Source organism: Microtetraspora niveoalba, assembly GCF_001570405.1.
In the GTDB taxonomy this organism is placed as follows: Bacteria; Actinomycetota; Actinomycetes; order Streptosporangiales; family Streptosporangiaceae; genus Microtetraspora; species Microtetraspora niveoalba.
In genome coordinates, this window is record NZ_BBYM01000044.1 from 18,561 (window position 1) to 67,191 (window position 48,631).

Sequence of the window (48,631 nt, forward strand, 5' to 3'; positions counted from 1 at the left end):
CCGCGGCCCGGCGGATGGAGCGGCGGCTGGGCCAGGTGGGCGAGCCGCTGAAACGCGGGACGGGAGGCCGCCTGCTGCATCTCGGCGAGGTGCTGTCCCTCACCGGGGCGGTGCTCGGGCTGGCCGCCGCGTGGCGCGGCCGGGGCATGGCGGCGGTGGCCGGGGCGGCGCTGCTGGCGGGGTCGGCCTGCACCCGGTTCGGCGTGTTCCACGCGGGGCTGGAGTCCGCGCGCGATCCCGCGTACACGGTGGAGCCGCAGCGGGCCGGGCTCGCGCGGGCGGACGGGAAGGGTGACGCGGCGTGACGGGCGAGGGCGGCCTGACGGGCGTCGGGGGCGCGATGCGGGTCGGGGGCGCGATGCGGAAGGGTGTGCGGTATCTGCCGTTCCTGGCGGTCGTCCTGGCCACCTGCGCCGCGTCCTGGCTGGCCGGACGCGAACGCGGAAACACGCGGGGGCGGTCCCTTCCCGGCCGGTGATCCGGCCGCCGGGAAGGACCGCCCCCGCGTGATCTCAGGCCAGGGCCGGCTCGGCCGACGCGCCCGCCTTCGCGGCGGGCGCGTCGTCGAGCGGCTGCGGCGGGGCCGAGAAGACGGCCTCGTCGAGGCGGCTCTCCGACCGGCCGACCAGGACCGGGACGACCATCTGCCCGGCGACGTTGGTGGCGGTGCGGATCATGTCGAGGATCGGATCGATGGCCAGCAGCAGTCCGACGCCCTCCAGGGGCAGGCCGAGCGTGCTCAGCGTGAGGGTCAGCATCACGATGGCGCCGGTCAGGCCGGCGGTGGCGGCGGAGCCGACCACGGAGACGAACGCGATCAGCAGGTAGTCGCCCACCCCGAGCGGGACGCCGAACACCTGCGCCACGAAGATCGCGGCAAGCGCCGGGTAGACCGCGGCGCAGCCGTCCATCTTGGTGGTGGCGCCGAACGGCACCGCGAAGGAGGCGTAGTCGCGGTCCACGCCGAGCCGCTCGGTGGTGACGCGCTGGGTGAGCGGCATGGTGCCGACGGACGAGCGGGAGACGAAGCCCAGCTCGATCGCGGGCCAGGCGTTGCGGTAGAACGCGATCGGGCTGACCTTGCCCACGAGGGCGAGCAGCACGGGGTAGATCAGCAGCAGCACGATGAAGCAGCCGGCGTAGACGCCCGCGCTGAACTTCGCCAGCGGGGAGAGCAGGTCCCAGCCGTAGGTGGCGACGGACTTTCCGATCAGACCCGCGGTGCCGATCGGTGCCAGGCGGATGACCCACCACAGGGCCTTCTGGACCAGCTCCAGGACCGAGCGGCTGAGGTTCAGGAACGGCTCGGCCTTCTCGCCGATCGCCATGGCGGCGGCACCGAGGACGACGCCCAGGAAGACGATCTGCAGGACCTTGAGCTCGGTGAACGCGGTGACGATGTTGGTCGGGATGATGCCGGTCACGAAGTCGAGCCAGGTGCCCGCGCCTTCGAGATCGACGGCCTTGGCGCCGTCGGTGGCGATGGTCACGCCCTGGCCGGGGTTGATCGCCAGGCCGAGGCCGATGGCGGCGGCCACGGAGACCAACGAGGTGATCATGAACCAGAGCAGCGTCTTGCCGGCGAGCCTGGCGGCTCCGTTGACGTTGCGCAGGTTGGCCACGCTGACGACGACCGCGGTGAACACGAGCGGCGGCACGGCGAGCTTGAGGAGCTGGACGAAGATCTTGCCGATCTCGGTCAGGGTGTCGGCCAGCCAGCCGACCTCGCCGGCGCGGGCGACGAGCCCGAGGGCGACACCGACGACCAGACCCAGCAGCAACTGCAGGGAGAAGGAGAACTTCTTCACGAACGGGACTCCGGAAGGAGGGCATGCCGGCGCGGGCACAGCATGCGGGTGAGGTGGGGGAAGGTCGAAGACGCGTTCAGTGCCGACACAGATCGCCGTCGATGCGGCACAGATCCACGTGCAACCGCTCGACGAGCCATACGAAGACCACCGAGAACCTCACGAGGCGCTGCAACATCAGGCATATATCCCTTATTCCAGCTTTTTCCTGTGATCTACCTCACAGCCGCCATTTTCTCCACAAATCGATGCCGACGATTTCGGTCCGCCGCCGGACTCCGCCAAGGCGTGGCGGCTCCTCATCGGAAGTGCGCCGCCGTTGCCGTCCCGGCAACAAAAGTTGTCATCCTCCCGACCGCGGCCGCATCATCTGCGCCGGCGAGGTCCAGGGGCCGTACGCCGACGGGCGGGACGCACGGGGCCACAGCCGTCCCCGTCCCTCGACGGGCACGTACGGCATCCGGGAACGACCCCGGGGACGACATCCAGCGACGATCAGGAGGCCGCCGATGACCGGCGACGCGCACGGCACGCACGGCACGCACGATGTGAGCGACATGAGCGCCGAGGAGTACTGGAACCACCGGTACAGCGAGAGCGACCGGATCTGGAGCGGGAACCCCAACGCCGCCCTGGTCCACGAGACGGCCGGCCTTCCGGTCGGCCGGGCGCTTGATCTGGGGTGCGGCGAGGGAGCCGACGCCGTCTGGCTCGCGCGGCAGGGGTGGCACGTCACCGCGGTGGACATCTCCCAGGTCGCCCTGGACCGCGGGGCGGCGCATGCGGAGGCCGCCGGAGTGGCGGACCTGGTGGACTGGCAGCGGCACGATCTGTCGGAGTCCTTCCCCTCCGGCGTCTTCGATCTCGTCTCCGCCCACTTCCTGCACTCGCGCGTGGAACTGCCCCGGGAGGAGATCCTCCGGCGCGCGGCGGCGGCGGTCGCGCCCGGCGGCGCGCTGCTCGTCGTCGGGCACTCCGGGGTGCCCCACTGGCAGCACGACGGCCACGCCGACATGCGCCTGCCCACCACCGAGGAGGTCCTCAAGGACCTCGACCTCCCGGACGGCGAGTGGGAGGTGCTGGTGGGCGAGGAACGCGAGCGCGTCCAGACCGGTCACGACGGCGAGCAGCGCACCCTGACCGACAGCGTCCTCAAGGTACGGCGGCGCCCGGCCGACTGAGTTCCCGGTGACGCGGACAGCGGCGCGGGATCGCATACCCTGCGGGGCTATGGTATTAACTCGTACATCAGTGTTCGAGTTAATGAGGATGCCATGGCGCACAGCTCCCCCGCCCCACCCGCCGTCCATCACGCGCCACCGGACCCCCGCCGGTGGCGCGCGCTGGCGCTGATCAGCGTCGCCCAGTTCATGCTCGTCCTCGACGTCACCGTGGTGAACGTCGCCCTGCCCGACATCGGCGCGGAGCTCGGCCTGAGCCGGGCCACCCTCACCTGGGTCGTCACCGCGTACACCTTGTTCTTCGGCGGGCTCATGCTGCTCGGCGGGCGGCTTGCGGACGTGTTCGGCGCCCGCCGCCTGATGGTCGCCGGTATCGGGATCTTCGTCCTCGCCTCGCTGGCGTCCGGGCTGGCGGGCGGCGCGGCCGCGCTCGTGGGCGGCCGCATCGGGCAGGGCGTCGGCGCCGCGCTGCTGTCCCCGGCCGCGCTGGCCACCGTCACCACCACCTTCCACGGCGCCGAGCGCAACCGGGCGCTCGGCGTCTGGGCCGCCATCGGCGGGGCGGGCTCGGCCATCGGCGTGCTCCTCGGCGGAGCGCTCACCGCGGGCCCCGGCTGGCGCTGGATCTTCTTCATCAACGTCCCGGTCGGCCTGGCCGTACTGGTGACGCTGCCGCTCGTCGTCCGTGTCGCCGCGGCGCCCCCCGCACCGCGACGCGTCGACCTGCCCGGAGCGCTGCTCGTCACCGCCGCCACCGCGTCCCTGATCTACGGTCTGGTCAACGCCGGCGACGAGGGCTGGGGCGACACGGTCACGCTCGCGGCCGTGGCGGCGGCCGTCGTCCTCTACGCGGTCTTCGCCGTCGTGGAGCGGGCGGTGCGCACCCCGCTCATGCGCGTACGACTGCTCACCCGGCGGCCGGTCCTCTCGGGCGCGTTCCTCATGCTGGTCGCCACCGGGATGCTGATCGGCCTGTTCTTCCTCGGCTCCTTCTATCTGCAGCGCCACCAGGGGTACAGCGCGCTGCTCACCGGCCTGCTGTTCCTGCCGGTCGCGGCCGGCACCGGGCTCGGCGCCCACCTCGGCAGTCACCTGGTCGACCACCTGGGCGGGCGGCTCCCCGCGGTGATCGGCCTGGTCCTGGCCGCGATCGGCACGGGGCCGGTCGCCCTGCTGTCCCTCTCCCCCGCCGTCATGGTGACGGGACTGACCGTCGCCTCGATCGGGCTCGGCGCGGTGTTCGTCTCGGCCACCACGACCGCGCTCGCACTCGTCGCCCACGACGAGTCGGGGCTCGCCTCGGGCGTCGTCAACACCTTCCACGAGCTCGGCGGCGCGGTCGGCGTCGCGGTGGTGTCCAGCCTCGCCGCGCCCAGCCTGACCGCGCCCACCCCGACCGGGCCGGGCCTCACCGGGTTCACCGCCGCGTTCACGGCCTGGGGGGTGGCCGGGGCGGTCGCCGCGCTCGTCGCCCTCGTGCTGCTGCCGCCGGGCCGCCTGCCCGCCTTCGACGGCCCCCGCGTCCACTGAACCCGGCCCGCCGGGATCCTGGGATCCGTTCCCCCGACGACGCGCGGCGGGGACGCATCGTCTGGTGATCGGTCGCTACGCTCGTCGGACCGGCGCGCGGCTCCGCGACCGCGCTCGGTCCGGCGCCCGCACCACCGCGGGCGTTCCTCCGACGCGAGCAGGAGACCAGGTCCATGACGCCTCCCCGGCCCACCCGGCCCGCCCGGCGCGCCGACGCCGAGCGGAACATCGCGGCGATCGTCACGGCGGGCCTCGACCTCCTGACCAAGGACCCGGACGCGAGCACCGCCGACATCGCCAAGGCCGCCGGCGTCGGCCGGGTCACCCTGTACGGGCACTTCCCCACGCGGGAGGCCCTCGTCGAGGCCGTGCTCGACCGCGCGGTCGCCCTCGTGGACGCCGCCCTCGAGGATCCCGCGTACGAGGAGCTCCCGGCGCAGGAGGCGATCAGCCGGCTCATCGCGTCCTCCTGGGAGCTTCTCGACCGGAACCGGCGGCTGCTGACCGCCGCCGACCGCGTCCTGCCCACCGAACGCATCCGCCACTACCACGAGGGCGCGCTCTCCCGCGTCGAGCGGCTCATCGCCCGCGGCCGGGACGAGGGCGCCTTCCGTACGGACCTGCCGCTGTCCTGGCTGGTCGCGCATGTCTACGCCACGCTGCACAGCGCGGCCCAGGAAGTGGAGGCGGGGCGGCTGGACCACGCCGACGCCGCCCGCGTACTCGACGCGACCCTGCGCTCCGTGCTCGCGGCGGGCCGATAGACGCCCGCGCCGTCCAGCCCGACCCGCCAATCATCGTCAGGCGTTGGGCCAGGTTTTACCCCCGGCTCGCTAGCGTCGGTGCTGTGGGTGAGCAGGAGGCCGCCGCCATGCCCGACACCGCGGACCGCCTCATCGAGGCCGTCAACGCCCATGATCTGGACGCGGTGATGCGCTGCTACAGCGCGCATGCGGTCGTCGTGGCGCCCGAGATCGTCGCCGAGGGCCCCGACCAGATCGCCTCGTATCACGCGCACGTCTGGGAGGGGTTCCCCGACGTACGGCTGACCGTGCTCGGAAAGGCGGCGAGCCGGGACCTGGTCCTGATCGAGATGCTCGCCACGGGCACCCACGGCGGCCCCTATCTGGCGCTGGACGGCGAGGTGCTCCACGCGACGAACCGGCGGATCAGCGTCCGCCAGTGCTGGATCTTCACGATCGAGGACGACCTCATCGTCTCCCAGCGTCTCTACTACGACCAGCTGCAGACGTTCACCCAGCTCGGGCTGAGCCTGACCGACCACACCAGATCGTTCTACTAGGTCCGCACGAGGGGGCGTTCTAGGGGGCCGCGGCGGGTGGGCAGCGTGACCGTGACGACCAGGCCCCCGCCCGGACGCGCTACGGCGGCCGCCGTACCGCCGTGCGCGGTGGCGATCGACCGGACGATGGACAGCCCGAGGCCGCTTCCCGCGGCGTGGCGCAGGCGCGGCCCGTCACCGCGCCGGAACGGGGTGAACAGCTCGGCGGCCGTGTCCGCGTCGACGCGCGGGCCGGTGTTGCGCACCGTGATCGTGACGTGGGCGCCCACCGCGGCGGTGACCACCTCGACCCGGCCGCCATCGGTGTTGTAGCGGATCGCGTTGTCGATGAGGTTGCGCGCCAGGTGGTTCAGCAACACGGGGTCGCCGTCGAGCGGGGCCGGTCCGAGGCGCGTGCTCAGCCGTACGCCGTGGGAGTGGGCGAGGTCGGCGAGCGTGTCGGCGGCCTCCCGGGCGGCCTGGGCGAGGTCGGCCGGCCGGGTCTCGTCCAGGCCGCGGTCGCCGCGGGCGAGCAGCAGCAGACTCTCGATGAGGTGCTCGCTGCGCTCGGCCGCGTCCAGGACACGGCGCATGGCGGGCAGCAGGTGGGGCGGGACCTGCCCCGTCGTGAGGGGGACCTCGACGGCCGCCCGCTGGATGGCCAGCGGCGTACGCAGCTCGTGCGAGGCGTTGGCCGCGAAGCGCCGCTGGCTGTCGAAGGCCGCCTGCAGCCGGGCGAGCATCCCGTCGAACGTGTCGCCGAGGTCCTTGAGCTCGTCGTGCGGGCCGGACAGGGCGAGCCGCCGGCTGAGATCGTGCTCCGACAGGTGGCGCGCGGTCTCGGTGACGCGGTGCAGCCGGGCCAGGGCGCGTCCGGCGATCAGCCGCCCGGCGAGCGCGGCCAGCACGACGACGATCAGCAGGGCGACGGCGGACCGCAGCACCAGGTCGGACAACACGGCGTCGCGGTACTCGCCGAGCAGCCGGGAGGGGCTCGCCGGGAGGATCCGGCTCGAGGTCATGGGCGCGGCGTCTTGGGCGGGCGCCGGGGTGGCGCCGGTCAGGCCGGGCGCGCTGGTCCGCGCGGCCGGGATGGCCCGGGCCAGGGACAGGCCGTGCACGTCGAGGCTGCCCGCGACGACCACGTAGTTGAAGGCGAGCAGCAGGAGCCCGCCGGCCGTGAAGACGGCGGTGTAGATCGCGGTGAGCTTGCCCCGCACGGTCAGCCGGACCCGGCGGAGGCCGCGGAAGCCCCGCACGGTCAGACCCGGTATCCGTGGCCGGGAACGGTGTGCAGCACCGGCGGGTCGCCGAGCTTGCGGCGCAGCCCGTGGACGACCACCTTCAGCACCCCGCTGAACGGGTCGAGGTTGGCGTCCCACACCTTCTCCAGCAGGTGCACGGTGGAGACGGGGGCGCCGTCGGCGCGCAGCAGCTCCGCCAGCACGCCGAACTCCTTGGGAGTGAGATCCAGCGCCCGCCCCTCCCGGCTCGCCGTACGGCGGCGCGGGTCCAGGACGAGGCCGGCCCGGGACAACACAGGCGGACTGGCGGGTCCGGAGCGGCGGGCCAGGGCGTGCACGCGGGCCACCAGCTCGGGATAGGCGAACGGCTTGGGCAGGTAGTCGTCGGCGCCGAGCGCGAGCCCGTCCACCCGGTCGTCGACGGTCCCGGCGGCGGTGAGCATGAGGATCCGGGCGTTCACCTCGGGCGCGGCGGCCGGGGCGCGGCAGATCTCGTCGCCGTGGACGAGCGGCAGGTCCCGGTCCAGGATGATCACGTCGTATCCGTGCACGGTCGCCATCTCCAGCCCGGTGTCACCGTCGTACGCGGTGTCGACGGCCATGCCCTCGGCGCGCAGGCCCTCGGCGAGGATGTCGGCGAGCGCGGGCTCGTCCTCGACGATCAGAACGCGCATGTGGTGCTTCCCCCGGGAGACGACGGCGACGGACCGTTCTTTTGTCTCAGTCTGCCGGTTAGGTCGGAGTTAACGAGCCGCTGACCTGCGCGAACCCCTGACCCGCCCGATTAACCGGGGCCTAACCCGGCACCGGATGTCCTGTAGCCCGCCGGTTCCCCCGCCGGCACCCATCAGACATCCGGGAGAAGAACTCATGCGATACACGGTGCGTACGGCCCTGGCGTTGTCGGCGCTGGCCATCGCCCTGGCCGGTTGCGCCCAGGACACCGGCCGGGACTCCGGCGGCCCCTCAGGCGGTTCCTCAGACGGTTCATCGGTGTCGTCAGGCGGCTCCGCGGCGGGAGGCATGGACCCGGCGTACCAGGACGGCCTGCTGAAATACGCCCGGTGCATGCGCGAGCACGGCGTCGACATGCCCGACCCCAAGCCCGGCGTGGTCATGCCGGCGCTCAGGATCGACGAGACGAGCAAGAAGGCCGTCGCGGCCTGCGAGAAGCTCATCCCGGTCGATCCGAACGCGCCGTCCGCCGAAGAGATCCACCAGCGGGACGTGGAGCTCGCGCGCTGCCTGCGCGGCAAGGGCCTCGACGTGGCCGACCCCAGGCCCGGCGAGGGCATGCGCCTGCCTGAGAACGACCAGGACGCGGTGCTGAAGGCGCTACGCGAGTGCCGTCCGCAGGCGGGGCGGTGAGCCGTCGCGGCCGCCGCGCCCTGCTCGCCGGGGCCGCCGTCCTGACCGCGACCGGGACGGCCGGCGGCGCGGCCCTGCTCCTGACCGGCGGCGGGAGCGGGGAGCCCCCGCACACCGGGCCGCGCCCGGCGACCGCCACCGTCGAACGCACCACCCTCCTGGAACGCAAGATCGTCTCCGGGACCCTCGGCTACGCGGGCCGGACCGAGGTGGCGGCCGCCGGGCAGGGCACGCTCATCTGGCGCCCCCGCGCCGGGCGGGTGATCCGCCCCGGCGGGCGGCTGTACCGCTCCGACGGCTCCGACGTGCTGTTGCTGGAGGGCGCGCAGCCCGCCTACCGGCCGCTGAAGAACGGCGACGAGGGACCCGACGTCGCCCAGTTCGAGAAGGCCCTGTCCCGCCTCGGCTACGGCGGCTTCACCGTGGACGACGCCTTCAGCGAGGCCACCGCCGCGGCGGTGCGCCGCTGGCAGAAGGACCACGGCCTCGAGGAGACCGGCGTGGTGGACCCGGCCACGGTCTGGTTCGCCCCCGGCCCGGTCCGCGTCGCCGCCCGCGAGGCCGCGCTCGGGGCGAGCCTCGCCCCCGGCACGCCGGTGCTCACCGTCACCTCCTTGCGCCGCGTCGTCGTCGTGCCCCTCAAGGTCACCGACCGGCGGCTGGTGCGGAAGGGCGGCGCCGTCACCGTCACGCTGCCCGGCGGAAAGGACGTCAAGGGGAAGGTGTCCGCGATCAGTCCCGTCGTGAAACGCGGCGGCGATCCCTCCGGCGGAGGCGACCCGACCGTGGACGTCACCATCACGCTGGGGACGACCTCCGGCATGTTCGACACCGCGCCGGTCGAGGTCTCCCTCGTCAGCGACCGGCGCAAGAACGCGCTGGCGGTGCCGGTCTCCGCGCTGCTCGCCCTGCCCGGCGGCGGGTACGGCGTCACCGTCGTGGGTCCGGACGGCGCCACCCGCACCGTCGAGGTCACCACCGGCATGTTCGCCGGGGGCAGGGTCGAGGTCACCGGCGAGGGCCTGACCGCCGGGACCCGGGTGGAGGTGCCGCGATGATCCACACGCCGGCGCCGCCCGCCGTACGCCTGGACGGGGTGTCGCGCACCTACCCGGGCGGGGTGCACGCCCTGCGCGAGGTGAGCTTCACCGTCGGACGCGGCGAGCTGGTCGCCATCGTCGGCCCCTCCGGGTCGGGCAAGTCCACGCTGCTCAACCTGCTCGGCACCCTCGACGTCCCGACCGCCGGGACCGTGCGCATCGACGGCCACGACGTGCGCGCGCTCACCGACGACCAGACCGCCGCGCTGCGGGCCCGCTCCATCGGGTTCGTCTTCCAGCAGTTCCACCTCGCCGCCGGGGTCAGCGCCCTGGACAACGTCGCCGACGGCCTGCTGTACGCGGGGGTGGGCCTGAGGGAACGGCGGCGCCGGGCCGCCGCGGCCCTGGCACGCGTCGGCCTCGCCGACCGCGCGCATCACCGGCCGCACGAGCTGTCCGGCGGGCAGAAGCAGCGGGTCGCGATCGCCCGCGCCGTGGTCGGCGACCCGGTGCTGCTGCTGGCCGACGAGCCCACCGGGGCACTGGACTCCGCCTCGGGCGCGGCAGTGGTCGGGCTGCTGCGCGAGCTCAACGCGGCGGGCGCCACCGTCGTCGTCATCACCCACGACAGGGAGCTGGCCGCGACTCTGCCGCGCCGGATCCGGGTCAGGGACGGCCGTGTGGTCGCCGACGAGCGCCAGGAGGTCACCGCGTGAACGGCCCGCACCACCTGACCCGCCTGACCCGGGCCCGGCTGTCCCCCGCCGACCTGCTGCGGGTCGGCGCCGGCGGGCTGCGCGCCCGTCCGACCCGGGTCTTCCTGTCCGCCCTGGGGATCGCGATCGGCATCGCCGCCATGGTGGCCGTCGTCGGCATCTCCTCCTCCAGCCGCGCCGCCCTGGACGCCCAGATCGGCCGGCTCGGCACCAACCTGCTGACCGTCGCCCCGGGGAACGCCCTGTTCGGCGGGAGGGCCACGCTGCCTGAGGAATCGCCCGCCATGATCGGCCGGATCGACGGCGTCGAGCGGGTCACCTCCGTCGGCAAGCTCGACCGGATCAGCGTCTACCGCCACGACAGGATCCCCAAGGGCGAGAGCGGAGGCATCACCGTCTACGCCGTCGACCTGGACCTACTCGCCACCCTCAAGGCGAGGGTCGCCGCCGGAGCCTGGCTGAACGCCGCCACCGCCCGCTATCCGGCCGTCGTGCTCGGGCACACCGCCGCCGCCCGGCTCGGCGTCACCCGGCCGGGACCGGACACCCAGGTCCTGATCGGCGACGCCTACCATGCCGTCGTCGGCGTCCTGGACCCGGTCGAGCTCGCCCCCGAGCTGGACACCGCCGCGCTCGTCGGCGGCGGGACCGCCCGCCGCCGGCTCGGCTTCGACGGCCACCCCAGCACCGTCTACGTCCGCGGCCGGGACGACGCCGTCCCCCGCGTACGCGAGCTGCTCGCCGCCACCGCCAACCCCGAGCACCCGAGCGAGGTCAGCGTCTCGCGCCCCTCCGACGCGCTCGCCGCCAAACAGGCCGCCGACCAGGCGTTCACCGGGCTGCTCCTGGGCCTGGGGGCCGTCGCGTTGCTCGTCGGCGGGGTCGGCGTGGCCAACACGATGGTCATCTCCGTGCTCGAACGCCGGGGGGAGATCGGCCTGCGCCGCGCCCTGGGCGCGACCCGGGGCCAGATCCGCGGCCAGTTCCTGGTGGAGGCGGTCGTGCTGTCGGCGCTCGGCGGGCTGGCCGGCGCGGCCCTCGGGTGCCTGGTCACGGCCGGCTACGCCCTGTCCCAGGGCTGGCGGACGGCCATCCCGGTCTCCGCCGTCTCGGCGGGCGTCGCGGCCACGGTGGTCATCGGCGCGCTCGCCGGCCTGTGGCCCGCCGTACGGGCCGCCCGCCTGGCCCCCACCCAGGCGCTGTCCACGGCGTGACCGGCGGTGGGGCTCTACAGCGGCCGGTACACGTACGGCGTGGTGGTGGTGAGCGGCACGAACCCGAGCCGGTGCAGGATCGGCCGGCTCTCGTCGGACGCGTCGACCTGGAGGTAGCGGCAGCCCCGCTCGGCGGCGATCCGGGCGCGGTGGGCGACCAGCGCCCGGTAGAGGCCCCTCCCGCGCCAGCCGGGCACGGTGCCGCCGCCCCAGAGACCGGCGAACCCGGTGCCGGGGCTGATCTCCATCCGGGCCGCGCTGACCGGCACGTCGCCCGCCATGGCGACCGTGGCCGCGACCGTCTCGGGCGCCTCGGCGAGCTGGGCGAGGAACCGGCGCGCGATCTCGGGCCGGTCCGTGCCGAAGGCGGCGCGGTGGACCTCCGACATGAGCTCCGCCCCGGCGGCGTCGGTGACCGGGCGCAGGTGGATCCCCTCGGGGAGCTCGACGGCGGCCGACACGTCGCCGATCTCGGCGACCATCACGGCCTCCTCGGGCTCGGGCGTGAACCCGGCCTCCCGCAGCCGCTCGGCCAGGTCGCCCGGCCGGTCGTGCGCGTACAGCTTCCACTCGAACTCGCGCCCGGCGTCGGTGAAGCGGCGCACCTCGGCGGCGATCGCGGCGTCGGCGGTGTTCTCGTCCAGGTCCGACCAGAGGACGCCGTTCCAGGCGTCCGGCCCGCCGACCTGCCGCACCACGCCGGCCGCCCGCTCGACCCGCGCCCCGGGGCCGTCGGACTGGACGTCTCTCCTCATTCGGCGGTCGAAGACCGCCAGCAGCTCATCACGATCCATCCCGCCACCTCACCAGCCGGGCCCCGCCCGCGGCAACCGGATTACCTGTCAGCCGGCGCCTCGCCCTGCGCGTGCCAGAACCAGGCGAATCCAGGTGCGGTGACCCCGGTGACACCCCTCGGCCGGTCCGCGCACACGGCGACCCCGCCGCCCGCAGTGACATCGGAGCGGGCGCGTCAACCGGCGGGCGGGGACGGCGCCGTGAGCTCCACCGCGGCCTCCCCGGTGTACGTGAGGAAGGTCAGCGTCTCCTGGAAGTACAGCCGGACGCTGGTGGCGTCGTGGGACAGGTAGCCGATCGACACGTCCTGGCCGATGCGCAGTTCGAAGTCGCCACCACGGGTGGACAGCAGGAAGGCCCCCTCGATGGCGGGAGCCCAGATGATCCGGCCGTCCAGCAGCCGGGCGATGTGCTCGTGGATCGGATAGCCGTGGTCCGCGGTCTCGCTCACGGCCGTGTAGGCGTCGGCGCTCAGAACCAGGGTGTACGGACCGCCGACACCCGCCAGGCGGAGGGCGCTGACCGCCCGGCTGACGGCCTCGGGATAGTCACGCACCTCGGACGGCAAGGGGACCGCCGGGTTGGAGGAGCCGTCGCGGATGCCGGTGACGCCGGCGGCGGCGTACCCGTCGAAGATCAGGCGGTCCTCGGCGAAGGCGATCCGGCGGGCCGCGTCCTTGACGGGCTGCCAGTCCGCGTCCTTGGCTCCGCGTTCGACGTCGTCCACCTGCTGCCGTTCGACCGTGAACGGCACGCGCAGTTCGGTGAGGGGCTGGGAGCGGCGCGCGTGGGCGACGACGCCCTCGAAGGGAGGGGCGATCGCTTCCAGGTGCCCGGTGGCGACCGCCGACAGCTCGGCGCCTCCGGGACCGGGGACGTCGACGACGCGGCGGCCCGCCACGTGGCGCTCGAACGTACGCCGCGCCTCTTCCTCCAGGTCGGCCCACGCCGCGGCGGAGATCGGGGCCAGTTCACGGTGCAGGTTGTTCATCAGGCGCTGCTCCCTTTCAGATCGCCGATCCCCAGGGATCCCTCGGACGGTGGCCGGACATCGGACGTGGCCTCCGCGGCGCCCGTACGCGCGCCGGCATCGGCGTCCGCCCCGGCCGTGGTGCCGGGAACGTCGGGCACACCGGACACGCAGGACGCGTCGGAGAGATCGGGCGGGTCGGGCAGGTCGTCGAGGAGGTCGGCGCTCGGGACGAAGAACAGGGTGCCGGACACGGCGGTGGAGAAGTCCAGGATCCGGTCGTGGCTCGCCGGCGGGTCGCCCAGGAACATCCGCTCCAGCATCCGCTCGGTGACCTCCGGCGTGCGGGCGTAGCCGATGAAGTACGTGCCGAACTCGCCGCTCCCGACGGCGCCGAAGGGCATGTTGTCCCGCAGGATCTTCCGCTCGGTGCCGTCAGGGTCGACGATCGTGGTCAGCGCGACGTGCGAGTCGGCCGGTTTGACGGCGTCGTCCAGCTCGATGTCGGACAGCTTCGTGCGGCCGATCACGCGTTCCTGGGCCTCGACGGACAACGCGTTCCACGCCTCCAGGTCGTGCAGGTACTTCTGCACGATCACGTAGCTCCCGCCCGCGAAGTCCGGGTCCTCCTCGCCGATCAGGACCGCCGCCGCCGCGCCCGGGCCGACCGGGTTCTCGGTCCCGTCGACGAAGCCGAGCAGGTCGCGTACGTCGAAGTATTTGAACCCGTGCACCTCGTCCTGGACGGTCACCGCGCCGCGCAGCCGATCCATGATCTGGGACGCAAGCCCGAAACACAGGTCCAGCCGCTGGGCCCTGATGTGGAACAGCAGGTCGCCGGGGGTGGACACGGCGTGGTGGACGGGGCCGGACAACTCCCGGAAGGGATGCAGCCCGGCGGGGCGCGGCCCGCCGAACAGCCGGTCCCACGCCCGCGACCCGATCGCGGCGACGCAGCTCAACCGGCCCTCCGGCGCCCGGAAGCCGACGGCCCGCTGCAACGCCGGCACATCGGGCAACAGCTCCCGCACGACCGGCTCGCCGCCGGGGTCGATCGTGACCACGAGGAAGATCGCCGACCTCGTCAGCGGGCTCAGCACCTGCTGCGGGACCGCGTCCCCGCCGGGCTCCGCCATCGCCGCCCCTCCCCACGCGTCGCCTTCGCCGGCCGCCCCGTGCCCCCCGAACCGGGATGCCGGTAAGACCGCTGTCACCACGTACACGCGGTTGGGTTTGCCCTGTTTCAGTGCGGTTATTTCTGAGGTGACACGAGATGGTTCCCAGCCCTGGGGGCCGATCTGATTATGTCGGCGTCCGGGGCGCGGGCGAGGTCCGCAGGTTCGGCCACGGTGCGGAACTTCATGATCTGCCCTTTCCGCCGCGCCGGATCGCCACGGATGCGCGGGCCCCGGCCGTGCAGACCGGGGCCCGCGCGAAATTCGTGCGATCACGAGGCGTAGGTGGTGACCTTCCGCCGCTACTCGGGCCGGGTGGAGGCGACGAGGTCGAGGTACTCGTCGAGATGCCGGGCGGCGGCGAGCATCGCCCGGCTCCGGCGGTGCAGCCGGGCCCGCCATTCATGGAGCACCTTGCCCAGGTCCGCCGTGCCTCCCGCGTCCCGCAGGTGCTCCACGAAGAGCCTGATCTGGGGCAGCGGGTAGCCGCCGCGCCGCAGGTGCCGGGCCATCTGCGCGTCGCGCACCGCCTCGGGCGGATAGACGCGGTGCCCGGTGGCGCGGTCGCGGTGCGGGCGCAGGATGCCGGCCTGCTCCCACTTGCGCAGCGACGCGGGATGCATCCCGAGCCGGTGGGCCAGCACCCCGATGCTCACCCCCGCGGTCCGGTCGTCGTCCCGTACGGGCGCCGCGGTCAGGGCGTCGAGCGCGGCGGCGACTTCGTCGAGGATGTCGCGCTCGCGCAGCAGTTCGGCGTGCGCCAGGTCGAGGAGCCGGAACAGCGTCTCCTCGTCGGGCCGGTGCGCGGCGCGCATGATCGCCGCGGCCGGCTGGTGCCCGTACCCGGGGCGCAGGGCGAGGAAGGCGCGCAGGGCCTGCGCGTGGACGGCCGAATACTGCCGGTACCCGGCGGGGCTGCGCGCCGCGGGAGGGATGATCCCCTCGTCCTCGTAGTTGCGCACCGCCTGGGCGGACAGGCCGTGTTCGCCGGCGAGGTCGGCCGGGCGCAGGGCTCGTCGTGCCATCGTCTCCAACTTGAAGGTTGATCCGGCGCGGACCGGCGAGGTCCGCCCCGAAGCCTCAACGGAAACTCAAGGATACGGTCGAACCAGGGCCATGCACGTGGCCCGTGAACGGTGCGCAGGGCCTTCGGCGAGCGTGGCCGTCTCCTCCGAGTTCGCTATCGGTAGAGGTCGGCCGCCCGGCGGGCCGCGAGGGCCATCCGCTCGCGCAGTTCGGGAGGGTCCAGCACCTCGGCCTCCGGCCCGAGCCGCAACATCTGGTCGTAGGCGACCTCCTGGGACTCGACCGGCAGCCGCACCGTGACCCGGTCCCGCTCGTCCGGTTCGCCCGCCGAGGCGAGCGCCTGCGCCGCCGCGACCGGTTCCAGCACCCGGGGCAGCCGCGCCAGGCCCAGCCGGCTGAGCCGTACGGTGACGTGCTCGCGCAGCAGCGACCTGGCGAAGTCGGCGGACTTCTCCTCCCAGAAGGCGGCGAGGTCGAAAGCCGCGTCGCGGGCGAAACGCTCCTCCCCGGCCTCGGCGGCCTCGAAGCGGTCCACCCGATAGGTACGGAACCGCTCGTCGCCCGCCCTGGCGACGAGATACCAGTGCCCGGCCTTCAGGACGAGCCCGTACGGCTCCAGCGTGCGATCGCGGGCTGCGCCGTCGCGTCCGTACCGCGCCCTCAGGACGCGGTCCTCCCACACGGCGCGGGCCACCGCGCCGAGGAGCGCGGGCGGGCGCGCGGCGCGGAACCACGCGGGCGCGTCCAGGTGGAACCGCTGGACGGCCGTGCCGGGGGCGTCGCCGAGGGCCGCGGCTACCTTCAGCCGTGCGGCGAGCGCCCGCCCGGCCAGGCCCATCTCGTGCAGCGGGCCGGGCAGCCCGGCCAGAAGCAGCACCTCGGCCTCGGCCCGCTCCAACCCGGTCAGCCGGGTCCGGTAGCCGTCCACCAGGCGGTATCCCCCGGCCCGCCCCCGCTCCGCGTACACGGGCACGCCGGCCTCGGCCAGCGCGGCGATGTCACGCTGCACGGTGCGTTCGGACACCTCCAGCTCCACCGCCAGCTCGGCGGCCGTCATCGCCCGCCGGGTCTGCAGCAACAGCAGAAGGGACAACACTCGGGCGGCGCGCACCGCTCACTCCTCGCGTTCGATCGCGTGGCCGGGGACGCGCGGCAGGAACGCCGGCGAACGAGGAACGTCCCCCTGACCGGCGAAGCCGATCATCCTGCCGCTCCCTGCGCCGTGACACGCCGGCACTGTCCCCTTCGCCCCATGAGGATATTGCCCTCCATGGTCCCCGGTGGCGCTGTCGCCGCCCCCTTCCGCCTGTGGCCGCGCGACCCGCCCTCGCTCGTGCCGGCCGCCGCGCCGCCTCCGGATTCAAGGCGGGACGCGGACACGACGGAGTCCGCGCTCGCCGCGGAACCCGGCTAGCCTGGCCCATCTCGGGGCAGCCGAGCTTTCGGGCGAGGCGGACAAGGAGTGGCGTGCTGGGGCGGGCGATCATCGTGATGGCGGGGGCGCTTGCCCTGCTGCTCGGGGGGCACCGGCTCCTGCCGGACCTGAACGGGTTCACCCCCGTGCTGGAGAGCCTGCTGCCCTGGCTCGGCGTCGGCGTTCCCGTCCTGCTGGCCGGCGCGCTGATCAGCCGCTCCGGCAAGGCGATCGCCGCCGCGATGGTCCCGGCGCTCGTGTGGGCCGTCATGTTCGGCCCCGACCTGCTGCGCACCGCGCCCGGAGGCAGGAGCGACCTGTCCGTCGCCACGCTCAACGTCGGCGTCGTCAACAACAGCTCCGGGCGGGCCGTACGCGCCGTGGCCAAGGGCCGTGACCTGTTCGCGGCGCAGGAGCTGACCCCGGGCGGGCCCGCCGCCAGGGAGCTCGACCGGATCTTCCCGCACAAGGCGCAGATCAGCACGATCGGCCTGTGGAGCCGCCACCCGATCGTGGAGCAGCGCCGGGTGGACATCGGCCTGGCGTGGACCCGGGCGCTGCGGGCCGTGGTCGCGACCCCCAAGGGGAAGGTGACCGTCTACGTCATGCACCTGGCCTCGGCGCGGCCCGGCGCGACGGCCCGGCGCGACGACACCCTCGACCACGCCCGCCGCCTCGTCGACCGCGACCCGAGCAAGCACCTGCTGCTCCTCGGCGATCTCAACACCGCCACCACCGACCGCAAACGCTCCGGCCTGGTGCCCCCGCTCCTCGACGCCCAGCAGGAGGCCGGCGGCGGCTTCGGCTTCACCTGGCCGTCGTCGTTCCCGGTCACCCGGCCCGACCACATCCTCTACCGCGGCCTCACCGCGACCAGCGCGGGCGTCGAGGAGGCCACCGGCAGCGACCACCGCGCGGCGGTCGCCACCCTCCGGCTGGACTGACCCGGGACGCCGGGCGGCGGGGCCGACGCCGCCGGTCAGGCGCCGCGCAGCCGGTCCAGGGTCTGCCGGAGCTCGGCCTCCAGCACGGCGCTCGCCGCGTCCGCGTCGCCGCGCGTGACGGCGTCCACCAGGGCGGCATGCGCCGCGTCGCCGTGGTCGGGGTCCTCCTCACGCAGCCCGAGCAGGTCCACCAGGTCGATGAGCCCCTGCCGCAACGCCGGGACGAACTCCGCGAACAGGTCCACGAGCACCGGGTTGCCCGCCGCGGCGACGACGGCGGCGTGCAGCGCGATGTCGGCGTCGACGAAGGCCGCGTCGTCCGCCCGCCCGGCAGCACGGCGCGCCTCCAGCGCGTCGGCCAGGGCCGCGACGTCCGCGTCGCCGCGCCGGACCGCGGCCAGGCGGGCGGCCTGCACCTCGACCATCATGCGGACCTCGTACACGTCGGTGACGGCCGCGCGGCGGAGCCGGGCGGGCCAGTCCTCCGCGGGCTCGGCGGCGATCACGAAGACGCCCGATCCCTGGCGCGCCTGTACGAGACCGGCCCCGGCCAGGGCGCGCAGCGCCTCGCGGACCGTGGAACGGCCGACGCCGAGCGTCTTGGCCAGGGCGTTCTCCCCCGGGAGCCGGGTGCCGACCGGCCAGTGCCCGCCGGTGATCTGCTCGCGCAGGTGCTCGGTGGCCTGCTCCACGAGCGGGCTGGGGCGCAGTGTGCCGAGGGGCATCCGTACGTCACCTCTCAGGTTGTCTGAGGACCTGTGTTGTGGTTAGTGTAGCCGCCATGACGTGGCACGGTCTCCTTCTCGGCTGCCGCGGCGGGGCCTGACGCGACCGGCACCCCGCCGCGGCGCCCGCTCATGCCGGTCGATCGACCCCATGACCGGCAAGGAGAGCCGCGATGACCATCCCCACCCGCCCGGAGCGCCCCGCCCACCGGTTTCCGACGCTGCGCACCCCCGGGGGCCCCGTTCCCCCCGGCGCGCCCGCCTGGAACCCGCAGCGGCCCAGCGCCATGCCGTACCACCGCTACCGGCCCGCGCACGAACGCGTGCGGATCGCGCTGGGAGACGACCGCGGCTGGCCGTCCCGCCGCCTCGAGCGGGCGCCCCTGTGGGTGCCGGTCGACCTGCGCGACGGCAACCAGGCGCTGGCCGAGCCCATGGACCCCGCCCGCAAGCGGCGGATGTTCGACCTGCTGGTCACCATGGGCTTCAAGGAGATCGAGGTCGGCTACCCGTCGGCCAGCCGCACCGACTACGACTTCGTACGCCGGCTGGCCGAGCCGGGGGCCGTGCCCGGCGACGTGACCGTCGTCGTCTTCACCGCCGCCCGCGCGGACCTGATCGAGCGCACCTTCGCCTCCGTCGAGGGCCTGCCCCGTGTGGTCGTGCACCTCTACACCGCGACCGCCCCCACCTGGCGCGACGTCGTCCTCGGCCACGACCGCGCGGAGCTGCGCGCCCTCATCCACCGGGCCGCCGAGCAGATGGCGCGCCTCGCGGACGCGCGCCCCGGGCCGCCGGTGCGGTTCCAGTTCTCCCCCGAGGTCTTCAACCTCACCGAGCCGGACTACGTCCTGGAGGTGTGCGACGGCCTGACCGCACTGTGGGACGCCTCCCCCGACCGCCCGGTGATCCACAACCTGCCCGCCACCGTCGAGATCGCCACCCCCAACGTGTACGCCGACCAGATCGAGTACATGCACCGCCACCTGGACCGGCGCGAGTCGGTGATCCTGTCGGTGCATCCGCACAACGACCGGGGCACCGGCGTCGCCTGCGCCGAGCTCGCCCTGCTGGCCGGGGCCCAGCGCGTCGAGGGCTGCCTGTTCGGCAACGGCGAGCGCACCGGCAACGTCGACCTGGTCACCCTCGCCCTGAACCTCCACTCCCAGGGGGTGGACCCGATGCTCGACTTCGGCGACATCGACGAGATCAGGCGGACCGTCGAGCACTGCAACCGCCTCCCGGTGCCGGAACGGCACCCGTACGCCGGGGACCTGGTCTACACCGCCTTCTCCGGGACCCACCAGGACGCCATCAAGAAGGGCCTGGCCCACCACGGACGGCGGGCCGCCGAGCTGGACGTGCCCCCGGCGCGCGCCCCCTGGGACGTTCCGTACCTGCCGATCGACCCGGCCGACGTGGGCCGCGACTACCAGGCGGTCATCCGCGTCAACAGCCAGTCGGGCAAGGGCGGCGTCGCGTACCTGCTGCAGACCCACCACGGGCTGGACCTGCCGCGCCGCCTGCAGATCGACTTCTCGGCGGCGGTGCAGCGCGCGACCGACGACGGCGGCCACGAGGTCACCGCCAAGGAGCTGTGGGACCTCTTCCAGGCCACCTATCTCGCCCCCGGCGAGGACGGCCCGCTGACGCTCGCCTCCTGGGCCACGGCCGAGACCGCGCCGGGCAGGCACGAGTTCACCGGCACGCTGGTCGGAGGCGGGAGCGAGAGCGAGCTGCGCGGCACCGGCAACGGCCCCCTCTCCGCGCTCGCCAGCGCCCTCGCGTCCGCCGGCGTCGCCGTCGACATCCTCCAGTACGCCGAGCACGCGACGGGGCCGGGCCCGGACAGCCCCGCCGTCGCCTACGTGGAGTGCCGCATCGGCTCCGTCACCCGCTGGGGGGCGGGACTGGACACCTCCGTCCTGACCGCGTCGGTGCGGGCGGTGCTCGCCGCCGTCAACCGCGCCCGCTGACCCCCTGGTAGATCGCGGGGCTTAACATGACCCCTCGTCATGTTCTAGCGTGTCGCCCACCCGTACGACAGGAGGGGCGGCCGTGGCCGACCGGAACACCGACCCCTGGTGGCGCGACGCCGTCGTCTACCAGGTGTACCCCCGCAGCTTCGCCGACGCGGACGGCGACGGCGAGGGAGACCTGCGCGGCGTGCGGTCGCGGCTGGACCACCTGGCCGACCTCGGCGTGGACGCCGTCTGGCTCAGCCCGTTCTATCCCTCGCCGATGGCCGACGGCGGCTACGACGTCGCCGACTACCTCGACGTGGACCCCCGCTACGGCACGCTGGCTGACTTCGACGCCCTCGTGGCGGACGCGGCGGACCGCGGCATCAGGGTGATCGTCGACATCGTCCCCAACCACTGCTCCTCCGAGCACCCCTGGTTCAGGGAGGCCCTCGCGGCGGCGCCGGGCAGCCCGGAACGCGACCGGTTCGTCTTCCGCGACCGGCCCAACAACTGGCGGTCCAACTTCGGCGGCCCCGCCTGGACCAGGGTGCCCGACGGGCAGTGGTACCTGCACCTCTTCGACTCCCGCCAGCCCGACTGGAACTGGCGCAACCCCGACGTGGTGGAGATGTTCGAGAAGGTGCTGCGCTTCTGGCTGGACCGAGGCGTCGCCGGCTTCCGCATCGACGTCGCCGCCATGCTGTACAAACAGGAGGGACTCCCGGACCTGCCCGCCGACCACGAGACCGCCTACCTCGTCCCCGACGGGTCGCCCGTGCCGTACGAGCACCAGCCCGAACTGCTGGAGCTGTACCGGTCGTGGCGCGAGATCCTCGACTCCTACCCTCCCGAGACGTTCCCGGGGCGGCGCGGCACGGTGGCCGAGATCTGGTTCGACGACGCCGCCCGGGCCCGGCCCTACCTCGCCGGGGACGGCCTCGCCCAGCTCTTCAACTTCCGGCTGATGCCCACGCCGTGGGCCGCACCGGACTTCCGCGCGGTCATCGAGGACTCCCACCGGCTGGCCGCCGAGACGGGCGGCTCGGTCCCGTGGGTGCTCGGCAACCACGACGTGCCGCGCATGGTCACCCGGTACGGCGTCGACCAGGCGCTGGTGCGCGCCCCCACCCCCGACGTGCTGCTCGGCCGCATCGACGTGGACCGTGACCTGGGCACCCGCCGCGCCCGCGCCGCCGCGCTCATGCTGCTCGCGCTCCCCGGCGCGGCCTACATCTACCAGGGCGACGAGCTGGGCCTGCCCGAACACCTCGCCATCCCCGGCGACGCCCGCCAGGACCCGATGTACGAGCGCACCGGCCGCGCCTTCATCGGCCGCGACGGCTGCCGGGTGCCCCTGCCCTGGTCCGGCGACGCCGCGCCGTACGGCTTCGCCGACCGGGCGGTCCGCACCTGGCTCCCCCAGCCCGGCGACTGGGCGGAGCTGACCGCCGAGCGTCAGCGCGCCGAACCCGGCTCGACGCTCGCCCTCTATCGGGCCGCGCTGGCCGAGCGCCGCCGCAACCCCGCGCTCGGCGACGGCGACATGGCCTGGCTGGATCTCGGCCCCGACGTGCTCGCGTTCGCCCGCGCGCCCGGCTTCGCCCTCGTCGCCAACCTCGGGACGGCCCCGGCCGCGCTGCCCGCGCACGAGCGGGTGCTGCTCGCCAGCGGGCCGCTCGACGGCCCCCTGCTCCCGCCGGACACCGCCGTCTGGCTGCGCACCGCCCCCCGATCACCGAACCCGCCCGCCGTACGCGCAGGAGAACCGCGATGATCCACGACCCGCAGGCGCGGCTGTGGCTGCTGTCCACGCCGTCGAGCGGCTACGCCGTACGGCTCGGCCCCGGCGACGCGCCGTGCAACGCCCACTGGGGCCCGCGGCTCACGATCGAGCAGGCGCGCGCACTGCCGCCCGACCGCGAGGAGCTCCCGTCCGAGGGCGGCGGCCGGTTCGGCCCGGCGTCCCTCCAGATCAGGTACGGCGACGCCGTACGCGGAGTGGAGTGGCGCCACCTCGGCCACGAGCACACCGCCGGTCCCGACCCCGACACCGGGCACCTCGCCATCCGGATGGCCGACCGGCACTACCCGCTGGAGATCACGCTGCACTACCGGGTGCGCCCCGGCAGCGACGCGATCGAACGCTGGACCCGGCTGCGCAACGCCGGCGCCGAGCCGATCACCGTCCTGCGCTGCGACTCGGCGGCCTGGACGGTGCCCGCACGCGAGGACTACCGGATGACCCACGTGGTCGGCGACTGGGGACGGGAGTTCCAGCTCCGGCGCGGCCCCGTCCCCGAGGCGGAGACGACGCTGACCAGCAGGCGCGGGCACAGCGGCCACCAGGTGAACCCCTGGCTCATGCTCGACGCGGGCGACGCCACCGAGGACCACGGCGACGTCTGGAGCGCCGCGCTCGCCTGGAGCGGGAGCTGGCGCATGACCCTCGACCGCGACCAGGACGGCCGCGCGGGCTGGACGGGCGGGTTCGGACACGAGGGGCTGACCTGGCGGCTCGGCCCGGGCGAGGAGCTGGAAACACCCGTCTTCACCGGCGTGTACGCCCCCGACGGCTTCGGAGGCGCGAGCCGCCGCTGGCACGACCACATCCGCCGGCACGTCCTGCCCGCCCCCGAGCGGCCGCGGCCGGTGATCTACAACTCGTGGGAGGCGACCGAGTTCGACATCTCCGAGACCCAGCAGATGGAACTGGCCGAACGGGCCGCGCGCGCCGGGGTCGAGCTGTTCGTGATGGACGACGCCTGGTTCGGCGGGCGGACGAGCGAGCACGCGGGCCTCGGCGACTGGTGGCCCAACCCCGGCCGCTTCCCGAACGGCCTCACACCGCTCATCGACCACGTCAGAGGGCTCGGCATGAGGTTCGGCCTCTGGGTGGAGCCGGAGTCGGTCAACCCGGACAGCGACCTGCACCGCGCGCACCCGGAGTGGGTGCTGAGCCAGCCCAACCGCGCGCGGACGGAGGTTCGCCACCAGCTCCTGCTCGACTTCTCCCGATCCGACGTCGCCGAGTGGGCGCACGCCCGGCTGGACGAGCTGCTGACCGGGAACGACATCTCCTTCCTGAAGTGGGACATGAACCGCCCCGTCACCGAGGCGGGGGACGACGTCTGGATCCCCTACATCCGCAACGTGTACGCCGTCATGGACCGGCTGCGCGCCGACCACCCGGACCTGCTCATCGAGGGCTGCGCCGCGGGCGGGGGACGCGCCGACCTGGGGATGCTGGCCCGGACCGACCAGATCTGGACCTCCGACAACACCGACGCGCTCCAGCGGGTCGCCATCCAGCACGGATACACGCACGTCTATCCCGCCTGCACGATGGGGGCCTGGGTCACCGACAGCCCGAACCGGATCACCGGCCGCCTGTCCCCCGTCCGCTACCGCTTCCACGTGGCGATGGCGGGCGCGCTCGGCCTCGGCGGCGACCTGCGCTCCTGGAGCGAGGACGACCTCGCCCAGGCCGCGGACCTCGTGGCGCTGTACAAGCGGATCCGCCCCGTCGTCCACGGCGGCGACCTGTACCGCCTCGGTGACTGCGCGGTGCAGTACACGCGCGGCCCGGAGACCGTGGTCTTCGTCTGGCAGCCCTCCGCCCTGCGGCGCGCCACCGCCCCGGTCCTGCTCAAAGCGCTCGATCCGGACGGGCTCTACCGCGACGAGGACACCGGCGCGGTCCATCACGGCGCCGTCCTGATGAGCCACGGCCTGCCCCGGCCGCTGCCGTTCGACGCGATGAGCGAGCTGGTCCGGCTCACCCGCGTCCCCCGGCCATGACCGCGCCGTTCCCTCTTGCAACAGGCGAACCCGGGGACAGACCAAGTGAGCCGGTATTCACTGCGACAGCGTCACGCCGCGGGGTGAAGGGCCTGGGTCAGACGCCAAACGCCGCCGGGTAGCGGATGGTGCCGGACGGCACGGACCTGGCGGGGTCGAAGACGAGCGCCATCATGTACTTGTCCTCGACGTCGAAGGGCGGCCGGATGGAGTGACCGGAGGCCGGGGTGAAGCCGAAACGCGGGTAGTAGTCGGCGTGGCCGAGCACGAGCACGATGTTCTCGCCCTGCTGCCGGGCGGCGTCGAGGGCGGCGTGGATGGCGGCGGAACCGGCGCCGCGCCGCTGGTGCTCGGGCCTGACGGCGCACGGACCCAAGGCGAGCGCCGGAGAGTCGTTGACGTGGCAGCGGGTGAGCAGCGCGAATCCGGCGATGGAGCCGTCGGGCGCCTCGGTGACCCAGGACAGGCCGGGAATCCACGCCTCCTGGTCGGCGCGCAGGGCCTCGACCAGGTCGGCCTCGTGAGAGGTGGGGAAGGCCGCGAGGTTGACCTCGCGGATCTGGGCGAGGTCGGCGGCGGTCTCGGTGCGGGTGATCCAGGAGGTGGTCATGGGTGTGTTCGAGTCCGTTTCTGTGGGGTCCGTCCCTGGGCCACACTCGGCCGACAGGTGGGTCTGCGTCGTCTGTGGGATGCGGTCGGTCATGATTGCCGGTCCCTGAACTTGTAGGTCGCGCGCAGATGGCTGGTGATGGCCTTCTGCCGGTTGGCGCGTTCACCGCGCAGCCGGGCATCGGTGCGCGAGGCCGCCCACGCGTTCTCGCGTTGTAGCTTGCGGTAGCTGCCCAGGCGGCGCTCGGTCAGCTCGCCCGCCTCGATGGCGGCCCGGACGGCGCAACCCGGTTCGGTGTCGTGGGAGCAGTCGCCGAAGCGGCAGTCCCGGGCGAGGCGTTCGATCTCGGCGAAGACCTGTTCCAGGCCGTCGGCGGCGTCGTAGAGGCTGATCGCGCGCAGGCCGGGCGTGTCGATGAGCACACCGCCACCGGGAAGGGGGACCAGCTCTCGGCGGACGGTGGTGTGGCGGCCCTTGCCGTCCTTCGCCCGTACCTCGCCGATGGCCAAAAGCTCGTCGCCGAGCAGCGCGTTGCCGAGGCTGGACTTGCCCGCGCCGGAAGGCCCGAGCAGGACCGTGGTGCCGCTCAGCAGTGCGGTCAACGCATCGATGTTCCGACCGGTGGCCGCGCTGGTGACCAGGATGTCCACGCCCGGCGCCAGCGCGCCCGCTTCGGCGTGCACGGCGGCGGGGTCGGTGGTCAGATCCGCCTTGGTCAAGACGATCAGCGGCCTGGCGCCGCTGTCCCAGGCGATGGCCAGCAGCCGCTCCAGGCGGGCCGCGTCCAGCGGAGCGGCCAGTGAGACCACGACGACGACGGTGTCGATGTTGGCGGCCAGCACCTGCCCATGGGAGGTGCGGGAGGCCGACGAGCGCACGATCGCGCTATGACGCGGCAGCAGGGCCACCAGTTCCGGTTCGGGGCCCGGGCGTAGCGCGGCCCAGTCGCCGGTGCAGGGCGCCAGGAGCGGGTCGGGGGAGTACAGGGCCGTGAGGGCGGCTCGCACCGGGCCGGACTCGGTGACCGTGTCACACAGGCCGCGATCCACCCGTGCGATCCGGGCCGGTACCAGGCCGGCCTCGCGATGTTCGGTGAAGGAGTTGTCGAGTGTTTCCGTCCATCCGAACCGGGACAGGCCGTCCTCGGAAGGATTCGTGAAGAGATTTGGCAACGTGAGACACCTTGCGGGAAGGGGCCCCGACGAGACGCAGACACCGCCCTCGCCTCGAAAGCCGGACGGCTACGGCGAAGGGAAGAAGTGGGTCAGACCGGGGCCCGGGACGTGAGGAATGTCCGGGCGCTGCACACAGCAGCGGTCTTCACCGCGGTCATCAAACCTCACCTCCCTCTCATCCGGAAATCCAACACCAAACGATCAGTACCTTAGCACCCCCAGCAGGATGCCTGTCACGGGTTCTTGCGCCGGTAGAAAATAAGCGATCGCTCACATATATTTGACCGCATGACACCCGAACAAGGCCGGCGACGGCCGGGGCGCCCACCGAAATCCGAGGCCACGGACACCAAGGGCGCTTTGCTCGAGGCAGCGATGGATCTGTTCGCCCGGCATGGCTACGCCGGTACGTCGGTACGCGCCATCGCACTGGCCACCGGACTGAGCGAGAGCGTCCTCTACCGGCACTTCGCCAACAAGCAGGCGATCTTCGACGAGGTGCTGTTCCAGGCCGGCGTCGGCCTGTTCGAAAGCCAGCGTGACCTGCTGAATCCAGAACTGGCCATCAGCGACCCCGCCGCCTTCCTGCGTGCCCTGGCTCAGAACATGGTGACCGCCTGGACACGGCCGCGAAACCGGCTCCTGACCAGCATCCTGGTCAGGGCCATCGGCGACAGCCACCTCCAGGTGATCACCACGTTCAAGGCCGCTCAGGACGAGATGAGCGACCTGATCGCCCTCTGGATCGGCGCTGGTCTCATCCCACGCGACCGCGGGACGCCACAGGAGCTCGCCTGGGAGCTTTTGGCCCCCACCGCCTTCGTCCGGCTGCTGTACCTGCACGCCGAGGCCGACGAGGCGACCCAGCAAACCGGGCGTGACCTCGTGCTGGGCCATGCCGAGTTCTTCATCGCCAGGGTGCTGCCCACCCCCACCGACAAGGAAACGGAGCAGGGAGAATGACCGACGTTCAAGCCCTCGTCGTGGGCGCCGGCCCCACGGGACTCACGCTCGCCGGCGAGCTGGCCTTACGCGGGATCTCCTGCCGCGTGCTGGAGCAGCGCGCGGAGGAATCCAACCTCACTCGCGCCTTCGGTGTGCACGCTCGCACGCTGGAACAACTCGACATGCGCGGACTCGCGGACCCCCTGGTGGGGCAGGGGATTCAGGTCGGCGAGATCCGGCCGACCTTCGGCTGGTCGTCGGTGCGGCTCCCGATGCGGCACCCGGAAAGCCGCTTCCCCTTCGTGCTGATCGTTCCCCAGGCCCGCACCGAGGCGCTGCTGGCCCAGCACGTCAAGGCCCTGGGCGTGCCCGTAGAACGCGGAAGCATGGTCATTGACGTGCGGGACGACGACCGGGGCGTCACCGTGACGATCGAAGGCCGCGACGGCGTCCGGACGGAGCGTGCCGACTACGTGATCGGATGCGACGGCGCACACAGCCGGGTCCGGCGGAGCATGGGCGTCGGCTTCTCCGGCTCCACCTATGACACCAGCATCCTGCTGGCCGACCTTCGTCTGGCCGACGCCGACACGATGGCCGTGCGCACCTACCTGGGCCGCGACGGCGTGGTGCTGATGCCGCCGTTCGGCGACGGCTGGGTCCGGGCGGTCATCTGGGACCGCCGCCGTCAGCACGTGCCGCTCGACGAACCTCTGGGCATCGACGAGGTGACCGAGTCGCTGAACCGGCTCGCCGGCCACGACCTGGGCGTACGAGAGATGCGATGGTCAACGCGCTTCCGCAACCAGCGCCGTCAGGCCGACGCCTACCGCAAAGGGCGAGTGTTCCTGGCCGGGGACGCCGCCCACGTCCACTCCCCGCTCGGCGCCCTCGGCATGAACACCGGCATCCAGGACGCGATGAACCTGGGCTGGAAGATCGCCGCCGCCATCCACGGCCACGCCGCTCCCTGGCTCCTCGACTCCTACCACACCGAGCGCCACCCCGTGGGCACCGCCGCCTTACGCCTCACGGACCTGTTACAACGCATCAGCATCGCGCCGCCGCCCGTCCGCGCCGTCCGTCCTTTCCTCGCGCGGGGAGCGCTGGCCATACCGGCGATCAGCGACACGCTGCGCCGGCGCGTGGCCGGCCTGTCGATCGCCTACCCACCACGAGACCCCCGCCACGCCCACGACTGGGAGGGTGGCCGGGTGCCGGACGCCCGGCTGTCCACCGGCCGACTCTACGAGGCGCTGCATCATGGCCGGTTCCTCCTGGTACGGCGCGCTGGCGCGAACACAGCCGACACCACCGGCTGGGACGGCCGCGTCGACAGCGCAGAGACGGCCGATCCCACATTCCCCGCGCTGACCCTGGTCCGGCCCGACGGATACGCCGCCTGGGCCGGTGACGACCCCGGCTCCGCCCGCACCGCCATCACGCAATGGTGCGGACCCGCTCGACACCCCTCCACCCCCGTATGAGCCATAGGAAGGGAACAACCGTGTCTTCCCACCTTTCTCCTGAGGACACCGTACGCGCCCTGTACGGCGCCTTCGGCGCGGGTGATCTGGAGGCGCTGGGCCAGGTGCTCGCCGACGACGTCCGCTGGATCTACATCGGCGGCGCCGCACCCGGCCGGCAGGCGCGGCGCGGCAGGCGCGAGGTCCTGTCCTTCTTCGCCGACATCTACCGGCAGGCCGACATACAGGACTTCTCTGTCCACCGCGTCATGCCGAGCGACGCGACGGTTATCGTCCAGGGTTCCGAGACCGCCCGTCTCAAGCACGATGGCGCCATCGTCACCAGCGACTGGGTCCAGATCTTCGACGTGGAGGACGGAGAGGTCACGACCATGACGGAATACAGCGTCCCGGTTCCCGCCCGCACGGAGCCTCGCCCGGACGGAACCTAGTCCCCCGGTTCGGGGTCCGACCGTTCGTCAGGGGGCGGCGGCCACGGAGCCGTCCGGAAGCGCGGCGGCGCCGAGATCCTCGACGTCCTCCGACGCGTCGCTGAGGCCGAGCTGGAGGTGTTCGACGTGGTACACCGCCTGGTCCAGCAGCTCGGCGACGTGGTGGTCGTACAGGGCGTAGACCACCGACCGGCCGCGGCGCTCCCCCACGACGAGCCCGAGGTTGCGCAACAACCGGAGCTGGTGGGAGCAGGCGGACTGCTCCATCCCCACGGCGGCGGCCAGCTCGGTCGCCGGCAGCGGACCCTCACGCAGCCGGGCCAGGATCAGCAGGCGGGACGGGGTGGCGAGGGCCTGCAGGGTGGCGGCCACCTTGGAGGCGCCGACCGCGTCCAGGCGGGCCCGGGGGACGGCGTTTCGCGACGTGGAGACGGTCTTGTGGCCCATGACGGACAGTCTACCGACGATAGATGAAAAGGTCTTCATGTGTTCCTGTAAGGTGGGTTCGGCTCCATCCCCCCGTCCGCACGAAAGGGCCGTCCGCCATGACTTCCGCCGCGACCGCAGAGAGCTTCGTCCGGGGCGCACCGGGGCACCGGACCCGCGTCTTCGCGCTGCCCGAGGCCCGCTGGGCCGCCGCGGCCATGGCCTTCTTCCTGCTCGCGCTGCCCCCGCACCTGCTCGGCGCCCCCGCCTGGGTCTGGGGCCCGCTCTACGGCCTGGCCTACGCCGCGGGGGGCTGGGAGCCGGCCAGATCCGGGCTGCGCGCCCTGCGCGAGAAGACCCTGGACGTGGACCTGCTGATGATCGTCGCGGCGGTCGGGGCCGCCTGCATCGGGCAGGTGATGGACGGCGGACTGCTCATCGTCATCTTCGCCACCTCGGGCGCGCTGGAGGCGCTGGCGACCGCCCGCACCGCGGACTCGGTGCGCGGCCTGCTCGACCTCGCCCCCGCCACCGCAACCCGGCTGCACCCCGACGGCCGCGAGGAGGCCGTCCCCACCGGCGCTCTCGCGGTCGGCGACGTCATCCTCATCCGGCCGGGCGAGCGGGTCGGCGCGGACGGCCGGGTGTTGTCCGGCGCCAGCGAGGTGGACCAGGCCACCATCACGGGCGAGCCGCTGCCGGCGGCGAAGGAGGCCGGAGACGAGGTCTTCGCCGGCACCGTCAACGGCACCGGCGCCCTGCGGGTGCGGGTGGACCGGGACGCCTCGGAGTCGGTCATCGCCCGCATCGTCGCCATGGTCGAGGAGGCGTCCCGGACCAAGGCCGGGACGCAGCTCTTCATCGAGAAGGTCGAGCAGCGCTACTCCGCCGGCATCGTCGTCGCCACGCTCGCCGTGTTCGCCGTGCCGCTGGCCCTGGGCGGCGATCTCACCGGCTCACTGCTCCGCGCCATGACCTTCATGATCGTCGCGTCGCCGTGCGCCGTGGTCCTGGCCACCATGCCGCCGCTGCTGTCGGCCATCGCCAACGCCGGACGGCACGGCGTACTGGTGAAGTCCGCCGCCGTCATGGAACGCCTCGGCCAGGTCGACGCCGCCGCGCTCGACAAGACCGGCACCCTGACCGAAGGCACCCCGCACGTCACCGACGTACGGGCGCTGCCCGGCTCGGGCCTCGACGACCCGGCCCTGCTCGCCCTCGCCGCCGCGGCCGAGCACCCCAGCGAGCACCCGCTCGCGCGGGCCGTCGTCGAGGCCGCCCGCGCCCGGGGCCTCGGCCTCGAGGTGGCCGAGGAGTTCGCCTCCACACCGGGCACCGGGGTCGCCGCGACGGTGCGGGGGCGCAAGGTCGCGGTCGGCAGCCCGGTCCGGATGCTCGACCAGACCCGGGCGCCGCGCGCCGCCGCCCTGGTCGCCGAGCTGGAGACGGAGGGCCGGACCGCGGTCCTCGTCGAGGTCGACGGCACCCCCGCGGGAGTGATCGGCATCGCCGACCGGCCGCGCGCGGAGGCGGCCGAGACCGTGGCCGCCCTGGCCTCCCTCACCGGCCACTCCCCGGTCCTGATCACCGGCGACAACCCGCGCGCGGCGGCGCGCCTCGCGGCCGAGACCGGAATCGCCGACGTACGGGCCGGGCTTCTTCCGCAGGACAAGGTGGCCGTGGTCCGCGAATTGCGCGCGGCCGGCCGCGCGGTGCTGGTCGTCGGTGACGGCGTCAACGACGCGCCCGCCCTCGCCGCGGCCCACACGGGCGTCGCGATGGGCCGGGCCGGTTCCGACCTCGCCCTGGAGACGGCCGACGCCGTGGTGGTCCGCGACGAGCTGATCACCATCCCGACCGTGGTCGCGCTGTCCCGCCGGGCCCGGCGGCTGGTCGTGCAGAACCTGGTGATCGCCTCGGTGTTCATCACCGGCCTGGTCGTCTGGGACCTGGCCGGCACGCTGCCCCTGCCGCTCGGCGTCCTCGGGCACGAGGGTTCCACCGTGATCGTCGGCCTCAACGGCCTCCGCCTCCTCCGCGAGGCCGCCTGGCTGCGCGCCCGCGCGGGGGTCACCGGTCCGCGATGAGGGGACCCGGCCTCCCTCCCCGGTGGCGGGCGGCGGTCACTGGCCGCGCTGGTGGTGGCGCAGGACCCGGGCGAGCAACCCGGCGAGCTGGCCCCGCTCTCCGGCGTCCAGCGGTGCGAGCAGTTCCTCCTGCACCTCGGCCAGCACGTCGTCGAGCCGCCGGAGCTGCCGCGACCCCGCCGGGGTGATCGTGATGATGTTCCGGCGCCGGTCGCTGGGATCGGGGGCACGTTCGAGCAGCCTGCGGTCGGCGAGCTCGTTGATCATCGCGACCATGTCGCTGCGGTCGACGCCGCAGCGGCGCCCGAGCGCCGCCTGGCTGGCCGGGCCGAACTCCTCCAGCGCCGCGAGCAGCCGGTAATGGTAAGCGCGCGCCTCGGCGGCGGCGAACCCCTCCGAGACCATGCGATGGGCATGGGTCGCGGTCTGCGTCATCAGCCAGCTCGGCGTGTTCATGAGCCGTGAGGGGGCGGCGCTGTCGGCCGTCTCGTCCACCATCTGCCGAGTCTAGCAACTTTGTTGGATCATCCCACGATCACGGGGACCGCTCACCGGCCCATGGATTGCGGCGATCCGATGGACCGCCGGGGTATGACTCGGTAACCTCTCGGGTATGACCAAGAAGATCACGATCTCGTTGCCCGACGATCTCGCCGCTGAGGCGCAGGCGTCCGGCAACGCCTCCGCGTACATCGCGGACGCCCTGCGCCAGCGCCGCCGCGTCGAGCAGGACCTCGCGATCATGGACGACCTGTGGGGCGAGGGCTGGCAGGACGGCATCTCCGACGACGAGCGCGCCCGCGCGGCCCGCCTGCTCACCGGCGACTCCGAGGCCGACGCGGCGTGAGCGAGGCCATCCCCCCGGCCGGCCACGTCTCCGGTCACGTCCTCGACCTCGACGCCCTCGTGCACCTCATCGAGGGCAAGAGCATGTACGGCAGGGAGGTCGTGCGGCAGTCCTCGGCGTACGGCGTCACGCTGCTCATCCCGCCGCTCGCCGTCCAGGTCCTCTCCCTCGGCCCCGCCGCTCCCCGGCTGGAGCGTTTCCTGCGCATGTCGGTGGTCGTGGTCGGCTCCCTCTCTCCCGACGACGCCGCGGCCGCGGGCCCGGTCGCGACCGCGATCCGCGCCAACCTGCACCGCCACGGGTCCGGCTCCGGCGACTCGCCGCTGCCCGACGTCCTCGTGGCCGCGCACGCCGTCGTCTACGCGACCCGCCGCGGGTGGCGGATCCTCACCACCACCCCCCACCTCTACGACGGGCTGGACGTACGCCTGGAGATCCTGCCCTGAACGGCTTACGGCGAGCCCCGGCGGCCGAGCAGGGCGGCGGCGATCGCCCGCTGCTCCCGCCGGACCGCGCGTTCGCCGTCCTCGACGTCCCAGAGCACGTTCTGCAGGATCCGGCCCAGCGTCCACCCGGCCGCGCGACGCCGGTCCAGGCCGAGAACCTCCGTCATCAGATCGAACCGGCGCAGGACGCCGCGGGCCACATCGCCCCCCGCGGCGACCTCGTCCCACCGGTTCCACAGCGCGGGCAGCAGCTCGAACCCGGGATCGCCGGCGAGCGGCTTGGGATCGATCGCCACCCACGGCTCCCGCCGCCCTGACGACGGGCGCGCGGCCAGGACGTTGTCGTAGTGCAGGTCCCAGTGCAGCAGCCGGTCCCCGGACTCCCCCACCAAATCGCGTACCGCGCCCGCGCAGGTGTCGAGCAGGCGGCGGTCGCGGGGATCGTCCAGCCGCTCGCGGGCCGACGGGACCCGGTCGAGCATGGCGTCGGCGACGTCGGCCAGGCGGCGCACCCCCGCCGGCGCGGGCCGGGCGGCCAGCCGGACCAGCAGCTCGGACAGGATCCGGAGCGCGGCCAGGTCGTCCCGGACCGCCGACAGCGAGCGCGAGGCGTCCAGCCGTTCCAGCAACATCGCCCCCGCCCCCGCGGCGTCGCGCAGCAACCGGACCGCTCCGTCCCCGCCCCAGGCCCGCAGCGCCACCGGCTCGCCCCGGGTCTCCTCGTCGTACGGCTGGAGCTTGAGCGCCGCCGGCGTGCCGTCCTCCAGGACCACCGGCACCACCAGGGCCACGGCCCCGTGACGCGGCGGCCCGTCCACGCGCAGCCGCCAGCGTTCCATGAACGCCGCGGCCATACCCGGCAGCCCGGCGATCCAGGCCAGGCCCACCGCCCCGGAATGCCTCTCGTGCGAGGCCGCCAGGGCGGCCGGCACCTCGATCGCGGGGCCGCGAGAGCCGTGACCCACGCGGTGCGCCGCTGCCATTCCGTTGTCAGCGGGTCCCGACGGTGCCGCGGAGGAAATCGTCGATCTCGGCGCGGGCGATCTGGGCGCCGAACCCTCCCCATGCGACGTCGAAGGCGTGGTCGGCGTACCCGATCTCGACGTACCGGTGTGACGCTCCCACCTCCTGCGCCATGCGCGCCGCCCGCCGGGCGTCGTCAGGGTACTGGATCTGGTCGTGTCCGCCCTGGACGGACAGGGTCGGCGGAACGTCCGCCCGCAGGTACGTGATCGGCGACGCGGTCCGGTACTCGGCCTCCCGCTCGCCGGGAGGACCGCCGGCGAAGGCGTGCAGCATCCCCCGCCCCTCGCCGTCCGAGAGCCGCTCGGCCGCCCACCACGGGACCGCCAGGTCGTACGAGTAGGCCAGGTCGTAGGGGCCGTACAGCGACACGACGGCGCTGACCGAGGTGTCGCCGGCCTCGCAGCTCGGGGGGAACGCCTTCTCCCCCTCCGCGTGGCCCGCGGTGTAGGCGGCGAGCAGCGCCAGATGCCCGCCGGCGGACATGCCCATCAGCACGACACGGCCGGGATCGACGCCGTAGCGGGCGGCGTTGCGCCGGACCCAGCCGACGGCGCACCGCACGTCGCCCGGGGCCTTGTTCCAGGTGGCGGGCGGCGCGAGCCGGTAGTCGATGTCGAAGACCGTGGCGCCGCGCTCGGTGAGCCACTCGTTCCATCGGGGCGTCCTGCCGCGCCGCCCCTGGGTCCAACCCCCGCCGTGCATGAGCACCACCGCCGGGCCGGCCTCCTCCGCCGGCGAGCGGGGGCGCCAGACGTCCAGCAGCAGCTCCTCCCCGCCGGGGCGGGCGTAGGCCACGGTCGCGTCGGGCCCGCGATCGGCCGAGGTGGCGGGGCGCTGGAGGTAGCCGGCGTAGGAGAGCGGCACCTTGAGGCGGCGGGCGTCGCCATGGGCGGTCACCACGGGGACGAGCGTGACCACCAGGCACAGAGCCGCGACGGCGGCGATCACGCCGCCCGCCCGCCGCGCGCCGAGCCGCAGTGCGACGAGGGCCGCCGCCGTGGCGGCCAGCGCGGCCGCCGAACCGAGCAGGCTGTACTCGCGGGCGAACAACGCCATGGTCCACATGTGCAGGCCGAGGGAGGGCAACGCGATCAGCGCCGCCACGGGCACGGCGGGGACCGCCGCCGCGATCGCCGTGCCGAGCGCCACACGTCGCGTGAGCTTCCGCGATTTCATGGGGGGCCTCGCGTTTCCTGCGAACGTAATATTTACGAGCGTACGATGACATATCCCAATGCCGCGAGCCGTTGATCACGAAGAACGCCGCCGGGAGCTGACGGAAGCCGTATTCCGCATCGTCGCCTGCGACGGCCTCGACTGCCGTCAGCGTCCGGGAGGTCGCGGCGGAGGCCGGCGTCTCCATCGGCACCGTCCAGCACTACTTCAGGACGAAGGACCAGATGGTCACCTTCGCCGTCGAGCGGACGGCGGCCCGCATCCGGGAGCGCCTCGACCGGGTCGACACCACCGGCAGCGTCGGCTGTTCCCCGGCCTGGAGATCTGGCTCCCCTGGTCGTCCCGCTGTCCACCGTCATCGGACCGCTCCGGGAGAACACCCGGAAGAAGCCGGGGAACCCGAGGGGGCCGGTGAGCGGTTGCCCTCGGCGCTCACGCCCTCCAGGAGCGACAACGTCTGAAATCGCCTGGCTCTCGGCGCCCGAACGCTACGATGAGCGGCCGTTGATCACCTAGGAGGTATTCGCATGGAATTTGGCGTTCTGTGCGTGCATGCGCACCCAGATGACGAGGCGATCTGGACCGGCGGGACCCTGGCCAAGTACGCCGACCAGGGCGCCAGAACCGCCGTCGTCACGTGTACGTGGGCGGAGGGAACCCAACGCGCGGGGGAACTGGAGCACTCCCTTGACATCCTCGGCGCGGGCAAGCCGAGGCTGCTCGGCTACGCCGACGCCCGCAAGCCCGAATCCGCCCCCGGCAGCCGGCGCTTCCTGGACGTGCCGCTCGACGAGGCGGTGAAGCGAGTCGTCGAGCACATCAGGGATTTCAGGCCCGATGTCGTGCTCACGTACGACGGCTACGGCTCGTACGGACATCAGGATCACGTGCACGTCCACCGGGTCACCATGGCCGCGGTCGAAGCGGCCGGATACGACCAGCTCTACCGGGACGCGGGCGATCCCTGGCGCCCCCGCGCCCTCTACCTGGCGACCATCCCTCGCTCCGTCGTGGCGTCACACTGGCAGGCGGTGTTCGGAACGCCTCCCGAACCGGGCCAGGAGTTGCCAGGCGTCCCCGATGAGCAGGTCACCACACACCTCGATGTCGGGCAGTGGGCCGAGCGCAAGTGGGCGGCCATGCACGCGCACAAGTCCGAGGTCGGGCGTGGCGCGTCGATGACCTTGCTCACCGGACTCCCGGAGCAGGCCCGCGCCCAGATGCTGGCGAACGAGTGGTACCGGCGCATCTCCTACACCGGCACCCCGGAGACCACCCTCGCAGGGTCTTGATCTCGCGCGCTGATCGGTCTCGGCCCGTCGGCGAGGGGCCGCATCGGTCAGCACAAGGTGCTCGGCGAGCAGGTCGTCGGTCTCGCCGCCGATCTGCTCCCGGCCCGCGTACAGAATCGCAGGCTCCCGCAGGTCGACGACGACCTGGGAGAAGACCGGCGACACCGGAAACGAGCCTGTATGGGAAAGGGCTGGGCGGGGAGCGGAGCGGAGGCGGGTGGGGCCTCCGGCGCGCGTAGGACCGTGCCCTGTACCACCGCGCCCGAGACCGCGAAGCGGGGAATCGCCAGAGCGCAACTATCACGGCGCGCCGGAGCAGCCGCCCGCCGCAGCGCAGCGGTCACCATGAAGCGACGAGAACCGGATACAGCCCCACAGCGGCCGGAGCGGCGGCCGGAACGCCCCAGCCACAGCGCAGCGTTCACCGCCCAACGGCGAGAACCCGGCACACCAGAACAGCCACCCGCAGCCCCTGAGACACGACCTCGAATCGCCGCACCACGATTCGCGCCGCCCCTCACAGCCGCAGCGGTCAGGGGGCGTACCGCAGCTTGTCGGGGTTGAGGACGGCGAAGAGCGCGTGGATCCGACCGTCGCGCACGTGTGCGGTCACGATCTGGTCCCCGCTGCCCGTCGACAGCCGCACTGCCGGCTCGCCGTTCACCTTCACCATCCGCAGCCCGGTGATCTCGTACTTGCGGGTCAGTCCGAGCACGAAGGCGATCACCCGGTCGCGCCCGAGGATGGGGCGCAGCGCGGCGCGGGCCTTGCCACCGCCGTCGTTCCAGGCCACGACGTCCGCGCTCAGCAGGTCGGTCAGCGCCCGCAGGTCACCGCCGGCGGCCGCGTCGAGGAACCGCGTGAGCAGCCGGGCGTGCTCCTCGCGCGACGGGCGCGGCCGGGCACGGGTGCTCGCCAGGTGTTGTCCCGCCCGGTGGTGCATCTGCCGGCAGCCGGCCGCGGAGGCCCCGACCACCTCGGCGATCTGCTCGTACGGCATCGCGAACGCCTCGCGCAGCACGAGCACCGCGCGCTCGGGCGGGCTGAGCCGTTCCATCAGGTGCATCGTGGCGTAGGAGAGGGTGTCGCGGAGTTCGGCGGTGTTCAGCGGACCGGCCGCCTCGTCCGCCACCGGCTCGGGCAGCCATGGCCCCGGGTACGCCTCGCGCGCGACCCGGGCGGACCGCAGGTGGTCCAGCGCGAGGCGCGAGACGATCGTGGCCAGGAACGGCCGGACCTCCCGCACCGAGGCCCGGTCGGCGCGCGTCCAGCGCAGGTACGCCTCCTGGACCACGTCCTCGGCGTCCCACATGCTGCCGAGCATCCGGTACGCCAGCCCGAGCAGCAGCGGACGGTGCTCCTCGAACTCCTCGAACTCCTCGAACTCCTCGAGCTTCCCGGACTCCTCGAACTTCCCAGACATCCCGGACTTCCCGCTCACCTGACCCCCAGTTCCTCCGTGAACCCGTCCCGCCAGGACAGGTGGCGCGGCCGCCAGTTCAGCTCCAGCCTGGCCCGGGCGTTGTCGGCGCCGCGCAGCCGGGTGAGGAAGGCGACGCCCCAGGAGCCCACGACCGGCCGGGCCAGCGCGGCGGGCAGCCGTCTCGGCTCGGGCGCGTGCAGGATCCGGGCGAGGGCGGGCAACCACTCGCCGACCCGCGCCGGGTGGTCGTCGACGATGTTGAGCGCGCCGGTGACCGGCCGCGGCAGCGCCGAAACGATCGAGGTGGCGGCGTCGTGGGTGTGAGTGAAGGAGAACGTCGCCGTGCCCCCGCCGAGGACCGGCATCGCTCGGGCCCGGATCGAGCGGACGAACGCGCCGTCCCGGGCGAAGGCCGTCCCGGGGCCGTAGAGGTGGCCGAAGCGCAGCACCAGGCCGCCGGCCTCACCGGTCAGCCGCTCCAGCGTCCTGAGCGCTTCCAGGGAGCTCGCCCACTGCCGGGGCGGGGTGCGCCAGAACGGGGCGTCCTCGCCGGCCGGGCCGGTGTCGCCCGGTCCCGCGCCCGCCGGGTCGTACGCGTACGCGAGGCCCTGGGTGATGACACGCGTCGCGCCGGCCTCGCGGGCGGCGTCGAGGAGGTTGCGGGTGCCCTCGGTGCGCAGCCGGTTGGTGAGGGCGAAGTCCCGCTCCATCCGCCTGGGGTCGATGTCGGCGGGGATGGCGGTGAGCAGGTGGACGACGGCGTCCGGCGCGGCCGCGCGAACGGCGGCGCCGAGCGCCGCCCGGTCGAGGGCGTCCGCCGCCACCACGGTGACCCCCGCGCCCGCCGCGCCCGTGACGGGCGGCGCCGTACGCGACAGGGCGACGACCTCGTGGCCGGTGGCGGTGAGCAGCGACACCAGCCGGCGCCCGATCACCCCGGTGGCTCCCGCGACGAGAACACGCATTCGTGGCTCCTTCGGCTCTCGGTTACGGGGACTGGACGGGCGAGCGGCGCGGGATGTGACGGTTTCCCCGGCGCCGCTCGCGTGATCCGCGTCACCTGTCAGCCGAACCACCCGGGCACGTCGAGCCGGAAGACCTCGTGCGGCGTGACCAGGCGCAGGTCGGCCTCCAGGGCGCGCAGGCGCTCCTCTCCCAGCGTCGCGGCCCAGCCCGCCCGCAGCTCGTCGAAGATCCGCGCCGACCTGGCCAGGGCGTCCAGGCCGTGGGGCGTCAGCCGTACGATCTTGCGGCGCGTGTCGCGGGGGTCGCGGGCACGCTCGACGTAGCCGAGGCGCTCCAGCGTCTCGATCGTCTTGCCCGCCGCCTGTTTGGAGACCCCGAGGGTCCGGCCGAGCTCGACGGCGGTGGTGCCGTCCACGCCGACCGCCTGCATGACGAACCCGTGCATGGGCCGCATGTCGGGGTGCCCCTGCCGGGCGAGCTCGGCGTGCAGCGCGTCGATGAGGGTGCGAAATCCCAGGAAGAGCCGCAGCGGCAGCTCGAAGCCGGGAGGGTCGTTTGACACGATAGACAACCTGGTTCACCATTTAGACAACGTAGTTGCCTAGTTTAGGAGACGCCCTCCATGCCTGTCATCCGCGCCGACCAGGCCCGCCGGTCCGAGACCCCCGGCGGTGTCATGACCACCTTCGCCTCGCCCACCCAGGGCGGCACGGCCGCCGCGCTGTGGCGTGTGGACGTCAAGCCCGGGGTGGCCGGCCCGCTGCACGACTTCGACACCGAGCAGGTGTGGGCCTTCACGGCCGGCGCCGCCACGGTGGAGCTGGGCGAGGAGACCTTCCAGATCGCCCCGGGCGACACGGTCGTCATGCCGCCGTCGACCATGCGCCGCGTCACCGCCGGGCCCGAGGGCTACTCCGCCGTGGTGACCGCCGCCGCCGGCGCGAAGGCCCTGCTCGCCGACGGCACCGTGCACGGCGTTCCGCCCTGGATCGCCTGACCCGCCTTCCCGCTCCCGGTCCCGCTCTCAGTCCCGCTCGTACGCCGCCGGGCGGGACTGGGCCCGCCGGAGCCGGGCCACATCCAGCTTGCGCGAGCGGTCGAACCGGTAGACGCCGTTGCGCTCCTGGAAGGTGTCGGTGAGCTGCGTGTAGCAGTAACCGAACATCTCCGGGTTGTCGAGCAGCGTTCCCACCAGCCCCGCGAACCGCTCCTGCAGTTCCTCCTCGCTCGCCGGGCGGGCGCCGTACCCCCAGGAGACGGCGTCGTCGTCGCCCCCGGCCGAGGCCGCCGCGTCCGGGTCCCACCAGATCCCGCCGAACTCGCTGCAGAAGTACGGCTGACCGCGATACGGCAGCGACATCGCCACCCCCGCGCCGAAGACGTTCGTGTACGGCCGGCCGTCCGCCAGGCCCGAGAGCTGCTCGGCGAACAGCTTCGGGTCCTGCTCGTACAGGTGCGAGTCGTACACGTCGGTCTCGGCCACCCGGTGGGAGTAGCCGGAGGCGTCCAGGACCGGCCGCGTGGCGTCGGCCGCCTTGGTGGCCAGGAACATCGCGCGCGTCACGTCGTCGAGCGTGGTGATGCGGTCGTGGATGACCTGGTGGGTCTCGTTGAGCGGGCACCAGCCGACGATCGAGGGGTGGCTGTAGTCACGCTCGACCGCCTCCAGCCACTGCGTGACGAACGACGCGGTCGGCTGCTGGTTGTCCTCCCAGCCCGCGCCGGTGGACGCCCCCCAGTCCCCGAACTCGCCCCACACCAGGTGGCCGAGCCGGTCGGCGTGGTAGAGGTAGCGCTCCTCGAACACCTTCTGGTGCAGGCGGGCGCCGTTGAACCCCGCCTCGCGGGCCAACTCGATGTCGGCCACCAGGGCGGCGTCGCTCGGCGCGGTCATCAGCCCGTCGGGCCAGTACCCCTGGTCCAGGACGAGCCGCTGGAACACCGGCCGCCCGTTCAGGCGCAGCGCCCGCCCGTCGATCGACACCGACCGCAGGCCGGCGTAGCTGTCCACGGCGTCCACGACGGCGCCCGCGGCGTCCAGCAGCTCCAGCCGCAGGCCGTACAGATGGGGGTCCTGCGGCCCCCACAGGCGTACCCGGTCGGCCGGAACCGGGAGCACCAGGCGGGGCGCGAGGTCCAGGTCCGCGCGCACCTCCGCCCGCGCCACCTCACGATCGGCGCCGGCCGCGCCGGGCAGCCCGTCGGCGAGCACCGCGCGGACCTGCCAGCCGGGCCGGTTCGCGATGATCGGCACCTCGACGTGGAACGCCGATCCCGCCACGTCGGGGGTGATCCGCGGACGCCGCATCCGGACCTCCGGCACCGCCTCCAGCCACACCGTCTGCCAGATGCCGGTGGTCCGCGTGTAGTGCACGCCGCCGTTCGCGTACGCGGTGGACTGCTTTCCCCGGGCCTGCACGGCATGGCGCGTGTCACGGGCCCGGACGACCACGGTCATCTCCCGCCCCGGCTCCGCGACTCCGCCCAGGTCGGCGGTGAACGGCGTGAAGCCGCCGCGGTGACGGGCCACCTCCGTGCCGTTCACCCACACGGTCGCGTCGTGGTCGACGGCCTGGAAGTGCAGCAGCACCCGCCGCCCGGCCCACGAGGCGGGCACGGCGACCGTCCTGCGATACCAGACCGCCTCCAGGAAGTCGGTGACCCCGACCCCCGACAGCGTCGACTCGGGGGCGAACGGCACGGTGATCCGGCTGCTCAGCGGCCGGTCACGCAGACCGCGCTCGAGACCCGAGTCGCCCTGGTCGATCTCGAACTCCCATTCGCCGTTGAGCGACATCCACTCCTCCCGTACGAACTGGGGACGCGGATGCTCCGGACGGGGGACCTCGGACGACGACATGGCGATGCTCCCGGAGGAAGGATGACGTGATCTTCGGGCAGAGCGTATTACAACGTGGGAATCGGGCGATAGGTCCAACCGGCGCGTGATCACGCGGAGAAGCCCCCGTACGGCGCGGCTCAGACGGGAGACGGGGCTTGAGCAGCAACCGAACGGTCAGTGGCGTTAGCGGGTCGTCGGGGTCCGGGTTATCGCCACTGGTCGTTCTGATGTGGGTGGCGTCGGACGGGCGGGGTAGTCGGCCACGATGTCGGCATAGGCGGCGGTGCGTAGTCGGGCAGGTTTGACCGGTGTCAGTCGCCGTCGACGATGAAATCGGCTATAGCGGCAGCGACGGCTTCGGGCTGCTCATCGGGGATGAAGTGTCCAGCATCGGACACGACGACTCCGGTGGCGTCATCGGCCCATGGGCTGATGGAGGCCGCCTGCAGCCTCGGAGCCTCTTACAGCTGTTCGTGCGTTCTTCGACGTAACCCTCGAGCGCATCGCCGATCCCGAACTGCCGGATGGATGCCCTGGTCGCCCAGTCGGCCATGGCAATTCCGGTGCTGAGCCCGAGCGCCGCGGCGCACGCGAAGGAGGCGCTGGGCTTCCAGCGCTTGCGTCTACGCGCCGCGCTGAAGGCCGGCCGATTGACCGACCAGGACGCCGCGGCCTTCGCTGAACACGTGGCCGCCGTGAACCAGTCTCTCGCCGTCATGAGCAGAGCTGGGGCGAGCCCGGCGCAGCTCCTGGCCATTGTGGGCGTGACCGTCGGCGCACTCTCACAGGCGTTGCGCACGCGCGACTAGCACCCCAGGGCGACATCAGCCGAACCAACCACCCGCGAAGTACGGGACTAGCTGTGACCGGCGCCGATCAGCTCAAGGAAGGCCGTGGCCGCCGGAGACGGCCGCTTGTCCCAGATCAGGTGCTCCACCCGCGAGGGAGCATCCCGAAGGCGGATCATGCGCAGGTCGGGGAAGCGCGGCGCGTACGCGGCCGGCAACATGCCCACCCCGAGGCCCTGCCGTACCAGATCGACCATGAAGTCGGCGGACGACACCTCGAAGGGCACCTCGCGTCGCACTCCTGCGGCCGCGAAGGCCTCGTCCGACTGTGCCCGCCCGGCCGCGCCGGCGCGGAAGTCGATGAACGGTTCGTCCGCCAGGCTCCGCAGGTCCGCCTCGTCCTCCGTCCGGTGGTAGTCGGACGCGACCACGGCGACCAGCTCGCCTCCGCCGAGCCGGCGGCTCTGGACGCCCTTCGGTTCCGCGCGGGGCGGCAGGCCGAGGAACGCGACGTCGACGCCGCCCCGCCGGACCCGTTCGATCAGCTCTTCGCTGCCCGCCGAGGTGAGCGTGATGTGCACCCGCGGATAGCGCCGACGGTACTCCCTGAGGGTGACCGGCAGGTTGACGGCCGCCACCGTGGGGATGGCGCCGACGGCGAGCCGCCCGCGGACCTCCCCGCCCGCGGCGGCCACCTCGGCCCGCGCACGGGCCGCGGCCTCCAGACACTCCCGGGCCGCGGGCAGGAACGCCTCTCCGGCCGGCGTCAGCCGTACACGCCGGCTGGTCCGTTCGAACAGCCGCGCGCCCAGCTCCCGCTCCAAACCGGCGATCTGATGACTGAGCGCCGACTGCACCACACGGCATCGCTCGGCCGCCCGGGTGAAGTTCCTGGTCTCCGCGACCGCGAGGACATACCTCAACTGCTGCAGCTCCATACAGCCATAGTGCATCACGATCGATATCGATGAAAACTATGCGTTGGACTCATCGATCGATGCTCGCGCACCCTTGAGTACAGGACGGAACCCCGGACGCGGGCGCCCGTCACCACGGCCCCTCCACGGCCGCGTCACGCGCTTCCGCCGGTCCCCGGCCGGCCGATCGGACAGGTGCGGCAGGTCAGCGGCAACGGCGCCGCGGCCTCGCCGCCGGAGCGGTCTCGCCGCGCCGCCGGGGCCGTCACGAATCTCCGCCCAGGAAAAGCAGAAAGAAGACATGGCCACCTACGACGAACACCCGCGCTCGCCCCTGAGAGCATGGCTCGGCGTTTCAGCGATCACAGCCAGCCTCTTCGTCTTCCTCACGACCGAGCTGATGCCCGTCGGCCTGCTCACCCCGGTAAGCGCGAGCCTGAGCATATCCGTGGGCCTCGCCGGGCTGATGGTCACTCTGTACGGCGTCTCGGCCGGGCTCGGCGTGCCCTTCATCGTGGCATGGACCAGGCGCGTCAACCGACGCGTCCTGCTGTCCACGCTCCTGGCGATACTGGCCCTGGGAAACACGATCACCGCCCTCGCACCGACCTATCCGCTGGTGTTGACGACGCGGCTCATCATGGGCTTCGCCAGCGGAGTCTTCTGGGCCATCGGCGTGAGCATGGCGATGCGCCTCGTTCCGGAACGCCACGCGAGCCGGGCGGCCGCGATCGTGATGTCCGGCATCTCGATCGCCGCGGTCGTGGGCATACCGCTGGGAACGATCCTGGAAGGCCTCACCGGCTGGCGAACCACGTTCCTCATCTGGGCCGGCCTCAGCGCGCTGGTGTTCCTCGCGGTCGTCGCCACCATTCCATCGCTGCCGTCGACGAACGCGGTCTCGGTGCGGGAGGTCTTCGGCCTCCCGCTGAAGAACACGCAGCTACGCCGGGTGCTGTTCACCGTCGTCCTCTTCGTGCTCGGCCATTTCGGCGCGTACACGTTCGTGCGCCCCTACCTGGAGCACAGCGCATCCGCCACACCCTTCGTCATCACCGTGGTGCTGATGGTTTACGGCGCGGGAGGCGCGGCCGGGAACTTCATCGCCGGACACACCGTCAACAGAAACCTGAGGGGCAGCTTCATCGCCGGCTGCGCGGGACTCGTGACGTCCTTGCTGTTGCTGCTCACCATCGCTCACGGGCAGGCCGGATCGCTCATCACGATGATTCTCTGGGGAGTCTCCTTCGGTGTCGTCCAGCTCTCCCAGATCAACATGACACAGGCCGCCGCGCCCGACACCTTCGAAGCCGCGATGTCACTCAACACCATGGCCTACAACACCTCCATCGCGCTCGGGGCGCTCTTCGGCGGACTGTTCGCCGACCATCTGGGTGTCACGAGTGTCGTCTGGTTCGGCGTCGCACTGACCACGGCTTCGCTGCTCCTCACCCTCGGCACCCGCCGGCGGACCTCACGCACCGTCCCCGACGACGCGTTGGCGACCCACCCCTGAACAGGCCAGTCCTCCAAACCCCATGAAGGAGACCGCCGGTGCGCGTGAAAGCCTTCGACCACCTGGTGCTCAACGTGCGGGACGCCGAACGGGCACTGAAGTTCTACTCGGGAACACTCGGACTCGAAGAGGAGCGCGTCGCGGAGTGGCGAGCGGGCAAGGCGCCCTTCCCGTCCGTACGGATCAACGAGTCCACCATCATCGACCTGGTCGAACGCCCGGGCGGCGGGTCGAACGTGGACCACATCTGCCTCGTGGTGGATCCGGTCGACTGGCAGCAGGTGATCGACTCCGGCGTCCTCACCGTGCTGGAGGGGCCGGTCCCCCGGTTCGGCGCCCGCGGCGTCGCCCAGTCGGTCTATGTCCGTGACCCGGACGACAACACCGTCGAGCTGCGCTGGTACCCCCAGGACGCCGAACGGTGACCCGTCCGGGATCGGCCGGCCGCGTGATCCCGCGACCGTGACGGCGCCGCGACGTCCGGCCCCCGGCCCGGCACCTTCGACACGGCGGGCGGAACGGCGTCAACGGCCGAGACGCCGCCCCGGCCCCGTGCTCTCCCGCACCACCAGCCGGTGCGGGACGACGTACGCGGCCGGAGGCGAGGCGTCGCCCTCGATCCGCCGCAGCAGCGCCTCGACGGCGACGCGCGCCAGCTCCTCCTTGTCCGGGGCGACGGTCGTCAGCGCGGGGTGGGAGAAGGCCCCCTCCGGCGTGCCGTCCCACCCCAGCACCGCCACATCCCCCGGAACATCGACCCCCGCGCCGCGCAGGGCGCGCATCGCGCCGATCGCGAGCAGGTCGTTGGCGCAGACCAGCGCGTCGAACGCGGGGACCCGCGGCCGGGCCAGCAACTCCGCCACCCGCGCCGCGCCCTCCTCCCGCGAGAACGCGTCCGCCGCGAGCACCAGCTCCGGATCGACCGGCGCCCCCGCCGCCGCCAGCGCCCGCTCATACCCCCGCAACCGCAGGTCACCGGTGCCGCGCGGCCGCCCGGACTGGTGCCCGAGGAAGGCGATCCGGCGCCGGCCCGTCTCCAGCAGGTGCCGCGTCGCCTCCTCCGCCGACGCCACGTTGTCGATCGCCACATGGTCCAGACCGGACTCCTCGCAGGTGACGTGCTCCCCGATCAGCACGATCGGCGTGTCGTCCCTGCGGGCGGCGATCTGCGGCCCGGTCATCTCCAGCGGGCTGAACACGATCCCGTCGATGACGCGGACCCGGAACCCCTCGGCGACCACGCCCTCCCGCTCACCCCGGCCGTGCGTCTCGTCGATCAGCACCGTGTACCCCGACCGCGCCGCACGCTCGATCATCACGTGCGCCAGCTCACTGAAGTACGGGTTCCCGATCGCGGGCACGGCCAGCGCGAGCAGGTTCGCCCGCCCCATGCGCAGTTGCCTGCCCGCCACACTGGGCCGGTAGTTGAGCTCCTCGATCGCCGCGAGCACCCGCGCCCGGGTCTCCGGGCGCACGTTGGCCCGCTCGTGCAGCACGTTCGACACCGTCTTCCACGAGACGCCCGCGCGCTGCGCGACGTCCTGAATCCGGGCCGGCCTCACCCCTGCGCCTCCCCAACCGCGTGGTCCGGGGCGACAGCCTAGTGCCCCACCCGCGTCCCGCGCGGGTCCGCATCCCCGAGCAGGTGGGCGACCACGTCGGCCGCGCCGTACCCCTCGGGCAGCCGGGCGAGGAAGTCCAGGTCCTGGCCGAGGGTGAGCAGCGGCTGCTCCTCGTACCCGTCCGGGCGGTGCTGCCCGAGACCGATCGCGGCGACCAGGCCGTTGCACAGGCACCTGCGGCCGTCCGTCTCCTCCGCCCGGCCCCCCTTTCGCAGGTACGCGTCCACCGGCTCTGCCGGGCAGCGGAACCCCACCCCGCCCTCCGGCCGCACGTACGGCGTGCGCAGATGGCCGAGGTCGCACAGCCGGGGACGCCGCTCGTACACCTCCGCCTCGGCCAGGGTCTCCTCCAGCCCGGCCACCTTGAACGGGAAACCGGCCGGCGAGGCGTGCGGGTCGTTGCGCACCCGCAGCGCGCCCGCCCCGGCCCGCTCCAGCAGCCGCCGCCGCTGCTTGTCGTCCAGGCCGGACTCCCGGCACAACGCGAACGCCGTGCCCACCTGGACGCCCGCCGCACCCGCCGCCCGCGCCCGCGCCACCCCGTCCCGGCTCGCGTACCCTCCGGCGAGCCAGAACGGCAGGCCCAGCGCCGCGATCTTGCCGAGGTTCGCCTCGTCACGCGGCCCGTACACCGGCTGCTCGGTGTCGTCCAGGCGCATCCGGCCGCGCGGAGGGGCGCTGTGCCCGCCCGCGACCGGCGTCTCCACCACGAACCCGTCCGGCCGGGTCTCCGGCGTACGCGCCAGATAGGCCGCCAGGACGTCGGAGGACACGATGGCCAGCAGCCGCGGCCGGGCCAGGGGCTCGGCGGTGGCGGCGCGGCCGAGCACCGCGGCCGGGTCGATGCCGACCGTGTGCCGCTCCCCCGCCTCCGCTCCCGCGACCGTGACGGAGACCTCGCCCGGCATGTGCGCGGCGAGCCGGTCGAGCAGCCCCGGGATCTGGGACGGGATGCCCGCCCCCATCAGCACGAAGTCGACACCGGCCAGCATCGCCCCGTAGGCCGCCGCGGGCGTCGCCATCTGGATCTTCTCCAGATAGTTGATCCCGACCGGGCCGCCGTCGCGCCGGGCCAGGAACACCTCCGCGAAGTTCGCGGCCACGGCCAGCTCGTCGCGCGCCCGGTTCGGGCGCAGGCCGAGCCGGGGCACCGGCCGGTACGGCACGCCGGGCGCGATGCCGCCGTGCACGTAGTACCGGGCCAGGATCCGCTCGCTGATCGCGGGCACCGGGAACGCGGCCAGCGCGGCGCGCAGATGCCCTCCCGGGTCGCCCTGCTGGAGCCTCCGGGCCAGGGTGACGTCCAGCGCCACACCGGAGACCACCCCGAGCTGTCCGGTCCGGGCGACGGCCCGCGCCAGCCGCCACCCGGACACGCCTACTCCCATTCCTCCCTGGATGAGCACGGGCAGCCCGCTCCCGGGCACGGGCGGTACCGGGCCGTGAACCGGCCGCTCGGCGATCGTCAAGGGGAAAACCTCCTGCTGGGCGGCGCGTCGGACCCGTGCGGAGCCCGGGGACTCCAGGTGGATGTGGGACGAGTCAACCGCCTCACGATGATCTTCCTGTAGTGACCAAAGTCCCGAGAGACCGGGCCCGCCGTCACATCCCCGCTCGCACGACACCACCCAGAACGGACGCCACACCTCTTCGCACATGGTTTGTCACGAAGCGTGACGGAGCATCCCTGATGTAGCCGAAGGGGACAGGGGTGGGCGATGGCGGGCATCGACGGGCCGATGGACGACGCCCTCGTCCGGCTGGGCCGATACCTGCACCCCGGCACCGTCTCCCCCGACCTGCGCGCCCTCTACCAGGTCGGCGGACGGCGGGGGGACGCGTTCTATCGGGATCGGTGGAGTCATGACAAGGTGGTGCGTTCGACGCATGGGGTGAACTGCACGGGGTCGTGTTCGTGGAAGGTGTACGTCAAGGACGGGATCATCACGTGGGAGACCCAGCAGACGGATTATCCGAGTGTGGGGGCGGATCGTCCGGAGTATGAGCCGCGGGGGTGTCCGCGGGGGGCGGCGTTCTCCTGGTACACGTACTCGCCGACGCGGGTCCGGTTCCCGTACGCGCGGGGTGTGCTGGTGGAGATGTTCCGGGAGGCGCGATCCCGGTTGGGGGATCCGGTCGCGGCGTGGGCGGAGATCGTGTCGGACCCGGTGAAGCGCCATCGCTACCAGTCGGTGCGGGGGCGGGGCGGGCTGGTGCGGGTCGGCTGGGACGAGGCGACGGAGATGATCGCCGCGGCGCACGTGCACACGATCAAGACGCACGGCCCCGACCGCGTGGCCGGTTTCACGCCGATCCCGGCCTTCTCGATGGCGTCCTACGCGGTGGGATCCCGCTTCTTCTCGCTGATCGGCGGGGCGATGTTGTCGTTCTACGACTGGTACGCGGATCTGCCGG

47 protein-coding genes and 2 pseudogenes are annotated in these 48,631 nt (G+C 73.1%); 27 read left to right on the top strand and 22 right to left on the bottom strand.

Annotation, left to right across the window (positions count from 1 at the left end):
• A pseudogene (locus AWQ70_RS41700) lies at positions 1-305 on the top strand (NrfD/PsrC family molybdoenzyme membrane anchor subunit); the annotation flags it as partial.
• Positions 302-478 (top strand): hypothetical protein, encoded by a 177-nt coding sequence (locus AWQ70_RS39505; protein WP_157530760.1) that lies wholly within the window; start codon positions 302-304, stop codon positions 476-478. The pseudogene AWQ70_RS41700 and the gene AWQ70_RS39505, both read left to right, overlap by 4 nt.
• Before the next feature lie 34 nt (positions 479-512).
• Here the strand turns inward: AWQ70_RS39505 and AWQ70_RS32910 are convergent, their stop codons facing one another.
• Positions 513-1,808, bottom strand: coding sequence for a dicarboxylate/amino acid:cation symporter (locus AWQ70_RS32910; RefSeq protein WP_157530762.1), 1,296 nt, complete (start codon positions 1,806-1,808; stop codon positions 513-515).
• A 509-nt stretch (positions 1,809-2,317) separates the two neighbouring features.
• Here AWQ70_RS32910 and AWQ70_RS32915 point away from each other — a divergent pair.
• The 4 genes from AWQ70_RS32915 to AWQ70_RS32930 all read left to right on the top strand — a co-directional run bounded on the left by AWQ70_RS32915 (position 2,318) and on the right by AWQ70_RS32930 (position 5,822).
• Positions 2,318-2,989: a class I SAM-dependent methyltransferase gene (locus AWQ70_RS32915; protein ID WP_067185173.1), complete on the top strand. Its 672-nt coding sequence runs from the start codon at positions 2,318-2,320 to the stop codon at positions 2,987-2,989.
• 93 nt (positions 2,990-3,082) lie between these two features.
• Positions 3,083-4,519, top strand: a complete 1,437-nt coding sequence (locus AWQ70_RS32920; RefSeq protein ID WP_067185176.1) for an MFS transporter — start codon at positions 3,083-3,085, stop codon at positions 4,517-4,519.
• A 173-nt stretch (positions 4,520-4,692) separates the two neighbouring features.
• A complete protein-coding gene (locus AWQ70_RS32925) occupies positions 4,693-5,283 on the top strand; it encodes a TetR/AcrR family transcriptional regulator (RefSeq protein ID WP_067185179.1) in 591 nt (196 codons plus the stop codon).
• 83 nt (positions 5,284-5,366) lie between these two features.
• Positions 5,367-5,822, top strand: coding sequence for an ester cyclase (locus tag AWQ70_RS32930; RefSeq protein ID WP_157530764.1), 456 nt, complete (start codon positions 5,367-5,369; stop codon positions 5,820-5,822).
• Here AWQ70_RS32930 and AWQ70_RS32935 read toward each other — a convergent pair.
• Positions 5,819-7,060, bottom strand: coding sequence for a sensor histidine kinase (locus AWQ70_RS32935; protein ID WP_067185185.1), 1,242 nt, complete (start codon positions 7,058-7,060; stop codon positions 5,819-5,821). The genes AWQ70_RS32930 and AWQ70_RS32935 overlap by 4 nt on opposite strands.
• Positions 7,061-7,062: 2 nt before the next feature.
• Positions 7,063-7,719, bottom strand: coding sequence for a response regulator transcription factor (locus AWQ70_RS32940; protein ID WP_067185189.1), 657 nt, complete (start codon positions 7,717-7,719; stop codon positions 7,063-7,065).
• Positions 7,720-7,915: 196 nt separating this feature from the next.
• Between AWQ70_RS32940 and AWQ70_RS32945 the strand changes: the two genes are divergently transcribed.
• The 4 genes from AWQ70_RS32945 to AWQ70_RS32960 are packed head-to-tail and all read left to right on the top strand — an operon-like array spanning position 7,916 to position 11,383.
• Positions 7,916-8,413: a hypothetical protein gene (locus AWQ70_RS32945; RefSeq protein ID WP_067185192.1), complete on the top strand. Its 498-nt coding sequence runs from the start codon at positions 7,916-7,918 to the stop codon at positions 8,411-8,413.
• On the top strand, positions 8,410-9,471 hold the full coding sequence (locus tag AWQ70_RS32950) for a peptidoglycan-binding protein (RefSeq protein ID WP_067185298.1): 1,062 nt from the start codon (positions 8,410-8,412) through the stop codon (positions 9,469-9,471). The genes AWQ70_RS32945 and AWQ70_RS32950 overlap by 4 nt, the downstream gene beginning before the upstream one ends.
• Positions 9,468-10,169, top strand: coding sequence for an ABC transporter ATP-binding protein (locus tag AWQ70_RS32955; RefSeq protein ID WP_067185196.1), 702 nt, complete (start codon positions 9,468-9,470; stop codon positions 10,167-10,169). The genes AWQ70_RS32950 and AWQ70_RS32955 overlap by 4 nt, the downstream gene beginning before the upstream one ends.
• Positions 10,166-11,383 (top strand): ABC transporter permease, encoded by a 1,218-nt coding sequence (locus AWQ70_RS32960; RefSeq protein WP_245647260.1) that lies wholly within the window; start codon positions 10,166-10,168, stop codon positions 11,381-11,383. The genes AWQ70_RS32955 and AWQ70_RS32960 overlap by 4 nt, the downstream gene beginning before the upstream one ends.
• A 14-nt stretch (positions 11,384-11,397) precedes the next feature.
• On the opposite strand, the gene AWQ70_RS32965 is transcribed toward AWQ70_RS32960, so the two are convergent.
• The 5 genes from AWQ70_RS32965 to AWQ70_RS32985 all read right to left on the bottom strand — a co-directional run bounded on the left by AWQ70_RS32965 (position 11,398) and on the right by AWQ70_RS32985 (position 16,460).
• Entirely contained in the window at positions 11,398-12,177 is a 780-nt protein-coding gene (locus AWQ70_RS32965; protein WP_067185199.1) for a GNAT family N-acetyltransferase, read from the bottom strand.
• A gap of 176 nt (positions 12,178-12,353) precedes the next feature.
• Positions 12,354-13,169: a family 1 encapsulin nanocompartment shell protein gene (locus AWQ70_RS32970; RefSeq protein ID WP_067185203.1), complete on the bottom strand. Its 816-nt coding sequence runs from the start codon at positions 13,167-13,169 to the stop codon at positions 12,354-12,356.
• The gene (locus AWQ70_RS32975; protein WP_067185207.1) at positions 13,169-14,284 is read right to left on the bottom strand and encodes a Dyp-type peroxidase; all 1,116 of its coding nucleotides are present in this window, start codon (positions 14,282-14,284) and stop codon (positions 13,169-13,171) included. The genes AWQ70_RS32970 and AWQ70_RS32975 overlap by 1 nt, the downstream gene beginning before the upstream one ends.
• Positions 14,285-14,625: 341 nt before the next feature.
• Complete coding sequence (locus AWQ70_RS32980; protein WP_218004745.1) at positions 14,626-15,348, bottom strand: MerR family transcriptional regulator; 723 nt, start codon at positions 15,346-15,348, stop codon at positions 14,626-14,628.
• A 155-nt stretch (positions 15,349-15,503) separates the two neighbouring features.
• Positions 15,504-16,460, bottom strand: a complete 957-nt coding sequence (locus tag AWQ70_RS32985) for a helix-turn-helix transcriptional regulator (RefSeq protein WP_067185210.1) — start codon at positions 16,458-16,460, stop codon at positions 15,504-15,506.
• Positions 16,461-16,816: 356 nt separating this feature from the next.
• On the opposite strand from AWQ70_RS32985, the gene AWQ70_RS32990 reads away from it, so the two are divergent.
• Positions 16,817-17,707, top strand: coding sequence for an endonuclease/exonuclease/phosphatase family protein (locus tag AWQ70_RS32990; protein ID WP_084518071.1), 891 nt, complete (start codon positions 16,817-16,819; stop codon positions 17,705-17,707).
• Between the two features lie 35 nt (positions 17,708-17,742).
• On the opposite strand, the gene AWQ70_RS32995 is transcribed toward AWQ70_RS32990, so the two are convergent.
• The gene (locus AWQ70_RS32995) at positions 17,743-18,432 is read right to left on the bottom strand and encodes a FadR/GntR family transcriptional regulator (RefSeq protein WP_067185214.1); all 690 of its coding nucleotides are present in this window, start codon (positions 18,430-18,432) and stop codon (positions 17,743-17,745) included.
• Between the two features lie 287 nt (positions 18,433-18,719).
• Between AWQ70_RS32995 and leuA the strand changes: the two genes are divergently transcribed.
• From leuA to AWQ70_RS33010, 3 genes are all read left to right on the top strand, one after another.
• Positions 18,720-20,408: a 2-isopropylmalate synthase gene (gene leuA, locus AWQ70_RS33000; RefSeq protein WP_157530768.1), complete on the top strand. Its 1,689-nt coding sequence runs from the start codon at positions 18,720-18,722 to the stop codon at positions 20,406-20,408.
• Positions 20,409-20,490: 82 nt separating this feature from the next.
• The gene (locus tag AWQ70_RS33005) at positions 20,491-22,170 is read left to right on the top strand and encodes a glycoside hydrolase family 13 protein (protein ID WP_067185219.1); all 1,680 of its coding nucleotides are present in this window, start codon (positions 20,491-20,493) and stop codon (positions 22,168-22,170) included.
• Positions 22,167-24,194: an alpha-galactosidase gene (locus tag AWQ70_RS33010; RefSeq protein ID WP_067185222.1), complete on the top strand. Its 2,028-nt coding sequence runs from the start codon at positions 22,167-22,169 to the stop codon at positions 24,192-24,194. Before AWQ70_RS33005 ends, AWQ70_RS33010 begins: the two co-directional genes overlap by 4 nt.
• 97 nt (positions 24,195-24,291) lie before the next feature.
• On the opposite strand, the gene AWQ70_RS33015 is transcribed toward AWQ70_RS33010, so the two are convergent.
• Positions 24,292-24,804: a GNAT family N-acetyltransferase gene (locus tag AWQ70_RS33015; protein ID WP_067185226.1), complete on the bottom strand. Its 513-nt coding sequence runs from the start codon at positions 24,802-24,804 to the stop codon at positions 24,292-24,294.
• Between the two features lie 89 nt (positions 24,805-24,893).
• Positions 24,894-25,976, bottom strand: a complete 1,083-nt coding sequence (gene rsgA, locus AWQ70_RS33020; protein WP_067185229.1) for a ribosome small subunit-dependent GTPase A — start codon at positions 25,974-25,976, stop codon at positions 24,894-24,896.
• A gap of 291 nt (positions 25,977-26,267) precedes the next feature.
• Between rsgA and AWQ70_RS33025 the strand changes: the two genes are divergently transcribed.
• Genes AWQ70_RS33025 through AWQ70_RS33035 form a run of 3 tightly spaced genes read left to right on the top strand, consistent with a single transcriptional unit; the run spans position 26,268 to position 28,842 of the window.
• A complete protein-coding gene (locus AWQ70_RS33025) occupies positions 26,268-26,942 on the top strand; it encodes a TetR/AcrR family transcriptional regulator (RefSeq protein ID WP_084518072.1) in 675 nt (224 codons plus the stop codon).
• Positions 26,939-28,411, top strand: coding sequence for an FAD-dependent monooxygenase (locus AWQ70_RS33030; protein WP_067185236.1), 1,473 nt, complete (start codon positions 26,939-26,941; stop codon positions 28,409-28,411). The genes AWQ70_RS33025 and AWQ70_RS33030 overlap by 4 nt, the downstream gene beginning before the upstream one ends.
• Positions 28,412-28,431: 20 nt before the next feature.
• Positions 28,432-28,842 (top strand): nuclear transport factor 2 family protein, encoded by a 411-nt coding sequence (locus AWQ70_RS33035; protein ID WP_067185240.1) that lies wholly within the window; start codon positions 28,432-28,434, stop codon positions 28,840-28,842.
• 27 nt (positions 28,843-28,869) lie between these two features.
• On the opposite strand, the gene AWQ70_RS33040 is transcribed toward AWQ70_RS33035, so the two are convergent.
• Positions 28,870-29,289: an ArsR/SmtB family transcription factor gene (locus AWQ70_RS33040; protein WP_067185243.1), complete on the bottom strand. Its 420-nt coding sequence runs from the start codon at positions 29,287-29,289 to the stop codon at positions 28,870-28,872.
• A gap of 98 nt (positions 29,290-29,387) precedes the next feature.
• On the opposite strand from AWQ70_RS33040, the gene AWQ70_RS33045 reads away from it, so the two are divergent.
• Positions 29,388-31,355 (top strand): heavy metal translocating P-type ATPase, encoded by a 1,968-nt coding sequence (locus AWQ70_RS33045; RefSeq protein WP_067185246.1) that lies wholly within the window; start codon positions 29,388-29,390, stop codon positions 31,353-31,355.
• Positions 31,356-31,391: 36 nt separating this feature from the next.
• On the opposite strand, the gene AWQ70_RS33050 is transcribed toward AWQ70_RS33045, so the two are convergent.
• A complete protein-coding gene (locus AWQ70_RS33050) occupies positions 31,392-31,853 on the bottom strand; it encodes a MarR family winged helix-turn-helix transcriptional regulator (protein ID WP_067185248.1) in 462 nt (153 codons plus the stop codon).
• A gap of 115 nt (positions 31,854-31,968) precedes the next feature.
• Here AWQ70_RS33050 and AWQ70_RS33055 point away from each other — a divergent pair, with 115 nt between their 5' ends.
• Positions 31,969-32,202, top strand: coding sequence for a ribbon-helix-helix domain-containing protein (locus tag AWQ70_RS33055; protein ID WP_067185251.1), 234 nt, complete (start codon positions 31,969-31,971; stop codon positions 32,200-32,202).
• A complete protein-coding gene (locus AWQ70_RS33060; RefSeq protein ID WP_067185254.1) occupies positions 32,199-32,648 on the top strand; it encodes a hypothetical protein in 450 nt (149 codons plus the stop codon). The genes AWQ70_RS33055 and AWQ70_RS33060 overlap by 4 nt, the downstream gene beginning before the upstream one ends.
• A 5-nt stretch (positions 32,649-32,653) precedes the next feature.
• Here the strand turns inward: AWQ70_RS33060 and AWQ70_RS33065 are convergent, their stop codons facing one another.
• Both AWQ70_RS33065 and AWQ70_RS33070 read right to left on the bottom strand, forming a co-directional pair.
• Positions 32,654-33,613 (bottom strand): aminoglycoside phosphotransferase family protein, encoded by a 960-nt coding sequence (locus AWQ70_RS33065; RefSeq protein ID WP_245647261.1) that lies wholly within the window; start codon positions 33,611-33,613, stop codon positions 32,654-32,656.
• A 25-nt stretch (positions 33,614-33,638) separates the two neighbouring features.
• Complete coding sequence (locus AWQ70_RS33070; RefSeq protein ID WP_067185260.1) at positions 33,639-34,850, bottom strand: alpha/beta hydrolase; 1,212 nt, start codon at positions 34,848-34,850, stop codon at positions 33,639-33,641.
• Positions 34,851-35,032: 182 nt separating this feature from the next.
• On the opposite strand from AWQ70_RS33070, the pseudogene AWQ70_RS42495 reads away from it, so the two are divergent.
• Positions 35,033-35,311: pseudogene (locus AWQ70_RS42495) on the top strand (hypothetical protein); the annotation flags it as partial.
• Positions 35,312-35,377: 66 nt separating this feature from the next.
• Positions 35,378-36,142 carry a PIG-L family deacetylase gene (locus tag AWQ70_RS33075; RefSeq protein WP_067185263.1) on the top strand — a complete coding sequence of 255 codons (765 nt, stop codon included), beginning with the start codon at positions 35,378-35,380 and terminating at the stop codon, positions 36,140-36,142.
• A gap of 532 nt (positions 36,143-36,674) precedes the next feature.
• Here the strand turns inward: AWQ70_RS33075 and AWQ70_RS33080 are convergent.
• From AWQ70_RS33080 to AWQ70_RS33090, 3 genes are all read right to left on the bottom strand, one after another.
• The gene (locus tag AWQ70_RS33080) at positions 36,675-37,565 is read right to left on the bottom strand and encodes an RNA polymerase sigma-70 factor (protein ID WP_067185312.1); all 891 of its coding nucleotides are present in this window, start codon (positions 37,563-37,565) and stop codon (positions 36,675-36,677) included.
• Positions 37,566-37,579: 14 nt separating this feature from the next.
• Complete coding sequence (locus AWQ70_RS33085; protein ID WP_067185266.1) at positions 37,580-38,530, bottom strand: NAD-dependent epimerase/dehydratase family protein; 951 nt, start codon at positions 38,528-38,530, stop codon at positions 37,580-37,582.
• 98 nt (positions 38,531-38,628) lie between these two features.
• On the bottom strand, positions 38,629-39,093 hold the full coding sequence (locus AWQ70_RS33090; RefSeq protein ID WP_067185269.1) for a MarR family winged helix-turn-helix transcriptional regulator: 465 nt from the start codon (positions 39,091-39,093) through the stop codon (positions 38,629-38,631).
• Between the two features lie 60 nt (positions 39,094-39,153).
• Here AWQ70_RS33090 and AWQ70_RS33095 point away from each other — a divergent pair, with 60 nt between their 5' ends.
• Entirely contained in the window at positions 39,154-39,528 is a 375-nt protein-coding gene (locus AWQ70_RS33095) for a cupin domain-containing protein (protein ID WP_067185273.1), read from the top strand.
• 27 nt (positions 39,529-39,555) lie between these two features.
• On the opposite strand, the gene AWQ70_RS33100 is transcribed toward AWQ70_RS33095, so the two are convergent.
• A complete protein-coding gene (locus AWQ70_RS33100; protein WP_067185276.1) occupies positions 39,556-41,391 on the bottom strand; it encodes a glycoside hydrolase family 2 protein in 1,836 nt (611 codons plus the stop codon).
• A 506-nt stretch (positions 41,392-41,897) separates the two neighbouring features.
• On the opposite strand from AWQ70_RS33100, the gene AWQ70_RS33110 reads away from it, so the two are divergent.
• Positions 41,898-42,182, top strand: coding sequence for a hypothetical protein (locus AWQ70_RS33110; protein ID WP_218004746.1), 285 nt, complete (start codon positions 41,898-41,900; stop codon positions 42,180-42,182).
• A gap of 47 nt (positions 42,183-42,229) precedes the next feature.
• On the opposite strand, the gene AWQ70_RS33115 is transcribed toward AWQ70_RS33110, so the two are convergent.
• Positions 42,230-43,099 carry a LysR family transcriptional regulator gene (locus AWQ70_RS33115; RefSeq protein WP_067185283.1) on the bottom strand — a complete coding sequence of 290 codons (870 nt, stop codon included), beginning with the start codon at positions 43,097-43,099 and terminating at the stop codon, positions 42,230-42,232.
• Between the two features lie 43 nt (positions 43,100-43,142).
• Here AWQ70_RS33115 and AWQ70_RS33120 point away from each other — a divergent pair, with 43 nt between their 5' ends.
• Together AWQ70_RS33120 and AWQ70_RS33125 are read left to right on the top strand one after the other, a co-directional pair.
• Positions 43,143-44,594: an MFS transporter gene (locus AWQ70_RS33120; protein ID WP_245647262.1), complete on the top strand. Its 1,452-nt coding sequence runs from the start codon at positions 43,143-43,145 to the stop codon at positions 44,592-44,594.
• A 38-nt stretch (positions 44,595-44,632) separates the two neighbouring features.
• A complete protein-coding gene (locus AWQ70_RS33125) occupies positions 44,633-45,019 on the top strand; it encodes a VOC family protein (RefSeq protein ID WP_067185287.1) in 387 nt (128 codons plus the stop codon).
• A gap of 99 nt (positions 45,020-45,118) precedes the next feature.
• Here AWQ70_RS33125 and AWQ70_RS33130 read toward each other — a convergent pair whose 3' ends face one another.
• Positions 45,119-46,156 carry a LacI family DNA-binding transcriptional regulator gene (locus AWQ70_RS33130; protein WP_218004747.1) on the bottom strand — a complete coding sequence of 346 codons (1,038 nt, stop codon included), beginning with the start codon at positions 46,154-46,156 and terminating at the stop codon, positions 45,119-45,121.
• A gap of 38 nt (positions 46,157-46,194) precedes the next feature.
• Entirely contained in the window at positions 46,195-47,604 is a 1,410-nt protein-coding gene (locus tag AWQ70_RS33135; protein ID WP_067185321.1) for a nitronate monooxygenase, read from the bottom strand.
• A 330-nt stretch (positions 47,605-47,934) separates the two neighbouring features.
• Between AWQ70_RS33135 and AWQ70_RS33140 the strand changes: the two genes are divergently transcribed.
• Positions 47,935-48,631: molybdopterin-dependent oxidoreductase (locus AWQ70_RS33140; protein WP_169808778.1), on the top strand; the 697-nt coding region annotated here is incomplete at its 3' end.

What these genes read in the sequence shown, in the direction of transcription:
- AWQ70_RS32915 (WP_067185173.1), top strand. Translation starts at nt 2,318, where the DNA reads ATGACCGGCGACGCGCACGGCACGCACGGCACGCACGATGTGAGCGAC.
- AWQ70_RS32920 (WP_067185176.1), top strand. Translation starts at nt 3,083, where the DNA reads ATGGCGCACAGCTCCCCCGCCCCACCCGCCGTCCATCACGCGCCACCG.
- AWQ70_RS32925 (WP_067185179.1), top strand. Translation starts at nt 4,693, where the DNA reads ATGACGCCTCCCCGGCCCACCCGGCCCGCCCGGCGCGCCGACGCCGAG.
- AWQ70_RS32940 (WP_067185189.1), bottom strand. Translation starts at nt 7,719, where the DNA reads ATGCGCGTTCTGATCGTCGAGGACGAGCCCGCGCTCGCCGACATCCTC.
- AWQ70_RS32945 (WP_067185192.1), top strand. Translation starts at nt 7,916, where the DNA reads ATGCGATACACGGTGCGTACGGCCCTGGCGTTGTCGGCGCTGGCCATC.
- AWQ70_RS32955 (WP_067185196.1), top strand. Translation starts at nt 9,468, where the DNA reads ATGATCCACACGCCGGCGCCGCCCGCCGTACGCCTGGACGGGGTGTCG.
- AWQ70_RS32965 (WP_067185199.1), bottom strand. Translation starts at nt 12,177, where the DNA reads ATGGATCGTGATGAGCTGCTGGCGGTCTTCGACCGCCGAATGAGGAGA.
- AWQ70_RS32970 (WP_067185203.1), bottom strand. Translation starts at nt 13,169, where the DNA reads ATGAACAACCTGCACCGTGAACTGGCCCCGATCTCCGCCGCGGCGTGG.
- AWQ70_RS32975 (WP_067185207.1), bottom strand. Translation starts at nt 14,284, where the DNA reads ATGGCGGAGCCCGGCGGGGACGCGGTCCCGCAGCAGGTGCTGAGCCCG.
- AWQ70_RS32980 (WP_218004745.1), bottom strand. Translation starts at nt 15,348, where the DNA reads ATGGCACGACGAGCCCTGCGCCCGGCCGACCTCGCCGGCGAACACGGC.
- AWQ70_RS32995 (WP_067185214.1), bottom strand. Translation starts at nt 18,432, where the DNA reads ATGCCCCTCGGCACACTGCGCCCCAGCCCGCTCGTGGAGCAGGCCACC.
- leuA (WP_157530768.1), top strand. Translation starts at nt 18,720, where the DNA reads ATGCCGTACCACCGCTACCGGCCCGCGCACGAACGCGTGCGGATCGCG.
- AWQ70_RS33010 (WP_067185222.1), top strand. Translation starts at nt 22,167, where the DNA reads ATGATCCACGACCCGCAGGCGCGGCTGTGGCTGCTGTCCACGCCGTCG.
- AWQ70_RS33015 (WP_067185226.1), bottom strand. Translation starts at nt 24,804, where the DNA reads ATGACCACCTCCTGGATCACCCGCACCGAGACCGCCGCCGACCTCGCC.
- AWQ70_RS33025 (WP_084518072.1), top strand. Translation starts at nt 26,268, where the DNA reads ATGACACCCGAACAAGGCCGGCGACGGCCGGGGCGCCCACCGAAATCC.
- AWQ70_RS33030 (WP_067185236.1), top strand. Translation starts at nt 26,939, where the DNA reads ATGACCGACGTTCAAGCCCTCGTCGTGGGCGCCGGCCCCACGGGACTC.
- AWQ70_RS33040 (WP_067185243.1), bottom strand. Translation starts at nt 29,289, where the DNA reads ATGGGCCACAAGACCGTCTCCACGTCGCGAAACGCCGTCCCCCGGGCC.
- AWQ70_RS33045 (WP_067185246.1), top strand. Translation starts at nt 29,388, where the DNA reads ATGACTTCCGCCGCGACCGCAGAGAGCTTCGTCCGGGGCGCACCGGGG.
- AWQ70_RS33050 (WP_067185248.1), bottom strand. Translation starts at nt 31,853, where the DNA reads ATGGTGGACGAGACGGCCGACAGCGCCGCCCCCTCACGGCTCATGAAC.
- AWQ70_RS33055 (WP_067185251.1), top strand. Translation starts at nt 31,969, where the DNA reads ATGACCAAGAAGATCACGATCTCGTTGCCCGACGATCTCGCCGCTGAG.
- AWQ70_RS33070 (WP_067185260.1), bottom strand. Translation starts at nt 34,850, where the DNA reads ATGAAATCGCGGAAGCTCACGCGACGTGTGGCGCTCGGCACGGCGATC.
- AWQ70_RS33075 (WP_067185263.1), top strand. Translation starts at nt 35,378, where the DNA reads ATGGAATTTGGCGTTCTGTGCGTGCATGCGCACCCAGATGACGAGGCG.
- AWQ70_RS33080 (WP_067185312.1), bottom strand. Translation starts at nt 37,565, where the DNA reads ATGTCTGGGAAGTTCGAGGAGTCCGGGAAGCTCGAGGAGTTCGAGGAG.
- AWQ70_RS33085 (WP_067185266.1), bottom strand. Translation starts at nt 38,530, where the DNA reads ATGCGTGTTCTCGTCGCGGGAGCCACCGGGGTGATCGGGCGCCGGCTG.
- AWQ70_RS33095 (WP_067185273.1), top strand. Translation starts at nt 39,154, where the DNA reads ATGCCTGTCATCCGCGCCGACCAGGCCCGCCGGTCCGAGACCCCCGGC.
- AWQ70_RS33100 (WP_067185276.1), bottom strand. Translation starts at nt 41,391, where the DNA reads ATGTCGTCGTCCGAGGTCCCCCGTCCGGAGCATCCGCGTCCCCAGTTC.
- AWQ70_RS33110 (WP_218004746.1), top strand. Translation starts at nt 41,898, where the DNA reads ATGGATGCCCTGGTCGCCCAGTCGGCCATGGCAATTCCGGTGCTGAGC.
- AWQ70_RS33115 (WP_067185283.1), bottom strand. Translation starts at nt 43,099, where the DNA reads ATGGAGCTGCAGCAGTTGAGGTATGTCCTCGCGGTCGCGGAGACCAGG.
- AWQ70_RS33135 (WP_067185321.1), bottom strand. Translation starts at nt 47,604, where the DNA reads ATGGGAGTAGGCGTGTCCGGGTGGCGGCTGGCGCGGGCCGTCGCCCGG.